Source organism: Gluconacetobacter takamatsuzukensis (assembly GCF_014174275.1).
Classification (GTDB): Bacteria; Pseudomonadota; Alphaproteobacteria; order Acetobacterales; family Acetobacteraceae; genus Gluconacetobacter; species Gluconacetobacter takamatsuzukensis.
Genome location: NZ_JABEQK010000001.1, coordinates 1 through 55,802 on the forward strand (window position 1 = coordinate 1; position 55,802 = coordinate 55,802).

The window sequence follows — 55,802 nt, forward strand, 5'->3', positions numbered from 1 at the left end:
GAATGCCAGCCTGGCCGCTCGGTTCCGCTACGCTTCACCTCCCGGCCAGGCTGGCATCAGAAGCGCATATCAACTAACTATGAAACCGGACCAGTCATCGCAGGCAGCCCAACAGAATGACGTCTGTATTTCCACGTCCCCTGTCGAACAGAGGACCTGTCGCTTCCCCGGCTATAGCGGGCACCAAGCCGAGGTGCTGGACGACTATCATTCGGCAATTTCGCTCTCCCATCCGTTTATGGCCATGATACTGCGGTTGCTGGCAGGCGCCTCTCGTCGTCAATGACAGTCACGCGGATGGGAGGATTGTCTGACCAACTCCAGAAGACGAGGTTTCTGTCATTTTCCGTCGCTCCAGGGGCAAAGCTCGGGACGACGATGCCAGCTACTCCGCTGGCTATGAGCGTCTTTGTTAGTTCCCATGATGGCGGTGTCTTGCCCTGGTCGGCAAGATCTTCCCAGGGACAAGCCAGGGTTACGGGGGAGAAGCCAAGATCGTTAAGGCTGGACGGATCGGTCAGATCGAGGACGGGCTCGCTATCGACGTCATAGGCACAGATGGTCAGGGGCTGAGGCTTGAATGGAAAACCCTGCTGGGCTTCAAGCTAGGCCGTCTCCATTCGAAGTGACGTATAAAGGGCAGGCGTGCCGACCGAATTGAATCGTCTCCCATGAAGCGTCGCGCCGTCGCCTGATAATGGGGTGAAAGACCAGCGGGGATTGTGAGCCCTGAATACATGTCCGGTAAACCTCACGCGTAACCGCCGGTCGCAATCCGATCCAGGTAACGTCGGACGGCCTCGGCGCGTCCCTCCCGGACTAGCGCCTCGGCAGTCTGATCACCGAAGGAGGGCACGGGTCGTGATCGGTACCAGTCGCCGTAGCTCCGTCGGCAGCAGATCGTCATACTTCTTCTTCCAGTTGAAGTATGTCGCCTGGCTGATCCCAGCCTTCTGACAAACCTCCGCGACGGGGATGCCGTCAGCCCCTTGCTTCAGAACGAACGCCTTCTATGTGTCCGAAAATTTCGATGCCTTCATCGCTTTCCGCTTCTCTCAACCAGAGAAACGACACGGAAAACTCTAACCAAAAACAATCCAATTTGCCGGGAGCAGATCAGAATATCGCTGCCCCACGAACAAGCAGAATAATAAGTATGTAGAAGAGAAACGAGCCAACCTCTTCCATGTTCGGTTGATGATCGCTTTCATGTAGGCCAGCCTCCCCCCAAGGCTCTGAAGGAGCTGACCGCCGCGCGCGCCGCGTTCGCCCGGTTGAGGGCCAGTTGGTCCTGCGAGTCGAGAAGCTGCCGGTCAGCGTCCAATACGTCCGTCAAAGGAATGATACCCGCCTGGAAGGATTGCTGGGAAAGATCGCGTGCGCGGGTCAGCGAGGCGACTTCAGTCTGCAATTCACCAGTGCGCTGCTCGGTCTGTACCAGGGTCGTAAATGCATTTTCGATATCCTCGGCGGCGTGGAGAACCGTCACCTGGTAACGCGCGAGGGCCTCGGCATTGGCGCCACGTGCCTGCTGTACCTCAGCGTCGATTTTGCCGAAATCAAAGATCCGCCAGCGAATGGCGCCTGATCCGACAGCCTGGAACCCCGGTGCCGTGAATAGATGCTGAGGATTGATGCTCTGAAATCCCAGGATGCCGGAAAGGGAGAGCTTGGGATAATAGTCGCCGAGTGCTGCGCCTATCCTGGCATTTGATGCCGCCAGTCTGCGTTCGGCAGCCAGAATGTCCGGTCGGCGGCGCAGCATGTCCGTGGGTTTGTCGGTGGCGCCGATAGCCGGGATGGCCGGAATTTCGGACGGCGTTCCCAGTTCCGCAGCATAGGTACCGGGCTGCGCGCCCATCAGCACGTCGAGGCGATTGAGCTGGGCTTCGAGCGCAATGCGGATCAGCGGCACGGTCTGGCGGGCGGACTGCAACAGGGCCTCAGTCTGGGCCAGTTCGCGCTCATTCGAAACGCCGCTCGTTCGCCGCTGCCGCACCAGTTCCAGGAGATGGGCGTCCACCGCGATCTGCCTTTCCGCTACTGCCAGGCGGGCTTGGTCTCCTCGGATCTGGAAATATGCGTCCGCCGCGTCGGCGGCCACCGTGATACGCTCCCCTACGCGTTCCATCTGTGCGGCTTCTGCCTCGTCACGCGCTGCCTCTTGCCCGCGTCGCAGGCCACCGAACAGGTCGATTTCCCAGCTTGCAGCGCCACTGACGTCATAGGTGCGATAGTCGCGGTGGAAGTTCGGTACTGTGCGCACGACATGGCCGATCAGCCCCTCCTGAGACAGTCGGTTTGCGGATGCCTGCGGATTGAAATCCAAGGTCGGGAGCAAACGCGCCGTGGCCGCCTCCGCGGCGCCTCGCGACTGGCGGACGCGCGCTATCGCGGCCGCGAGATCAAGGTTCTGAGCCAGGACACGCTGTTCTATGCGTAAGAGTTCGAGATCGTGAAATCCCTCCCACCATGTATCCAGCGGTGGAGCTGCGGCTGCCTGGCGTGCATCGACGGCGGTGGCACTGTGGAAGGGCTGAAGATGCGTAGCGGGCGCATGATAGTTGGGGCCGACCGCGCAGGCCGTCGTCAGGAGCGTCATGGCCAAGGCTGCGGCAGAATGCAGTCGCATGCCCATCGTGAGATGACGCAGGGGATTGGCGTTCCGCTGGGATGCGGGAAGCGAAAGATTCATGGCGCACGACTTTCGATCAGCCCCGGACATGCATCGTCCTGGTGTTGTCAAGTGACCGATATACATATTCGTCACTCGTTGTCAATTTACAAGCTGCGTTCTATCTAGAAGGCGGAATTCAGTCGGGAGGAACAGGATGCGCGCGCCTCACAGCGGACAACGCGGCCCGGTCGATCATGAACGCCGGGATCAGATCATGACGGCGGCCATCGAGCATTTCGGGCATTACGGATACAAGAAGACCACGATCGCTGATCTGGCTGATGCCATCGGGCTGTCAAAGGCCTACATTTACAAATTCTTCGAATCGAAGAAGGCGATCGGCGAGGCGATCTGCGCGCTTCAGCATGGCAAGATGCAGGCGGATATCCAGGCAATCGTTGAGGAAGACAAGCCGGCTTCCGACAGAATGCGCAGGGTTTTCCTCGCTCTGGCGCGCAATACGGTCGCGCTGTTTTCCCACGAGCGTAAACTGCACGATATCGTCTATTCGGCGGTGGAGGAGGAATGGACGTCTGCCAGGAGTTTTGCCGATGCGTTGCGCGGCATGGTGGAGCACCTGATCCGCGAAGGCCGCGAGGGAGGCGAGTTCGAGCGCAAGACGCCCGTTGACGAGACCTGTCACGCCATCATGCTGGTCCTGCAGTCGATCTATCATCCCCTCCTGCTCGAACAGCACATGGACACGCTGGACGATGATGCGGCGACGCTGGCCAGTCTCGTCTTGAGAAGTCTCGCGCCGTGAATGGGACACAGGGCTTTATGTGACAGATTGACAATATGGTCACTCGTGTACAATTTGGGCTTCCAAACCCGTTGGGAGCCCGAACATGGCTGGAACACGCCTGTCCCTTCTTGCAGCGGCCGGCATCTGCACCGTTTTCGGGCTGTCGGCTTGCAAATCCAAAGACGATCCTGATCCGCGCACGGCCGACCGCATTGTGGAGACGGTGCGGATCGAGTCCGCAACGACAGCCGAGCATGTCTATACGGGGGTCGTAGCGGCCCGCGTCCAAAGCGATCTCGGCTTTCGCGTGTCCGGCAAGATTGTCGAGCGCCTGGTGGATACCGGGCAGACAGTGTCCAAGGGGCAGGTGCTGATGCGCCTGGACCCGACGGATTACCTCCATGCCGTGACGACCCAGGTCGGCAGTGTGGCATCATTGCGCGCCCGCTGGGTCCAGGCCGCGGCGGACGAGCGCCGCTATCGCGGTCTTGTCGCGACCGGTGCCGTGGCAGCCTCGGCCTACGATCAGGTGAAGGCCGCAGCGGACAGTGCCCGTGCGCAACTGGACGCGGCGATTGCCCAGGAGAAGATTGCCCGCAACCAGGACGATTATTCCCTGCTGCGGGCGGATGAAGACGGTGTCGTCGTCCAGACCCTGGCGGAACCCGGACATGTCGTCGCGGCCGGCCAGACCGTGATCGTGCTGGCGCATGCCGGCCCGCGCGAGGCTGCGGTCGACCTACCGGAAGGGGTGCGTCCGATCCTGCATTCCGCGGCGGAAGCCGAACTGTATGACGAGGGTTCTCGCGTATCCGCGCACCTGCGGCAATTGTCCGACGCCGCCGACCCGCGTACCCGCACGTTCGAGGCCCGTTATGTCATGGACGGGCCAGGCGCGGACGCGCCGCTGGGGGCGACGGTGCGTGTCCACCTGCCTGAAGCCAGCGACGATCCGTCCGCGCTCGTCGTGCCGTTGGGCGCCGTCGATGACGAGGGCAGGGGACCCGGCGTCTGGAGCGTGGATAGCCGGGCATCGACGGTCAGCTTTCATCCGGTACAGATCGCACATATCAGCGAAGATACAGCGACGATCCTCCCCGGTGCGGATCTTCGTTCGGGCATGCTGATCGCTGCGGCCGGCGGTCACTATCTGCATGCCGGAGAGCATGTGCAGATCGCCTCGACAAAGGTCGCGATGCAATGAGCGGATTCAATCTTTCTGCCCTCGCGGTGCGCGAGCGCGGGATTACATTGTTCCTGATCGTGGCATTGGCCCTGTCGGGAGCCTATGCATTCTTCAGCCTCGGTCGGGCCGAGGATCCGCCTTTTACGGTCAAGACCCTGACGGCGACCGCCATCTGGCCGGGCGCCACGGCGCAGGAAATGCAGGACCTGGTGGCCGATCCGCTGGAAAAGCGCGTGCAGGAACTGCAATGGTACGACCGGGTAGAAACATTGACCCGGCCAGGCCTGGCGCTGATGATGATTACGCTCAGGGACAACACGCCGCCTGCGGCCGTTCCCGAGCAATTCTACCAGACGCGCAAGAAGCTGTACGACACCATGCCCCTTCTACCGAGGGGCGTGCAGGGACCATTCGTCAATGACGAATATTCCGATGTCGATTTTGCGGTCTATGCGCTGGACGGTCATGGACTGCCCGAACGCCTGCTGGTCCGTCAGGCGGAAACGGTGCGGCAGCGCCTGCTGCATGTGCCGGGCGTGCGCAAGGTCGATATTATCGGCGAACGGCCGGAACAGATCTTCGTCAATTTTTCCAATGCCAGATTGGTCACGCTCGGGATCGGCGCGCAGGACGTGTTCGCGGCACTTCAGCGTCAGAATGCGGTGACGGCCGCGGGTTCGATCGATACGCGCGGCCCGCAGGTCTTCGTGCGGCTGGACGGTGCGCTGGACGACCTGGAGAAAATTCGCGACATCCCCATCGTGGCGGGCGGCAGGACGCTCAAGATCTCGGACATCGCGACGGTGGAGCGGGGATACGAGGACCCACCGACCTACCTTGTCCGGCATGCCGGGGCCCAGACTCTGGTGCTGAACGTCGTGATGCAGGATCACTGGAACGGGCTGAAGCTCGGCCAGTCCCTGGCCGCGGCGGAGAAGACGCTGGGGGCAGGACTGCCCGTCGGGGTTACATTGACGAAAATCGTCGACCAGGCCGGCATCATTCATGCCGCCGTCGGCGAGTTCATGCTGAAGTTTTTCGTGGCCCTCGCGGTGGTGATGGTCGTCAGTCTGGTAAGCCTGGGCTGGCGGGTCGGCATCGTCGTCGCGGCCGCCGTGCCGCTGACGCTGTCGATCGTCATGGTCATCATGCTTGTGACCGGTCGGGCGCTGGACCGCATCACGCTGGGGGCGCTGATCATCTCGCTGGGCCTTCTGGTCGATGACGCGATCATCGCGATCGAAATGATGGTGGTGAAGCTGGAGGAAGGGTACGAACGCACGAAGGCCGCTGCCTATGCCTGGAGCCACACGGCAGCCCCGATGCTGGCCGGTACGCTCGTCACGATCATCGGTTTCACCCCGGTCGGCTTCGCGCGCTCGACCGCCGGCGAGTATGCCGGCAACATTTTCTGGATCGTCGGTTATGCGCTGCTGACCTCCTGGTTCGTGGCCGTGGTGTTCACGCCCTATCTCGGTGTCAAGCTGTTGCCGGATATCAAGCGGATCGACGGCGCCTACGAACATATCTACGCCACGCCCAATTACCGCCGTTTCCGGCGCCTTGTCGTGTGGGTCGTGCGGCGTAAATTTCTGGTCGCGGGGGCGGTGCTGGCGTTGTTCCTGCTGGCTTTCGTTGGCATGGGCGCCGTCCGGCAGCAATTCTTCCCCAGCTCGGACCGCCCGGAACTGCTGGTCGAGGTGCAGATGCCGGAGGGAACCGGTATCGAAGCCACTACGCGGGTCACGGCCCGTGTGGAAGCATGGTTGAAGACACAGCCCGAGGCAAAGATCGTCACCAGCTATGTGGGTGCCGGCGCACCGCGTTTCTTCCTGGCGTACAACCCCGAGTTGCCCGACCCTTCCTTCGCGAAGGTCGTTGTCCTGACACCAAGTGCCCAGGACCGCGACCGCTTGCGCGATCGTATGCGGCAAGCCGTGGCTCAAGGAATGGCGCCTGATGCCCGGATCCGCGTGACGCAGTTCGTCTTCGGCCCCTACACCCATTTCCCGGTCATGTTCCGTGTCATGGGACCGGATGCGGATCGGGTGCGTGATATCGCGGCCCAGGTCGGCACGATCATGCGGAACAATCCGCATACGCGGCAGGTCAATGCCGATTGGGGCGAGCGCGTACAGACGGCGCATTTCGTGCTGGACCAGGCGCGGCTGCAACTGATCGGCCTGTCCCCCCAGGAAGCATCCGAACAGATCCAGTTCCTGCTGCTGGGCGTGCCAGTCACGCAGGTTCGCGAGGACGTCCGGACCGTCGATCTCGTGGTTCGCAGCGCAGGACCCGATCGTCTGGACCCGGCGAAGCTGGGCGACATGACCATCAGCAACCGCACGGGCCAATTGATTCCGCTTGGCCAGATCGGTCATGTCGAGATCCGTGCCGAAGACCCTATCCTGCGTCGGCGCGACCGGATCCCGACGATCACGCTCCAGAGCGATATCGACGAAAACCTGCAGCCGCCGCAGGTCACGGCGGAGGTCGATCAGGCTTTGGCGCCGATCCGTGCGACGCTGCCCCCCGGCTATCGTATTGAGGCCGGTGGCAACGCGGAAGAATCCGGAAAGGCAAACAAGGCCCTGGTGCCGATCTTTCCGGTGATGGTCCTGCTGACCCTGATCGTCCTGGTGTTCGAGACCCGGTCCATCTCCGGCATGTTCATGGTGTTCCTGACGGCCCCGCTGGGGCTGATCGGGACCGTGCCGACCCTGCTGATCTTCCATCAGCCATTCGGCTTCAACGCGATCCTGGGGCTGATCGGCCTGTCGGGCATCCTGATGCGCAACACGTTGATTCTGATCGGACAGATCAAGGTCAATCAAGAAGCGGGGCTCGATCCGTTCCATTCGGTGGTCGAGGCGACCGTGCAGCGAGCCCGTCCGGTCATTCTTACGGCCTTGGCGGCCGTGCTGGCCTTCATCCCGTTGACGGAATCGGTGTTCTGGGGCTCGCTGGCCTATACGCTGATCGGCGGTACGGCGGCCGGAACGGGGCTGATCCTGATGTTCCTGCCGGCGCTTTATGCGATCTGGTATCGCATCGGACCTATGAAGGATAGCGAACCCGGGGAACCGGCGGTCGATCCACACTTCACCGGTGCTCGCGTGCAAGAGGGTGAGTGAATGGAAAAAGTGAATAGCAATCCATTGGCCCTTCGACATGGGGCGTGGGACCCGCGAGGACCGCCGCCTCGCGGATCAATTCACCCCCACTATCAGTCGGAGAAAGACTATGTCCCTTTCGAATAAAACTGTTTTGATTACGGGCGCGAACCGCGGCATCGGCGCGGCGATCTTACGGGAAATGCTGAAGGCCGGTGTAGCGAAAATCTATGCTACCGCACGCGATCCGCATACGCTCCCGTCGTTTGGAGACCCCCGAGTGATCCCGTTGCAGCTCGATATCACGAGTAATGCATCCGTAAAAGCGGTAGTCAATACTGCGAAGGATGTCGATGTTCTCGTCAACAATGCTGGAACACTCGCCCTCGGCGATTATCTCAGCAGCGACTGGGAATCTTTCGAAAATGACATGCACACTAATTTTTTTGGCACTCTCCGTGTTCTGCGGGCTTTCACCCCACAGTTTGTAGCCCGCAGGTCCGGTACAATCGCGAATGTGATTAGCGTCGTTGGCCTTTCGGCGGTTCCCTTGATGGCCGGTTATTCAGCTTCCAAAGCGGCTCTGCATTCGATCACCCAGTCCCTGCGCGGAACCCTGGAAAAGGACAACATCACAGTCATTGGTATTTATCCTGGACCAATCGACACTGATTTAGCGAGATCGGTGCCATACCCGGAAAAGGCCACACCCGAATCCGCGGCAGCTAATATCGTTAGAGGTATCATCGACGGGCAGACCTACATCTTCCCGGATCACTTGGCACAACAGATCGAAGGACTATGGTCGACAGACAACCGGAAGTTGGAATACGTCGCTTTGCATCTTGGAGGCTAATTTGTTCTTACTAGACAAGTAGGCGGCGGATACGTGGCGGGTGTCTCATAAGTTTCTGATTTGGCAAACGAATTGGGTTTCTAAGTTTTCCGTTTACCTGATGGCGCTGAGCCACTCGCCATATCCAAGATGATCTGCTTTACGTGCCTCATTCCTGATGGAATGCTCTCGGGGCGTAAAGCAGAGGCTACTCAGATCGACGGCGGCGCAGCGCTGGTCTGAGTGCTCAAAGCCTTTGGTCGATTGACCTCTTGCACGGTCGGCCGGACGGATCTCAGAAGGCCGGAGAAAATTTGTGCGTATCTAAAACGACATGAAACGTATCGAGCGCCTAAGTTCCGATAACTCCGCAAAGCGCCTTCGGGTAGATCCTACTTTCTTCTCTGTTCGTAGACACTGAGATTGAGATTGGTCAGATCGAGAATCGGTGTGGCAATCTGATGCGCGCGGGCACGCTTCACGAGGTCGCCAATGATCTGTGTCGCCTCAATGGGAGCGCCCTGCGACAGATCACGGAACATGGACGATGTCAGGGAGGATTCCTTTGCAGTCAGCAGCCGGACGATACCATCCAGGGTCTCCTCGGTGAGCGGATATCCCGCCGCCGCCGCAATCGAAGCGCATTCGCCGATCGTCGCCCGCGCGAAATCCTCCCCCGCGGGCACGCTGGCCACTTCCCCCACGGTGGCCCGCATCAGGCAGCATACGGTGCCTAGCGATGCCAGCAGAGCCCATTTGTTCCACATCTCCTGAATGATGTGGTCAGACAATATAGTCTCGAAGCCAGGACCGGAGAGAGCGTCCTTGAGGTTCCGGATCGGGGCGTTGTCGCCAGCGGATCGTGGGCCAAAGGTCAGTTTGGGGAGTGATCCCACTTGAACGACCTGTCCTTCAGAATCCAGCTTGCTGACGATGAAACACGTCCCGCCCAGGACCTTCGGATCTCCGAAACGCTCTGCCAGCACATCGATATGCCGCATGCCATTGAGAAGGGGTACGATGCGCGTATCCGGGCCGACGGCGGCGGCGAAATCGTCCATCGCGGACGCGAGAGAATATGCCTTTACGCTGAGAAGAATGATGTCATAAGGGCCATCGATGTCGTCGGATGTCACCATTTGCGGCGCGAGGGTCGCATTCCCCAGCGGACTGATCAGCCGGAGCCCATCCGTACGCAGTTGCCGCAGCCGGGTGGGACGCACCAGGAATGTTACGTCATGTCCCGCTGTTGCCATTCGGGCTCCAAAATATCCCCCAACCGCACCTGCGCCGACGATCAGAACTTTTGGATTCATGGTGTCTTTCCTTGCTCCGGGACTGCCGCGCTGCGGATATCGTGACGGCAGTTTTATCTTTGATACCATTAATGCGCACTGTTCATGAACAGGGACATTGGAGTGGGGAAGTCGTCGGAGGAGAGGCCCTGCGCTCAAGCGCAAGCACCTGTCGCTGGATTAGGAACTGATGTTCACGCGTCCGATGTTTGAGACGGCGGATATGGCCGCACGAGATCGCCGCGCCGGTGGATGCAGGGCGTATTCGCACGACGCTGTATGGCGAGGAGGTGCCGCGGACCAACCGCATCGTGCTGCCCAGCCGCCCGGATTCAGGCATTGGTTATGAATACCTACCGGAAGAGGAAGCCTCGGCAGGGAAATTCGCCGCCATCACCGCCATGATCCGCGATGACAACGTGAAAGATGTCGTGGATTGGGCGCATCTGCAATGTGCCAGCGGGGTCTGCCCGATTTGGACGGTTAGCACCTCGGGATCGATGGCGCGCAGGACGAATGTCCTCTCAACCGGGTTCGGGCACCCGGTCGGGCTCGATCGATCGCAGGCAGAACCGCGTGATCTCGGAGGGCTTTCCAATTCGGAGTGCAAAACCGGGCCATAGGCCGGTGCCGTTGCTGACATAGAGCGTCATGCCGCCGATATCGTAGCGGCCGGACACGAACCCGTTGTTGCCGCGTGCGACGAGGCGATCGAGGCCCGGAAGCATGCCGCCATGCGTATGGCCCGACAATTGGAGGGCAACGCCGCACTCGGCAGCGGATCGCGCATTGCGCGGCTGATGATCGAGCAGCACGACCGGCGCGCCCGGGGGCATGCCGTCAAGGGCCGCGTCGAGGTCCGGGCCGGCATGGCCATGCCCGGGCGCGGACAGGTCCGTCACGCCGGCGATGACCAGATAGGTGGCGTCCCGCGTGACGACCGCATGGGTATTCGCAAGCATGCGCATGCCCAGATCCGACAGATGGCGCATCCAGCCGGCATAATCGAAGAAATATTCATGGTTGCCGGGGACCGCGAAAACCCCGTCCGGAGCTTGCAACCCTTGCAGCGGCGCGATGTCGGTGTGGCGCATGGCCACCGAGCCGTCGATGAAATCGCCCGTCACAACGATCAGATCGGCCGCGGCGGCATTGGCCCGCGTCACCATCGCTCGGCTTCACGCGGTTGGAAAAAGTCGACTGACATGCAGGTCGCTCAACTGCAGCAGTCGATAGCCTTCAAATGAGGGCGGCAGTCCGGCGATCCTGACCGTCACGTCCCTGATCGGAGGAACGCGCAGCGCATTGGCGACGCCGACGGCGGCAAGCAGGCCAGCGAGGCCCCCGGCCGCTTCGCGGGCACCGTCAGGAATAGGGACCGGCCGCCATCGTGCCAACGCCATGGCCAGGGCGCCGAGATCGAGCGCGATCTGGAAAAGGGTCAGAAACAGCATGGCTCCGAACGCCCAGTTGAACAGGATGACAAGGGCGCGCGGAAACTCGGGCGCGAACACGGAGCCCGAGGAAAGCCGGGACCAGAAATGATATTGCGAGGCCACGAGCAGCAGAATGGCGGCCGGCACCTTCAGCCAGAGGGGAAGGGCCAGCGGCCAGAGCCAGTTCAGGATGACGATCAGGCAGGGAAGAGCGAAGATAAGGCGCAAATTGTCAGGTTCCTTGAGGCAGGGTGGCGTCGACGGCGACCCTGAGCTTTTCGGCGTCGGCCGGTGTCGCGGGATTGTAGACGACCAGGGTCAGGTCCGGCCGGCCATCGACCGAAAATGTCGAGTGTTCGAAGGCGAAGGGGCCGAGAACCGGGTGATCGATGTGCTTGATGATGTCAGCGGGCGCCTCGCTGACGCTGTTCTCATGCCACATCGTGTGAAATTCGGGGCTAAGCCGGCAGAGTTCCGTCACCAGGGGCGCGACCTCCTCCGCCGCGCCGGCGCGCGCCGTTGCGATGCGGAAGGCGCCGATAACGTAGCGTGCCATGCTTTCCCAGTCGGGCTGCATGGCGCGCGAGCGCGGGTCGAGGAAGATGATCCGCAGGATGTTGCGTTCCGCCGGTGGTAGGGCGCTGTAATCCCCCAGCATGATGGTCGCCGCCCGGTTCCAGGCCAGCACATCCCAGGTCGCGGTCCGGATCAGCGCCGGACTGGGATCCAGCGCGTCGAGCACGCGTTGCAGGCGCGGCGTGACGCTGCCGCTCTTGCGATACCGCGCATCGGGCGGCCGACCGAGGCCGAGCAGGAACAGATGCTCGCGCTCGACATCGGTCAGCATCAGGGCGCGCGCGATCCGGTCCAGCACATCGGCAGACGGGGCGCCGCCACGACCCTGTTCCAGCCAGGTGTACCAGGTCGGGCTGATATTGGCCCGCTGTGCAACCTCCTCGCGCCGCAGGCCGGGCGTGCGGCGGCGTTCCTGCGGAAGGCCAAAGGCAGCCGGATCGAGCTTCGCGCGACGGTCCTTCAGCCAGGTGCCGAGCCGTTTGCCACCGTCCTGATGCTCGTTCATCCTGTTAGTCTCTATAATACGATAAGATCACTACTTTAACAGAATAGGGCATAGGCCGAGATTTGTCTTCACCAGAAAACGGGAGACTTCGCTCATGCGTATATTCGTCACCGGTGCAACCGGATTCATCGGCATGCCGACCGTCAGGGAACTGATTGCTGCTGGTCATGACGTGCTTGGCCTGGCCCGTTCGGATGGCGGGGCGCGCGCCCTCGCCGCCGTCGGCGCGCAGGTGCAGCGCGGCGCGCTCGAGGATCTCGACAGCCTGCGAAAGGGGGCAGCGGCCTCGGATGCCGTGATTCATCTGGCGTTCATCCATGACTGGTCGAACTTCCTGGCGAGTTGCGAAGCGGATCGCCGCGCCATCGAGGCGATCGGGTCCGCGCTTGCCGGCTCCGACAAGCCGTTTCTTGCCACGGGCGGTCTGGCGGGACTGGCGCCGCCGGGCCAGGTGGCGACCGAAAAGGATGTGATTCCGCCGGACTTTCCGTTCCCGCGCGTGTCCGAGCAGACGGCGCTCGCGCTGATCCCGCAAGGTATCCGCGCTTCGGTGGTGCGCCTTCCGCAGGTTCACGATACAGCCAAGCAGGGGCTCATCACGCCGCTGATCGAGACGTTCCGCCAGAACGGCACCTGTGCCTATGTGGGCGAGGGACATAATCTCTGGCCCGCCGCGCATGTTCTCGACGTCGCCCGTCTTTACAGGCTGGCCATCGAAAAGGGGGCCACGGGCGCCGCCTGGCATGCGGTGGCCGAAGAGGGCGTGGCGATGCGCGATATCGTCGAGACGCTCGGCCGGCGCCTGGACCTGCCGGTCCGATCCATCTTGCCCGACGAAGCACCTGCTTTCTTCGGACGCTTCGCGATGTTCGCGGGCTTCGACATGCGCGCATCCAGCGCACTGACGCGGCAGGCACTGGGATGGGTACCGACCGGCCCGGGGCTGATTGCTGATCTGGAACAGCTTCAGGACGCCTGATCGAACGCCAGACGGGCCTCCCGGATGGCGGCATGGCTCTGATTGGCCCATCGGACAAGGGAGGTCAGCGGTTCGAGGATCGTAACACCAAGGGGCGTCAGCCGGTACTCGACGCTGGGCGGCTTGGTGGGGAACACCGTGCGCGCGATCAGGCCGTCACGCTCCAGATCGCGGAGGGTCTGCGTCAGCATCCGCTTGGAAATGTCCGGGATCGCGCGCTGCACGGCGCTGAACCGGTGCGGGCCGGTGGCGAGGGTGCCCAGTATCAGCGTCGACCACTTGTCCCCGATGCGATCGAGAACGTCCCGCACCGGGCATTGTGGATCGACCGGCTGGCCGGGCTGTCGGTCGGCGAACAATTGGACGGTGGCATCGAATGCCGGGGCGGTTACTTTTGCCTCACCCTGTCCCAAAATCCTGCCTCCTTCACGCCGTCTATGGTCTCACTTAATTACCTTGTGTCGATTGCGAACCACAAGGAAGACCGGCAATGCCCGCCCAACCCACGCTTTTTGTCAGCGCCGCCACTGGCCACCTCGGAGGCCTGGTCATCGATGCATTGCTTGAGGCGGTGCCCGCCAGTGCCATCGTGGCGGGCGTACGCGATCCGGCCAAGGAGGCGGCGGTCGCAATCCGCAACAAGGGCGTGGCGGTTCGCGTGGCCGACTATGCCCGGCCGGATACACTGGCCAGTGCGCTCGCTGGCGTCGACCGGCTGCTCCTGATTTCCGGCAGTGAAATCGGCCAGCGCACGGCGCAGCATCGCAATGTCATTGCCGCGGCGAAGGACGCGGGTGTCGGCCTGATCGTCTATACCAGCATCCTTCATGCGGACACCTCGCCGCTATTCCTCGCGGAAGAACATCGAGACACGGAAACCGCGTTGAAAGCGTCCGGCATACCGTTCGTGCTACTGCGGAATGGCTGGTACACCGAGGTCTATACGTGGCGGATCGCGCCTGCCCTGCAGCATGGCGTGTTCCTTGGCGCCTCCGGGGAGGGACGTATCTCGTCCGCGGCCCGCGCCGACTATGCCAGGGCCGCGGCGGTCGTGCTGGCTGGCGGCGATCATGCTGGCCGCACCTACGAATTGGCCGGTGATACATCCTACACGCTGGCCGAGTTCGTTGCGGCGGTAGCCGAGGCTTCGGGGAAGCCGCTCCCCTATCGGAACATGGACCCCGACGCGTATCGAACGGCGCTGCTCGGAGCCGGCGTGCCGGAGCTGTTTGCCACGATCCTGTCGGACACCGATGCGGGCGTCGCGAAGGGGGCATTGTTCGATGACGGCGGCGAACTCGCCCGGCTGATCGGCCGCCCAACTATCCCCTTCGGCGTCACCGTAGCAGAGTTCTTTTAGAGCATCTTCAGGCTCCGTAAGGAGAGGCGGTTCGACGCCATTTCCGGGACGGTCGGCGTGATATGAAGGCTCAGCTCCATTTGAAGATGGGAACGGGCGTATCGCCCGGACGATTGGCGATCTGCTGCCGGCCTGGTCAGAACGGAGCACTCAGCGTTTCTGCAGCCTGTCGGCGCGGATTCGTCAGGAGCGAAAGGACGACGACGCGCTTCTGGACGCGACCCAGAAAGGCGAGCCTGACAGCACCCGGTGGTTGAGCCGGCTTCCTGCGATGCCGCACCGATCTGAACCGCTGATTGCCAGCTCCGTCGTGCTGTCGGGATATCTGGTCGATGTCACGCCGCTTCGGCACGGGATTTCAGGGCCCGATTCATTTTGATGAACTCGGCCCGAACCGTCTCAACATCATAGAACCAGAGCAGAACCCCGGCGAACGCTTCGCTGTGGCGGAACAATGTCCCATGGCCGGTTTGCGTGATCTCGAAATCATGGGTCCCGGTCAGCAATCCGGGTAATCCCCAGAGGCGGCCAATCCACTGCAACCTCTGGCCCGGGATGACGGTGACGACCTCGGGATGAAACACCATCCCACCATCCGCCTTGCCCCCACCGAGACAGACGGTCAGTCGCTGACGAGGCTCCAGGCGCCCGGTCAGTTTGCGAATGAAGGGATTCCAGGACGGATAAGCTTCCGTATTTGTCAACACCGACCATACACATTCGGGGGAAGCCGCGATCTCGATTTGCGTGTCGATATGACGTCGTGGACCAGGAAAGTTCGACAAGGATCCGTCTCCAAAAGACGTTGGAATGACCGAAAAAACACATTTTATCGTGTTCCTCCTGTCCGCAGGGTAATGCCTTGCCTGCCTTGCAGGGTATTGCCGGTCATGACAGATAAACTCTACAATTTCGTATGGATCAGATCGACTGGCATCTCTGGCGAAGCTTTGCGGCAGCGTGCCGCGCGGGCTCCCTGTCGGGAGCAGCACGCGCTCTGGGGACGACACAACCAACGGTCAGCCGTCAGATCGCCCAGTTGGAAGCGATGATCGGTCAGACGCTCTTTACGCGATCAAAGTCGGGGCTTGTGCCGACCGCTCATGCAAGCGCCCTGATGCCGATCGCGGCATCCATGATCGATCAGGCGCATACCCTCGAGCGGCTGGCGAAATCGGCAAGTGCTGCGGAAACGACGACGCTGACCATCACCGCCAGCCAGATCACCGGCACGATGGTCCTGCCGCCGATCCTGGCGGCTTTTCTTGACGACCATCCGACGACGCGCATTACTTTGTCCCTGACCGACGCCGTCGAGAACATACTCGAACGCAAAGCCGATGTGGCTGTTCGGCACACCGAGCCGACACAGCAGGAATTATGGGGCCGCAAGATCGGGACCGTGCCGATCAAGCTGTATGCCCATCGAGACTACGTGCAACGCCACGGCATCCCGCACGACCTCACCGAGCTTTCCCGGCATCGTCTGATCGCGTCGTCTGCCCATTTGCGTCGTCTCCCCGAACTGATGGCACTTGGCCAACGCCCGGCCCTCGATTGCAGCGACGATGTCGGATTGCTGGCAGCCTTGCGTGCCGGCGTTGGTATCGGTTATTGCCAAACGCCCATTGCGCAGGACAACCCGGATCTCGTGCCGGTCTTGCCAGACTATATACCCGCCACTCTAACCTTCTGGATGATTACCCATCGCGACCTTCGCAACGTTCCCAGTGTGCGTGACGTGATGCGGCATGTGGGAGACGGCTTGAACGCGTATTGTCGTCGCTCACAATGAGGTCCTGTCAGTCCATTTCGCTCCTGCGTCCTGCCGGCCGATGTGATAGCACCACGGCTGCAAACGGGATGGAAAACAGCTTCCGCCCTCAAATACGGCATACAGCGTCTCGATGTGTGCAACGTAAAGCGGACTGTCAGAATTATCTGATCTTCATCATCTTCTTCTCGGCATCATGGAGAGCGTGATATCGGGTGGACCCGGCGTCTTCCGGCATTATGAGCGTTTACTTACTCCAAAATGCGGGGGCACCGTGCGCCACCCCGCGGATGAACGGCCGCTCAGTCTTTGATAAAGGCCAGGATATCGGCGTTGATCGTATCGGCATGGGTCGTGTGCATGCCATGCGGAAAACCCGGATAGATCTTCAGCGTGCTGCCCTTGATCAGCTGATGCTGCAGGAGCGCCGCGGTCCTGTAGGGCACGACCTGATCGTCATCGCCCTGCATCACGAGGGTAGGTACCGTGATCGCCTTCAGATCCTCGGTCTGGTCGGTTTCGGAGAACGCCTTGATACCTTCGTAATGGGCCTTGGCGCTGCCCATCATGCCCTGGCGCCACCAGTTGCGGATCGTACCGTCGGAAATCTCCGCGCCAGAACGGTTGAAGCCGTAGAACGGGCCGGTCGGCACGTCGAGGAAGAACTGCGCGCGATTGGCGGCCAGCGCGGCGCGCAACCCGTCCAGCACCGCGATCGGCGCGCCCTCGGGGCTGCGATCCGTCTTGACCATCAGCGGCGGCACGGCACTGATCAGAACCGCCTTCGCGACGCGGCCCTGTGGCTGGCCGAACTGCGCGACATAGCGCGCGACCTGGCCGCCACCGGTCGAGTGACCGACATGGACGGCATTCTTCAGGTCAAGCGTCTCCATCACCGCCGAGGCATCGGCGGCGTAGTGGTCCATGTCATGGCCCTCGCTCACCTGCGACGAGCGTCCGTGCCCACGCCGGTCATGAGCGATGACCCGAAAGCCCTTCGACAGGAAAAACAGCATCTGCGCATCCCAGTCGTCCGCGCTGAGCGGCCAGCCATGATGGAAGGCGATCGGCTGGGCGTCCTTCGGTCCCCAGTCCTTGTAAAAAATCTGTACACCATCCTGTGTCGTTACGAATGACATGGACTGTTCCTCCGTCTGGTTGATGAAAGGGTTACGTCGGGATCAGCGTGATGAAGGCAGGCACTGATCCTTTTCATCCAGATCCGGGCATGGTGAACGGCTCGGGCATGTTCAGCACCAGCTGCGCATCCCGAACGACATCGAGCCGCAATGGTCTTGCAACGCCCAAGCCGCCCAGAAGATCGCTCATCGGGCCGCCATGACGCGACAGGGTGACATCGCGTGGCAGCATTCTCTGCGCGAAGGACAGCGTGTTCGAACGGACAGTCGTCCTGTGCCAGCGCCCGTCGATCTGATGGATCATCGTGTTGGCACCCATATGCGATTGTGACGGTACATCGACGAAATCCGGTGCCGGTGCCCGCAGGGTCAGGTCCGGGGTCCCATCGGGTGCCTGTGTGGCTGCCCGCACTTCGGCTCCAATCGTCACGGTGATGCCGGCCAGCCATTTGGGAAGCTGGTAGCATTCCACGCCCCGCACGCGGGCAATCTCGGTCGTGACGGGAAGGGCGAGCACATGGGCGTGGAAACTACGGCGCCGTATCGCTGCTGCCAGTTCCAGCGCGTGCGGACCACATGCGCCGGGTCTGCGGATGACGATGGCGATGGAGGCTTCGTCGTACGGATCGTTGTCGCAGACGGCGTAGGAAAAGAACGTCAGCGCCACCAGGCCGTATCCGGGGCAGGCGCGCAGCGGCTCGAGCGGATCCGGCAAAATCGCCTTCAGGCGGGAAACTGGCGCCGACATGAGGAGTTGCACGCTGCTGCTACGATAATAGAAATTCGGCGCCCATACCGGCCCGATCCGTGACGCTATTTTCTGCTTCGGGATACGGCGGAAGAAGTCGATGTTTCCCGCCGCCGGATCGCGCGCGATGGCGTCGAGGTCCGGGTTGGAGCGGAAACGGTCGTAGTAGCCTCCGGCCAGGACCGGTACCTTGTGGCCGCCGAACGCCACATCGATGGTGCGTCCGTCCATGTCGGTCATGCCTTGCCGCCAAGGGGGCACATGGTCATACCGGCTGCCGTGTCTCCAGCCTTCCAGGGCGGAGCGCCGTTTACCATCCATGCGCGGTAGGCCCGCGCCTGTCTGCGGCCTGTCAGTTGCGCCCGGATGAAGGCCATGAGAGGCGAGACAAGCGGTCTTGTCGGTCGGCCGGAGGCAAGTCGGACCATCTGGTACCGCACGGCCGCCATGTGCGCCGCTGATGCGAGGGCCTTGTTCTTCCAGCCGATCGGCTTCAGTGCGGGCGCGTCGTCGTGCCCCTGCTTCCATCGTTTCGGCAGGTCGGGTTCGATCGCCAGAGCGGTGGCCATGCCCGCCATGGCGATGCTGCTGTCGATCACCTTTTCGGCGACCGCGCGCCGCCGGATGCCCCCCGTCACCATCAGCGGCATGGTGGCGACGGTTTTGATCTCGCGGGCGAAATCGAGGAAATAGGCCTCGCGCGCCAGCGTGCGTTCGTCGCGCGCAGTGCCCATCATCGCAGGTGCCTCGTAGCTGCCGCCCGACAGTTCGACGAGATCGACGCCGAGGCCACCCAGCATGCGCACGACGGAGCGGGCATCCTCCGGCGAAAAGCCTCCGCGCTGGAAATCGGCGGAGTTGAGTTTGACCGCAACTGAAAACGCCGGCCGTACCGCCGCGCGCGTGTCACGCACGATGTCGAGCAGCAGGCGTGCCCGGTTTTCGAGACTGCCGCCCCACTGGTCGGTCCGGTGGTTGGCCAGCGGGGAGAGAAACTGGCTGAGCAGATAGCCGTGGGCGGCGTGAATCTCGACGCCGGTGAAACCGGCCCGTTCGGCCAGCCGCGCGGTATTGACGAAACGCTGCTGTACGTCGGCGATATCGGCCGCCGTCATGGCGCGCGGCACCGGAAACATCTTCGACTGCCGGCCGAGATCAAGGGGGATGGCGGACGGCGCGAGTGTTTCCCGCCCGAGGCTCGCCGGCATCTGCCGACCGGGGTGGTTGATCTGCATCCAGATCTGGGTGCTACCGGCCCGTGCGGTGTGCGCCCAGGTACGGAACCGGTCAAGATGCCTGTCATTCTCCAGCACCACGCCTGCCGGCCCGGTCATGGCTCTGGCGTCGATCATCACATTGCCGGTGATGACCAGACCTGCTCCCCCCTGTCCCCAGGCACGATACAGGCGAATCAGTTCGTCGGACGGTGCATGGTCGGCATCGGCCATATTCTCTTCCATTGCCGCCTTGGCGAGACGGTTGGGAATGACGGCGCCATTGGGCAACGTCAGGGGCAAAAACAGAGACATGGACCGGACTCCACGAGAAACGTTCTGGGCAGAGCCTGACATTCAAGTTAACTTTAAGGTCAAGAGATGATTTCACGGAGGGCGAAGCGTCGTGAAGATCGGGGAACTGGCACACCGGAGTGGTTTGACGCCCTCGCGTATCCGCTTCTACGAGAGGATCGGTTTGCTGAAGGCCGTGGATCGCAAGGCAAACGGCTATCGGTCCTATCCGGCGGAGGCTGTTACAATCCTGGGCCTGATCGCCCTCGCTCAGGGCGCGGGCTTCAGTCTTGACGAAATTCGTGGGCTGCTGCCCGCCGATCTGGAACATTGGGAACACGACGCATTGGTCGGCGCGCTGACCCGCAAGGTCGCGGATATCGAGACGCTGCAAGCCCGGCTCACGCGGAGCAAGGCGCATCTGCTGCAGGTCATCGACGAGATCGAAGCCCGTCCGGACGATATCGACTGCGCCACCAACGCCCGCCGCGTGTTGACCCGGCTGCTGGGCGAAGATGCTGAAATGCCGGTCGCTTCCTTACGCGCGAAGCAATTCTGAAACCCTGCGCGCGGTCGCTTTGGCGGAAGCCGGGTTCTGCCCGGTGACCAGCCGGCCATCGGTGACCACATGGGGCACGAACGGCAGCAATGCCTTGTCGTAGAGAGCCCCGCGTGCCTTCATCTCCGCTTCCGCGTTGTAGGGCATCTCCTTCGCCACGCCGGCGAGAACTTCCTCGGTCCAGGAGAAACCCGTGATGCGTCGGCCGGATACCAGTAGCGCGCCATCCGACAACCGGGTATTCAGTAAACCGCAATAGCCATGGCAGACGGCGGAGACGATACCGCCCCCTTCCCAGATGGCACGGGTGATAGCCTGCAAACCCGCACTGTCGGGAAAGTCCCACATCACGCCGTGACCGCCGGTAAAATAGATGGCCTCATAGCTGGCTGTATCGATCTCGTCGGGTCGCGCGGTGGATGAAAGCAATGCCACCCGTGTCGGGTCGTTCAGCCATGCCTTTGCGGAGGCATCGAGCAGGGGCCATTTCAGCGCACGGGGTTCCAGCGGTGACGGTCCCCCTGCGGGGCTCATAAGGCGCTGTTCGTATCCCTGAGCCGCGAAGACATCCCAGGCATGACTTAGTTCCGACAGCCACAAGCCCGTCGGGTGTGACGGGTCGGCATAATGAGCGACGTTGGTGATGACGTGAAGGATGCGCTTGCTCATGACCGGAACGTCCCCAAGATGGATGGGTAGATAGTCTCTAACCTTTAACCTAGGTTCATGGTCAAGCGATCATAAATTCACACGCGGGATGGCAGGAGCGGTGTCGCTTTGAACCGAGAGCCGACATTCCGTCCTCCCCCAAAAACCGCCTGTCAGTTCAGCGGCAACAAAGCAGACCGGCGGCAGTCGCCCTCAATTCGGTCATTCATAGTTCGTCGGGGACAGTCGAAAAGCAGACGTCAGGAAATTTATACTCTTCAGTCTGGCATTTCATTAACCAACATGGGTTTACTTTAATGATATAATAAATTCTCTAATTTCATTGTGATGGTTACGCATATTAATTTATCTACTGAATGCTATAGGAAGGGTCTGGACCAACAACCAACAAGCCAGGAGAACTTCGATAAACCCGGTGGGATGCCGTGCTGAGTTTGAGGATGATCCGCGAAAATCCAACTTCTCCCTTTTCAGACCATGGAGTTGATGAGATTGGACCCGATTTATATGCGGGTCCATAAAGAAAGCTATCGAACTCGCGGCCAACGCCCTCTCCATAACGCTTTTGTATTTCCTCTCTAAGGGCTGCAAACGAGCTAAATTGACGATCTAGACGACCGCTTTGGACCTCAGTCTGTGTAAAAAGCCCCAATAAATCTTTTGTCACACTAGGGGATCGACGACTGCTACTGCTCAGAGATCCACGCAAGATAAGACGAAGGGGATCATTTGGCTGAATAACAGCGAGTTTCGACCAAGGTGCTCCGTCTGACGCGTCAAAGATATCGACCCGACTTTCAAGCTGTGATGCAGTGGAGTCCGTTTCTACAATGCTATCCATCACTATGGCTGGAGAACCGCCTGTGTTGATAATCACAGCATGTGCTGAAAATTTAATCGAAAAAGCTAAATAATTTCCAATGATCATGCCACTTAGTGTTACTGGAGCATCACGATCTACGTCAGTCAGAATGACTAGGTTCTCATCTGACCGTTGGAGAGTGTCCAGCGCAGCTTTAGCGCTAAGACGCGCGGATAACGCTTGATCTTTGGAAAAATATGAAGACCAAACTGTTGCAGCAGCGGCGGCAACGGATATGACCGCAGCGACAGCTGCAATTTTGTCGGATGTTTTCAATGTCAACATCGATTTGAAAGTTGCTTTCGTTTTCCGCACAAAATTGCAGAAAAAATCGGATATTTTTTTCATTATCAATTTGCTCATTTATGCAAAACCTGGGGTAATGTCTAGTAAAGGGTTGCCACTCGCCCTGAAGGTGGATAATTCCTGACCAGAGCTTTTCCTCTTTCCGGCATAATAGCCTATTCGCTCAATAGATTTGAAACAGACAGACCGCTCTCCTTCCCCTGAACCGCCTGTCTGCTCAACGTGGGCGGTGCAGGCAGGCAGCAGTCGCCTTCATGTCAGTCATCAGTAGCATTTCGTTCACGTGTAAAAGCGGAAATTGAACCGCCAGACAGATTGGCGATGCAAAGCAAAATAATTCTATAACTTCCAAATTAAAATTATTAAAATATGTAATTTAAAATTACTCTAAAATTTGTTCTTAAATTAACTGAAAAACATCATTTGCGACACGCGTTTGATCAATGGCAATACGGCGACTGCGCGTTGCGAACCTGAAGGTACCGGTTACGTGTAGTAAAGAACCATGAAAAAGCCCAGCCGAATTATAAATGTGATGCAACACTCTATCGACTGATGATCCGGACGATTTCGAGCAAATCACAATGATATCTAAATTAGGCAGTGAACTGAAATATGTCAGATTCCTATCAATTAATGAGCCCGTATCGCCAGCACTTGCGATGCCCACTTGATACACGACGCCACTTTTAATGCAGGTTCCTACCGCGACAAAATCACCTGTCGGCGGAATTCCGGATGGAACTCCAACTGGAATTGTAGGAGAGTGTCCGATGTATGTAAAACCCGTCAGATGCGTTGACGCAAACTCTCGTGCCGATCCAGTTTTATGAGAATTTGTTGAGCCCTTTAGAGACTGTTTGGAAAATCACGAGTGAGCATTTCTGCGCATGAGATTGGCGCCCATGGCGACGAAGATCATGGCTTGTGACACGTCGACGCGGCGCTCGTAATCACGCACGAGCCGCCGCCAGCGGGTCATCCAGCCGAAAGTCCTCTCGACCACCCAGCGTCGCGGCAGCACCTCGAAACCCTTTGCTCCGTCGCGACGGCGGATGATCTCGACGATGAAATCCAGATAAATCGCCTTGTCCATCAACTTCAGGCGGTCATAGGCGCCATCGGCGAACAGATGCTTCACCCATGGCCAACGCTTGCGGATCGCATCCAGGATCATCTGGGCGCCGGCACTGTCGGAGACGTCGGCCGGGGTCAGGTTGACCATCAGGAGGCGCCCGTCCGTATCGACGGCAATATGGCGCTTGCGTCCGACGATCTTCTTGCCGGCATCGTAACCCCTTGTCTTTGCATGAGGCGCCTTGATGCTCTGGCTGTCGATCACCGCCGCTGTCGGACTGGCCTCGCGGCCTGCTTGCTCCCGGTCGAGCATCAGTTCAACGTCATGGATGGTCTGGAACAGGAACCGTCGCGCCAGTTCCCGGAACCAGCCATAGACCGTGCGCCAATGCCCGAAATGGATCGGCAGCATGCGCCAACCGCAGCCTGAACGAACAAGATAGCGCACCGCATTGATCACCTCACGGAATTCGACCTCTCGTGGGCGGCCACGACGCCCAGGACTTGGCATCAACGGCGCGATCCGCTTCCATTCCTCGTCTGTCATGTCAGACGGGTAGCGTTTCGTCTTACGGGTGATCCTGGCCATACGGCCCCTCTGCTCTGGCGTCCACATCCAGAGCTTGAATCACATCAGACCGATTTCCCAAACAGGCTCTTATAAGAATTATTTTTGTCACTGTTTATTCCTCTCTCCATAAGAAAACAATATATCAAAATCACATTCTACTTGAAGATCAAACGCACGTAGAAAGCAACACACCGAATGGTGTGCTGCTTTCTCCTTTGCCGACATTCGGCTCACCCCCCATAGCGGGCACCAAGCCGGGGCGTTGGACGACTACCATTCGGCAATTCCGCTTTCCCATTCGTTTATGGCCATGATGCTGCGGTGGCTGGTAAGCGCCTCTCGTCGTCAATGACCGTCACGCGGGAGGGAGGATTGCCTGACCAATTCCAGAAGACGAGATTTCTGTCATTTTCTATCGCTCCCGGGGCAAAGCTTGGGACGATAATGCCAGCCATCCCGCCGGTTATGAGCGCCTTTGCCAGTTCCCATGACGGCGGCGTCTTGCCTTGGTCGGCAAGGTCTTCCCAGGGACAGGCGAGGGCGAAAGAGGAGAAACCAGGATTATCAAGATTGGACGGGTCGGTCAGATCGAGGACAGGCTCGCTATCGACATCATAGGCACAGATGGTCAAAGGCTGTGGCTTGAATGGAAAACCCTGCTGGGCTTCGAGCCAAGCTGTCTCCATCCGAAGTGAGGTGTAAAGGGCAGGTGTGCCGACCGGATTGAACCGACCTCCATGGAGCGCCGCACCATCGCCTGATAATGGGGTGAAAGACCAGCGGGGATTATGAGCCCGGAATACCCGGCCGGTAAACCTCACACGTAACCGCCGATCGCAATCCGATCCAAGTAGCGCCGGACGGCATCGGCGCGTCCCTCTCGGACGAGCGCCTCGGCAGTCTGATCACCGAAGGAGGGCAAGGGTTGTGATCGGTACCAGGCAAAAGCCTGCTGGGCTGAACCGGCCCATGGCCGGACGCGATTGAGGATCTCGACCATGTCTCGCAGCCTCGCCTGGGTGGCGGGACGGCCAAGGCGGGCGCTTTTGGAGACGGCGTCACGTGACAGGCCCAGCGTGGCGGCCAGTTCACTCCTCGTGATATGCAGCATATTGCTCAGCCGTTCCGCCGCGATCAGCCCTGATGGATCGAAGGCGTCGGCGAGGAATGTGGTCTCGGACATGACGGCGTGCCTCATATATTGACCATGATATGGGATCATATATGAGGCGGAATGCCTATGACAAGGATTCCAGTTGGATATGCCCATGCGCTTTGGCATGGTGACTCTGTCATGCAGCGAGACGGGGTATCTCACGGTCTACCAATCGCAAGTATCGTTGGTTGTCTTCCCCCGCAACCATATATTCCGTTTGAAAACAACCACTAGGCCGCCAAAAAGGGCGGCCTTTTGTCGTTCCGGTCCTCCACCAAACCCGGTCATAGGGCGGAGCCCGATTTGCATTGTGCCGCTCCCGAATGGCTGCGGTCCCCGCCTCATGTGGTCGCGGCGTTTAGGTATCGGGGGCGTCCGGTGCGTCTTGTGGTAGGGTGCCGGGATGGATGATGCATCTGCTGGCGGAACGACCGCTGTTACACGCTGTCGCTGGGCGCAGACGGACCCGTTGCTGCGGACCTATCACGACCAGGAATGGGGCGTGCCGGTGCGCGATAGCCGGATGTTGTGGGAAATGCTGTGCCTGGAGGGTTTTCAGGCGGGTCTGTCGTGGCTGATGGTGCTGCGTCGGCGGGAGGGGTTCCGCCGTGCGTTCGCGGGGTTCGATCCGGCGCGCGTCGCGCGGTTCGATGCCGGGGATGTGGAGCGGTTGATGGCGGACCCCGGTATTATCCGGGCGCGCGCCAAGATCGAGGCGACGATCGGCAATGCGCGGGCCTATCTGGCCATGATGGAGCGCGGAGAGGATTTCGCCGCCTTTGCCTGGGGCATGGTGCCGGATGCGCCCGTCCGGAACATGACCGGCGCGGTGCTGGCGCAGTCGCCGCTGTCGCAGGCCATGGCGAAAGCCCTACGGGCGCGGGGATTCCGGTTTGTCGGGCCGGTGATCGTCTATGCGTGGATGCAGGCTGTCGGCATGATCGACGATCATGATCCTGCGTGTTTTCGCCATGGGCGGCAGGCCGGGGGCTGAGCGGGGGAGAGCTGAACGGGCAGGGCGTTGCGCACCCGGTGCCGGATCCGGTATTGGTGTCATGAATTCTGTTGTATATGGCAGGGATTTTTTAAAATCTCTTTTCGCATTCCGCGAGGAAGGGGACGAGAGCGGGGTTCAGGTTGCCCGGTTGCCACGCGACGACATGATTGACGATGGGGGCATTGTCCAGGTCGCGGAAGATGGTGCCGGCGACATTCACCTTGCGGATTCCCTGCGGGACCAGGGCGATGCCCAGCCCCTGTGCGACCAGGTTGACGATTGTATGCTGAAGCTGGGTTTCCAGCCGGATCGTCGGCTCGAAACCGCCTGAGCGGCAATATTGGACGATGGCTTCGCGCAGCATCGTCGAGACTTCGACCGGTGCCGCGATCAGGGGCTCGCCTTCCAGGTCCCTGGCCGCGATCAGGGGGCACAGGGCGAGCGGATGGTCCGCGGGCACCGCCACGCAGAGGGGTTCGCTCAGGATTATGCTGGTCTGGAGCCCGCGAATGAAGCCGGGGTCGAACATGATCCCCGCGTCGAAACGGCCGGCCAGGATATCGGCGGCCAGCGAGCCGGGAACGACCTCGCGCAGCGTGGTGTGGACCATGGGGTAATTGGCCACATAACGGCGCACCAGGCCCGGGATGACCGTGTAGGTCGCGTACATCATGAAGCCGATCGAGAGTTCGCCCAACTGGCCGCGTTCCGCAAGCTGGGCGTTGAGGCAGGCTTGGTCGAACGCCGCCAGGACGGCCTTTGCATCATCCAGGAAGCGCCGCCCGGCACGGGTCAGCGTGGCATGGCGCGAATGACGTTCGAGCAGGCGGACGCCCAGTTCCTTTTCCAGGGCCGCGATCTGGCGGCTGAGGGGGGGCTGGCTGAGATGCAGGCGCTCGGCCGCGCGACCGAAATGCAGCGTTTCGGCCAGCACGACGAAATAGCGCATCTGTCGAATGTCGATCATGGCAGGGCATCCGCACGCGAAGGACTGGGAGGCTGCGTGGGGAGCCTCGGTGGCGCGGCCCGAACGGACCGTTTCCGTTATGGTATCAGGGGAGGGGAGCCGTCTGGAACAGCGTTACGCGCAGGCCGCCATGCGGGATCGGCGCGGTGTTGGGGAGGAACGGCAGCCCGGTGGCGTGGGCCAGGTGGGATTCGGTGGTGACGAGGCCCACCCGCCAGCCGGTGAAATGGTCGGCCAATGTGCGGCCGAGGGCACGGTAGAGCGGGAGCAGCGCCTTCTTGTCCCCGATGCGGGTGCCGTAGGGCGGATTGACGATGACCAGTCCCGGCGTTTCGCAAGGGGGGCGGATGTCGCTGATCGGGGTCTGCTGGAAATGCGTGTAATCGGTGACGCCGGCGCGTTCGGCGTTCGCGAGGCTCATGGCGATGGCTCCGGCATCGCGGTCGCTGCCGTAATAGCGGGCTGCCGGGACCCGCATGCTTCGGGCCTCGCGCATCTTCTGCCAGGCGGCTTCGTCGAAATTGGCCAGGAGTTCGAAGGCGAAATGGCGGGAGCGGCCGGGATTGAGGCGAGCCGCGATCTCTGCGGCCTCGATCACGAACGTGCCCGAGCCGCACATCGGGTCGAAGACCGGCTCGTTGCCATCATAGCCGCATTGCAGCAGGAACAGCGAGGCCATGGTTTCGCGCATCGGGGCCCGGTTGACGGCCTGTTTGTGGCCCCGCCGGTGCAGCAATTCGCCCGAACTGTCGATGCTGATCGTGCAGAGATCATGGTCGATCCGCACCCGGATAATGAGGGCGGCATCGGGCGCGCAGGGGGCGCCGACCGTCTTGCGGATGGCATTCTCGATCCGCTCGGCGGCGGCCCCGGCGTGATAGATGCGCGAGCCGGTGCAGGAGGCCTCGACCCGGAAGGGGATATCGGGGCGCAGGACGCTGGCCCACGGCACCAGCCGCGCGCGGTGGTCGAGCTGGGCGAGATGGATGACGCGGAAGGTGTCGATCCGCGCCAGAATGCGATTGGCCCCCCGGACCCACAGATTCGCCCGATAGACTTCCGGCCAGCCGCCCCGGATGACGACGCCGCCGGCAACGGCGCGCGGCTGCCTGAAGCCCTTCAGGCGTATTTCGCCACACAGCGCGTCTTCCTGGCCCGGTGCGGTGGCGAGGAAGATCTCGAAATCCCGGTCTTGAATCATCCGGCCTGCATGGCAGGAAGCCGGCGTCACAGCAACTGGCACGCCGCCGGCCCGCGGGCGGCAGGGGTTTTGGGACGACGATTCCTGAAAGAATCGGCGGCAATGGGTGAATTTTCTTTCATGAGGAACGGATCGCCATAATTTATCATCGATCCTGTCATAAGGTCAGCCATAACAGGCAAGAATCAGACAGTCAGAAGCACGCATGGCGCAAGACAAAAACCTATTTTCCGAAAGCCGTTACAGTGCTCTCGACCTTGTCCCGGATATGATCTGTGTCTGTGGGCGCGATGGTAGCCATGAATATTTCAACAGGGCCTGGCGGGAATATGGGACGGCGGGCTTTGCTTCGTCCGGATGGGTGGAGTCGGTTCTTCCGGCCGATCGGCGGCGGGTCGAGCAGGAGATGCGCGATGGGCTGCGGGCGGGGGAGGCGTGCGAGACTGAGCTGCGGCTTCTGCATCCGGGCGATGGGGCGCGCTGGTTTCTGCTGCGGGCGCGGCCGCTGCCCGGCGGAGCGGAGGGCGGGGGCGGCTGGCTGTACAGCCTGATGGACATCAATGCCCGGAAGCGCCGGGAACTGGCGCTTCTGCGGGATATCAGGATGCAGGCGGAAATGCTCAATGTCAGCGTCGACTGCATCAAGCTCGTCCGGCCGGACGGCACGCTGTCGCATATGAACAGGGCGGGTTGCCTGGCGCTGGACGTTGCCGAGGAGTCTGGCTTCGGCATGGACTGGCTATGCCTGCTTCCGAAGGAATCGCATCAGGCGGGACGGCAGGCGCTGCTGAAGGCGCGGCAGGGGGAGAATGCGCGTTTCCTCGGGGTGAGCCAGTTGCCGGGCCAGAATCCGCGCTATTGGGACAATATGCTGACGCCGCTGAAAAATGCGGATGAGAGTGTGGAGGCCATTCTCTGCGTGTCGCGCGACGTGACCGTGCAGCGTGCCAGCGACCGCCGGATCGCGTCGCTGCTGCATGAATTGACGCATCGGTCGAAGAACATGCTCGCGGTGGTCCAGGCCCTGATCCGGCGGACCGTGCCGGACCCGCAGGCGCCGTTCGTGTCCGTTCTCGGCCAGCGGATCGCCGCGATCGCGCGCAACCAGGATCTTCTGATCAACGGGGAGTGGTCGGGCATCACGATCGAAAAGCTGCTGGCCTCGCAGACCGCGGTGATCGGCGACGTGAACCAGGAACGCATGCTGCTGCACGGGGAGGGCGGGTTGCGCCTTCTGCCCGAAACGGCGGAGCGGATCGGGCTTGCGATCTATGAGCTGACGACCAATGCCATCAAATACGGCGCGTTGTCGAACGAGAGTGGGACGGTGACGATAAGCTGGGCGGTGCGGGAGCGGGAGGGGGGTGCCGGCTTTCGGCTGGTCTGGGAGGAAAGCGGCGGCCCCCCGGTGCAGGCGCCCGCCGCCCAAGGGTTTGGGACCGCGGTGATCGAGCGGAATCCGCTCGCCGTCCTGGGGGCGTCGGTCATCTATCGCTATGCGCCGGCCGGGGTGACGTGGACGTTCGATGCCCCGGTTTCCAGCATCATGGACCGGACGGAGCCGGGGAAGGGGACGCCAGCGGACATCGACGCGGCTGCCGTATCGTAGGCGCCCGTCCCCGCCGCCCCTTGCTGCGTCGCCCGCATGGACTGAAGCGGGGGAATGTTTTATGCTTTGCGGAATATTGTCTGGCCGAGAGTGATCCATTGAAAAGACAGGCGGGGACCGCCAAAGCGCCTCGTATCGTGGACGTGAAGTCACAATCCGAGGGGTTTCGGGCCAACCGTGCGGCACGGCGCAATGTGCTGGTCGAGGATTATGTCGAGCTGATCGCCGATTTGCTCGACGAGGGGATGGAAGCGCGGCAGGTGGATATCGCCGCGCGGCTCGGCGTTTCGCAGCCCACGGTGGCGAAGATGCTGGCCCGGCTGGCCAATGAGGGGCTGGTGACGCAGAAGCCCTATCGCGGCGTGTTCCTGACCCAGGCGGGCGCATCGCTGGCGACGGATGTGCGGCGGCGCCATGGAATCGTCGAGGCCTTTCTGACCGCGCTGGGGATCAGCACCGAAAATGTGCGCATCGATGCCGAAGGGATCGAGCATTATGCCAGCGAGGAGACGCTTGCCGCCTTCGAGCGCGCGCTGAATGCCGGGCTCCAGTCCTTCATGGCGGCGGATGGCGTGAAACAGGGCGGGTAGGATGCTGCTGCGCGAGGGAAACGCCAGGACGTTTGTCATGGACCGGCGGCTGGGCTGTTCGCTGGCGGCGGTCGCCGGTGGGGTGAACGCGGCGGGCTTTCTCGCTGTCGGCTATTACTCGGCCAACATGACGGGCAATCTTTCCAGCCTGTCGATGGACCTGCGGGCGGCGGACCTGTCGGCCGCGCTGTCCTGCCTGGGGCTGATCGGCGCCTTCGTGGCCGGAGCGGTGCTGTCGGCCTGTCTGGTCAATGCGGGCCGGCATCGGCAGCATCGGGCCATCTATGCCTACAGCATTCTGCTGGAGGCGGTGCTGCTGGCCCTGCTGGGGGCGCTGGATATCGGGCTGCGGGCGGGGCCGCGTGGGCCTGTGCTGGCCTATGGGCTGAGTTTTCTGATGGGATTGCAGAATGCGACGGTCACGCGCATTTCCGGCGCGAGGGTGCGTACGACGCACATGACCGGCATGCTGACCGATTTCGGGATCGAGCTTGCGGATTGGCTGGATGCCGTGCGCCGGCCGGGCGATGCGGAGCGGATGGCGCAGGTTCGCCAGCGGCTGGCGCTGCATGGCGGGATCGTCCTGTCCTTTGCCTGCGGCGGGGCGGTGGGGGCATTGGCCTATGGCTGGTGGCGGGCGGGCGCCCTGCTGGGGCTGGCGCCGATCCTGGTCTGGCTGGCTCTGCCGGGGGCGCTGGCCGATGTGCGGGCGCGGCCCGTGCCGCCGGCAGGGCCCGTTCCCTGACATGCCGGCAGGTTTCATCCCCGAGGACCATGCGGTGCTGGCCCATTATATCAGCGACCATGGCGATATCTGGATCAGCGAGGATGTGCGGACCGAAAGCCGTATCTACTGGCAGGGGCGCTGCTGCCAGAGCGAGAGCGATGCCGACGGGGTGAGCTATGCGCCCTATGTCCATGCGCTGTTCGGCTTCCTGTTGCAGAGCCTGGCGGGCACCCGGCCCGACGAGCCGGTGCTGGTGATCGGCTGCGGCGGCGGGTCGCTGGCCACGATGCTGGACCGGGCGGAGCGGGCGGTCGAACTGGTGGATGTGAATCCGCTGGCCTTTCCCATCGCCCGCCAGCATTTCGGACTGCCGTCGTGGATTCCGTGCCATCTGACCGATGGGGCGGCGTATCTGCGCGCGCTGCCCGCAACCCGGCGTTTCGGCGCGATCGTCGTCGATGCCTTTCAGGGGGACGTCGTGCCCGGGCATCTGCTGGGCGCGGGGTTTCTGTCCGACGTCGCATACCGTCTGGCGGAGGATGGGTTTCTGGCGATGAACCTGTTCGAGGGGCCCGGGCGGCCGGACATGGCCGCGCATGCCACTGTTACCGCCGGACGCGCGGTGGCGCCCTGGGGCGAGGTGCGCCTGTTCGAGGAGGCGGAGGGGCGGGAGGGCAATGTCGTGCTGCTGGCGGGTGCCGTGGCCGGCCTGGACGCGCCCGGCCTGCTGCTGCCGCCACGAACGATGATCGCCGAGACGCGCGGGTCGCTGGAGCGGATGCGCTTTCGGCCGGTCGACGTGACAGTGTGACCGGCGCGACCCCTCAGGGCCGCGCCCGGCGTGTGTTTTCGAGCGCCGAAGCGCAGGAAATGCGCGCCGGATCGGCCCCGGCGCGCGTTTACAGGCAGGTTTTCAGGATTTGATGGTCGAGGCGCGGTAGATCTTCTCGACCGCCTTGGCCAGGGTCGCGTCGAATTCGGCGTCGGTCATGGAGACCTTCAGTTCGCCGAGCAGGGCGCGGGAGAAGCTGGCGATCATGCCGTGGTTGGCGGCCAGGCGCGTGCAGGCATCGTCCAGCGTGTAGCCGCCGGACAGGGCCACGACGCGCTGCACGCGCGGGTGGCGGACCAGGTCGAGATACAGGTCCGGCGTTTCCGGGATCGTCAGCTTCAGCATCACCTGATAGTCGCCGGGCAGGGCGTCCAGGCCGCGTGCCAGCTCGTCGCGCAGGATCGCCTCGGCGGCGGCCTTCTGCGGGCTCTTGATCAGGACTTCCGGCTCCAGGATCGGCACCAGCCCGTGGGCGGCGATCTGGCGGGCCAGGTCGAACTGCTGCGCCGCGACGGCGGCGATGCCCTCGGGGTTTGCCAGGCCGATGACCGAGCGCTCCTTGGTGCCGTAGATGCCCAGCTTCACGGCGCGGGCCAGCAGCGGGTCCAGGCCCGGAATCGGCTTCATCAGCCGTACGCCGTCCACTTCCTCCTCCAGCCCCTTGTCGACCTTGAGGAAGGGGACAACGCCGCGATCTTCCCACAGATAGGCGGGAACCGGCTTGTCGCCGACCAGCCCGTCCATCGTGCGCTCGAACAGGATGGCGGCGATGATCTTCTCGCCCGTGAAGGAGGGTGCCGTGATGATGCGCACCCGCATCTCATGCATCAGGCGGAACATCTCGTCGTCGCCATGATAGGCGCTTTCGGGGATGCCGTAGTGGCTCAGGGCGCCGGGCGTGGAGCCCCCGCTCTGGTCCAGGGCTGCGATAAAACCAGGCTTGGCAGAGAGTTGTGACTTCATGCTCTCGATCGACATGATTATGTTTCCCCCGCTTGGTGCAGATGCGTGTCCGGGCCCTCGCCCAGGACCGGCGGTTGCGAAACCAGCCCCCAGGCGATGGCCCGTTTCTGGAGATTGCCGGGTTTGCCGTCAATGGTGAAGGGGATACCCGGCGGGACGGCTGTGCAAACGGCTTTTCAGTCGCCGTCGGCCGGCAGGTCGGGGATCGTCGCGTCGACCAGGGCACTGTAATATTCGCGGTCGCGGTGGGCCCTGACATAGGCCGGCGTGATCCGGCCCACCCGTGCGCGGGTGCGGACGGACGCGTACCAGTGGACCACGCATGTCCGGGGCAGAAGAATATCCCCGGCCCTTGCCCGCCGGTTGGTGCGGAAGAGATGTTCCGAGATTTCGGGGGGCATGGGATAGAACACGGACGGATCGTGGATGGTCAGGTCGCCCGTGCCGTCCTGTTCCACGACCCGTTGCAGCAGGTGGGGGCCCAGCGCGTAGGGTTGCAGCCGCTGTTCGGGCGAGAGGGCCAGCATGGCGCGCAGGCAGGCGCGCAGCCACGGTGCGCCGGGGGGCGCCCCCAGCACCGCGTTGTTCAGCCCGAGCGGATAGAGGCCTTCGACCCGTCGGAAGCCCTTCCAGCCGCCGGGGCACTTGCGGAATGCCTGGCGGAGCAGCGACAGGCCGATATGCTTGGCCCGCAGCAGCGGCGAGCGCGAGGTGCGGACATGGGGCGGCCAGACGATGCGTTCGGTGCCGACGAAGGGACCGGATTCCAGCAGCGGGCGCAGCGACGCGGTGGTGATGGTATCCATGTCCAGATACACCCCGCCGTCGCGGTAGAGGATCGCGGTGCGCAGGATATCGGCGCGCTGGACCGGGGTGCGTACGCCCTCATACAGCGCGACCAGGCTGCCAGGCGGCAGGTCGGCGGCCTGTTCCACCGCCGGCAGGTCGCGTTGCGGGTCGACGCGGGACAGGATGACGCCGGGCGCGCGTTCCAGCGCGCGTTTCTGCGGGCCATCTTCGAGCGGATCGGTGTGATGGAGGATGACCGCGTCCATTCCACCGGTCGCCGCGGCCGAGAGGACGGCGAAGACATAGGCCCAGGGCAGGCGCGGGCCGATCCAGCAGAAATGGATGCGGGCGGGAATGGTCATGGTATCCGGCTTTCCGTCGCGCGGGGAGAAGGGCGGCCGGCCCGGGTCGGGAGGCCGGTCATCACGATGCCCGGTTTCGAAACTATCGGCATCGCCGTCAAGTGCGCGCCCTTTCGCTTTGTCGTTGCCCGACGGTAGAGTGCCGCCCGCCTCCGGGCTCGGTGGGCCATGCGCGCAGGCGGCCATCCGACGCGTGTTTCCTGCGCTCCGGTGCGCGCGGCCGTCAAGGCCGCGCTGATCCGCTGTGCATGGGCACATGCCGGCCGCGCCCCTGCGGGCCCGCTTGCCGGCGCGCCTTTCCTGTCGGGCCTTGGGCGGCCCATGCGATCGAGAGAGCCCCGCCATTGCGTGAAATCGTCATCTTCCGCCAGAACCAGTTCCGGGTTTCCGAGGTTTTTATCGCCCAGCAGGCCCAGGCCCTGCGCCGGTATGCGCCGCTCTACATGGGGCGCATGCGCTTCGGGGCCGGGCCGGAGGGCGCGCGTGCGCTGCTGTTGCGTGACCTCTGGCAGCATGCCGCGTGGCCCCGGATGGTGGCGCAGATGGCCACGCGCGACCCCGCCCCCTATCTGCGCCTGCTGGGGAAGCGCCGGCCGGCGCTGGTCCATGCCCATTTCGGGGTCGATGGCGTCTATGCCATGGAGGTGGCGCGGCGGCTGGACGTGCCGCTGGTCACGACGTTCCATGGGTTCGACGTGACGCTGTCGGATCGGCGTTTCCTGTGCTCGCCCGCCTGGGCGAACTATCCGCTGCATCGGCGCGCGCTGGCGCGGCGCGGGCAGTTGTTCCTGTGCAATTCGCATTTTCTGCGCGACCAGGCGCTGGCGCACGGTTTTCCGGCCGGGCGGACGCATGTGCATTATATCGGCGTTGATTGCAGCGCATACCAGCCGCGCGCGCAGGCGGACGAGACGCCGGTCATCCTGCATGTCGCCCGGCTGGTGGAGATGAAGGGCACGGAATACCTGCTGCGGGCCTTTGCGCGGGTGGCGGACCGCCATCCGGGGCTGCGCCTGGCGATTATCGGGGACGGGCCGCTGCGCGGGCGGCTGGAAGCGCTGGCCGGCGCGCTGGGGGTGGGTGCGCGGGTACTGTTTCTGGGCGCGCGGCCGCATGCGGTGGTCATGGAATGGATGCGGCGGGCGATGATGCTGGTGCTGCCCAGCGTGTTGACCGCCAGCGGGCGCGTCGAGGGGCTGGGGATGGTGATGCTGGAGGCGGCGGCCTGCGGCGTGCCGGTAGTGGCCTCGCGCGTCGGCGGCATCCCCGAGGGGGTGGCTGAGGGGCGCAGCGGGCTGGTCGTGCCGCCCCGGGACGTGGAGGCCCTGGCCGACGCCATGGACAGGCTGGCGGGCGACGCGGCGATGCGGGCGGCGATGGGGCATGCCGGACGGGCCTTCGTCGTCGAGCGATTCGACCTGCGGCGGCAGACGGAAATGCTGGAATGCCGGTACGACGCGTTGCTGCAGGCCCATGGCGGGGTGGATTCCCCCTAGTCCGGGCTATCGCGCATCGCGGGCGGTCCCTATGATGCGCCCCCTTTGCCGGCTTTCGCCGGTTCCTCGGACGATATGGCAACGATGAACGATATTCCCCTGGCCCGCCGCATCAGTAACCTGGGTGCGGGGGTGCGGTTCGCGGCCAAGGCCATTGCCACGCGCTATACGCCGCTGCTGGCGCAGGTGGTGGTGACCCGCCGCTGCAACCTGGCCTGCGGCTATTGCAATGAATTCGACGATTTCTCGGCGCCGGTTCCCTTCGAGGACCTCAAGGCGCGGGTGGATCATCTGGCGAAGCTGGGCACGGCCTCGATCACCTTTACCGGTGGCGAGCCGCTGCTGCATCCGGACCTGGACCGGATCGTGCGCGTGGCCCGCGATCACGGCATGATCGTGACCACCATCACCAACGGCTTCCGCCTGTCGCGCGCCTGGATCGACCGGCTGAACGCGGCGGGGTTGCAGGGGATGCAGGTCAGCATCGACAATATCACCCCCGACGATATTTCAATGAAGAGCCTGTCTTCGGTCGAGGGGCGGCTGGCGCTGCTGTCCAAGCATGCGCAGTTCAAGGTCAACGTCAATTCGGTGCTGGGCGTGACCGGCGAACGGACGCAGGACGTGGTGACGATTGCCGAGACGGCGGCGCGCTATGGATTGCAGCACTCGGTGGGGGTGCTGCACGATCACACCGGCGGGCTGAAGGCGCTGAGCGACGAGCAGATGAAGGCCTATCGCCGGGTGACGGAAATCTCGCCCTCGCTGGTCCATACGCTGAACTACCGGCTGTTCCAGAAGAACCTGATGCATGGGAAGCCGAACGACTGGAAGTGCCGGGCCGGGGCGCGCTACCTGTATGTGACCGAGGACGGCAGGGTGCACTGGTGTTCGCAGCAGCGCGGTTATCCGGCGGTGCCGTTGCTGGAATACGGTCCCGAGGACCTGAAGCGCGAATATCATACCGAGAAATCGTGCAGCCCGACCTGCACCCTGAGCTGCGTGCACCAGATGAGCATGTTCGACCGCTATCGGGGCGCCCAGCATCCCACCGACCCGATGCCCCTGCCCGCCGAAGCCTGAGAAGCGACGCAAGGCTCGGCACCCCCCGATCATGCGGTAACGATTGGGTTTCCAAGGGGCGACTGCCCTTTGGTGGGTCAAGGGCAAAGCCCTTGCCTGTATTACAGACGCCGCAGCCGCAGGAACGGCACGACGCGCGTGGACAGGATCAGGGCCTCGACCAGCAGGGTGGCGAGGCCGGCGCCGTTGACGCTCCACACGCGTGCCAGCCCGTACAGCACCGGCAGGCAGAACGTGGTGGCGGCGATGCGGCCGGTGAGCAGGCGGTGGGCGTAGCCCAGCGAGACCAGGAACGGTTCGAGCGGGACGTCCCACAGGTCGAGGATCGCGGCCGAGGTCAGCAGCATCAGCAGGGCCAGATTGTCGGTCCGGACTGCCAGCAGAGTCTGGAACACCCAGGGGCCGATTGTGGCCGCGACCAGCAGGGCGAGGACGGAGAAGAGGCCCAGGGCCTGGAAGATGCGGAACATGACGCGGCGCATCCCTGCCCGGTCGCCCTGGTCGCGCAGGCGGATCAGCTCGGGATACAGGGCCGGGGTGAGCAGTTGCGCGGGCTGGGCCAGGGCGTCGCAGACATGCCAGGTGACGCTGTAGACCGCCGCCGCCGCCGGGCTGGTGGCGGCGCCCACCAGCAGCACGGTGACGCGGGAGGTCAGGGCCGCGAGTGCCTGGTTGCCGCTGGTGGACAGGGTGAGGCGCCAGATGCCCGGAAAGCCCGTGTGCCAGACCGGGCCCGCCAGCCGGAAACCCTGGAGGCTGGGCGTATGCCGGATGGCCCGCCATGCCATGCTGCAATTGGCGGTGAAGGACATGACGGTGCCCAGATACCAGACCACCATGAAGCCGCCCAGGTGCCAGTGCAGGCCCATGCCCAGCAGGGTGCCGACCAGGCGGGTGGAATTGATCGCGAGGTCGGCCAGGGCGGATTGCCGGAAGCGGTCGGTCAGGCGCAGCACGCCCAGCGCCCAGCATGTGTTCATGAACAGGACCGAGCTCATGTAGACCAGTGCCGGCCCCTGGGCGCTGGCGGGCCAGCCGAAGACCCGGCCGAAGGTCATGATCGCGGCCACGGCCAGGATCGTGCCGGCCACGGCCCCGAGCGCGTCCAGCATCATGCAGTGGCGCAGCAGGGCCTGGAAGCGGGGCTGCTCGCCGCGCCCGAACAGCGTGTTGCCGAAATGGAGCAGGGGCTGCCAGGACTGGAAGCGCGTGCCGACCGAGAAGGACGAGGCGCAGGCGTGCATCAGCAGCAGCGTGCCGTAGCCCTCCAGCCCCAGCGCGCGGACCACCAGCGCGGTGGTGAGGAAGCCGAGCACGCCGGCCATGCCCTTGCCGCCGAGCAGGTAGCCGGTATTGCGGAAGATGCGGGCGACCAGCCCGGGTGTGGGGGAAGACACTAACGATCGGTCAGGCGGAATTCGATGCGCCGGTTGCGGGCATAGGCCGCCTGGGTGTCGTGACTGTCCAGCGGCTGGAAATCGGCGAAGCCGGTCGCGGCCAGGTGCTGGGGGCTGATGCCTTCCGCGATCAGCAGCTTGACCACGGTGATGGCGCGGGCCGACGACAGTTCCCAGTTGCTGGCGAAGGCGCTGTGGATCGGCTGGCGGTCGGCATGGCCGTCGACGCGCATGATCCAGGGGATCGAGGCCGGGATCTGTCCCGAGACCTGGCGGAACGTGTGGGCCAGGGTACGGATCTCGCTCACGCCCTTGGGCGACAGTTCGGCGCTGCCGGGGGGGAACAGGACCTCGCTCTGGAACACGAAGCGGTCGCCCACGACCTGCACGCCCTCCTGGTTCTTGAGGATGTCGCGCAGGCGGCCGAAGAATTCGGACCGGTAGCGCTGGAGCTGTTCGACCTTGTCGGTCAGCGCCACGTTGAGCTTCAGGCCCAGATCGTCGATCTTGTGGTCGCGGTCGTGGACCTGCTGCTGCGAGATGTCGAGCATCGTCATCGCCGCGCCGAGCTGCCGGCGCAGTTCGTCGAGCTGCGCGCCGAGGGCCGCGACCTGCTGCTGGCTGGCCTGGGTCACGCTGTCGCGCTCGGCCGCGAGCTGGGAGACCTGGGCCGTCAGAGACGAGGCCATGGCTACGTCCTTGTCGTGCGCGGAGCGGAGCGAGGCGACCGAGAGCTGGAGCGTGTGGGCGCGGTCGTGCTCCAGCGCCAGCATGTCGTTCAGCTTGCTGACCTGCTGCGTCAGCTGTTCCATCGCCTGCTGGCGCTTGGCCAGCACCACGGACAGGAAGGCCTGCCCCAGCACGAAGACCAGCAGGACGAAAATGACGACCATCAGCAGGGTGGACAATGCGTCCACATAGCCCGGCCAGGCGTCCAGGCCGGCATGGGTCTGGCGGCGGCGGCGTGCCATGGCGTTTACCTCGCGATCCCGGGGGCGGTCAGGGCGCGCGCGCGCCGGCGGGCGCGGACGCGGCGATGGTGCGCGTCAGCAGGCGCAGGTCGCCGCGGATGTCGGCGGCGATCTGCGTACGGCCCTGTTCCATGTCCGACAGGATGCGGGTCAACTGGGTCTCGATACCCCGGAGCTGCTGCTGGCCCGAATCCTCGACCATGCGCTGCATCAGCACGTGGCTGGCGCGCATCGTCTCGGTCATCACGCCGATCCGGTCGTTCATGCTGGCCAGCAGGGTCTGCTGCTGGTGGCGCCCTTCCTCGCCGCGGGCGATCAGGGCCTGGAGTTTTTCCAGGTTCTCGGCCGTCTGCTCCAGCAGGGCCTGGACGTAGACGGGGATGCCGGCGTCGGCGCCGTCGCCGGTGCCGATGGTGGAGCCGATGCGGGTCAGGCCGGCCAGCCATTCCTCCAGCTCGTTGAAGAACCGGTTCTGGGCCTGGCCCGCCGTGAGGTCGAGGAAGCCCAGCACCAGGGCGCTCGCCAGGCCGAACATCGAACCCGAGAACGCGGTGCCCATGCCGTGCAGCGGCTTGGCCAGGCCGGTCTTCAGCTGGTCGAACATCATGTTCAGGTCGCCCGAGCCGACCGACAGGCTGCCGATCACGTCGGCGATCGAGCCCACCGTGAGCAGCAGGCCGTAGAACGTGCCCAGCAGGCCCAGGAAGATCAGCAGCCCGGTCATGTAGCGCGACAGTTCCCGGCCCTCGTCCAGGCGCGAGGACAGGCTGTCGAGCATCGACTGCATCGCGGGGGTGGAGAGGACCAGCCGGTCGGCGCGGTTGCGGGTGGCCAGCATCGACGCCATCGGCGCCAGCAGGCGCGGCGGGGTGGGCTGGGCCAGGCCGTCGCGCGGCTGGCGCAGGGTTTCCACCCACCGGACCTCGGGGATCAGCCGCAGTACCATGCGGATGTTCCACAGGATGCCGAAGGCGAGGATCGCCAGGATCAGCCCGTCCAGGATCGGATTGTTGAAGAAGGCCGCATACAGCATGCGCCCGAGGGCGCCGGCCACCAGCACGACGGCGGTGAGGAAGAGGACGATACGCAGAAGATATGTGGTCGGCTGGGTCACGGTGCGGAACGCGGCTCCGAAGGGGCGGGGGAAGGCGGGGACGCCGAGGCGACCATATCCGACCGGGTCACGTCAACATGATCCGGAGGCGTTCCATTTGCGGTGTCCGGGCTTTTCGTCGCGCCGGGGGCGGGCACGCCGATCGCGCGGACATAGATCCGCGTCGTGGCGACGCCGGCATGGATGAGGATCGAGCGGATCGCCAGGCCGCGCGTCAGCGACAGGCGTCGGGGGGTGGAGACGTCGTCGGCCGCGCCGGAGGCCGTCGCGTCGATTTCGGCCCGGGCATACGGCACCTGGAGCAGGGCGGTGGCGAAGCCCTTCACCCGGTCGATCATGGCCGCGTTCATGTCCGCGCTGCCGGCCGCGAAGGTCAGGCGCACGCCGCGGGGCAGGTCGACGGCGGCGCCGACGGCGTCGGCCTTCGCCGGGACCTCCGGCGGGAGGGTGGGCGGATGGAGCGGGACATCGACCACGGGGGGACGGATGACCGGCGGGGGCGGAGGCGCGGTGGGGATGGTCGCGGCAGGCACGGGGCGCGTCGGGGCCGCCTTGGGCGCGTCGGCGGCAGGGGCCGCCGGCTTGTCGGCGGTGGGCCGGGCCGGCGTGGCGGGTTTGGGAGTGGCGTGGTCCGGGTGGGGTTTCGGCGCGGGCCTGGCCGCCGGCAGGGCCGAGAGCGCGCTGTCGTCGGTCGTGACCTGCGCGTGGGCCGGAGCGAACGCAAGCCCGCCCAGCACGGACAGCGCCGCCAGCAGGGCGCGGGACGCGGCCGGGCGGCGGGGGGTGGCGTGCGGAGGAGGTGCGAGGCGGATATCTGGCATGATCAGGGGCAGCCTAGACCAGATCGCACCCGGGTCGAAGGGACGGGGTGCGAGGATGCAGCAACGCTGGTGGGGCGTCCGGACCGGTTTCGCCCGGGAGCCCCGGGGCGGCTCAGGGCCGCGCGACCAGGCTTTCGGCCACCAGTTCGCGCAGCTTTGCATGGAGCTGGGCATTGCCGGCCACGACATTGACCGAGTCGCCCATGTCGTGGAGGTCGGCACCGTCGGGGTCGGTGGCGTAGCCGCCGGCCTCGCGCACCAGCAGCAGGCCGGCGGCGCAGTCCCACGGTTTCAGCCCCAGTTCCCAGAAGCCCTCGTAGCGGCCGGCGGCCACCCAGGCCAGGTCCAGCGCCGCCGCGCCGAAGCGGCGGATGCCCGCGACCTGCGGCATCAGCGCGCCCAGCGTGCGGGCGAAGGGCAGGCGGCGCTGCGCCGGGACCTTGGCGAAGGGAATGCCGGTGGCGAACAGGGCCTCGTGCATGTCGCGGCGGGCCGAGACGCGGATGCGGCGTTCGTTGAGGAACGCGCCCACGCCTTTTTCGGCCCAGAACAGCTCGTTGGCCGCCGGGTTGTAGACCAGGGCCGCCGCCAGTTCGATCGTGCCGTCGGGCAGGCGGCGCTGGAGAGCGATCGAGATCGCCCAGTGCGGGATGCCGTGCAGGAAGTTGGTGGTGCCGTCCAGCGGATCGACGATCCAGCGCCAGGTCCAGTTGTCGCTGCCCGAGGCGCCGCTTTCTTCCATCAGGAAGGCGTAGCCGGGGCGCGCGCGCTCCAGCTCCTCGCGGATCGCGGCTTCGGCGCGCAGGTCAGCCTGGGAGACGAAATCGCCCGGGCCCTTGATGCTGACCTGGAGCTGCTCGACTTCGTTGAAGTCGCGCAGCAGGCGCCGCGCGGCTTTCTGCGCCGCGTTCTGCATCACCGTCATATGGGGAGAGAGTCGCATGGCCACGGCGGTCGATCCTGTCTGGCTAAAGCGGTTTCGGGGGGATGCGCGGGGGCCTCAGCCCTTCGCGCGTTCCACGTAGCTGGCGTCTTCGGTGCGGACGACGATGCGTTCGCCGGCTTCGATGAACGGCGGCACCATGGTCTTGACGCCGTTCGACAGCTTCGCCGGCTTGTAGGACGAGCTGGCGGTCTGGCCCTTCACGACCGGATCGGCCTCGACGATTTCCAGCGTCACCTGGGCGGGAAGCTGCACACCCACCGGGTCGCCCTCGACCAGGTTGACCACCAGGGTCATATTGTCCTGGAGGAACGGTGCCTGGTCGCCCAGCAGGTCCAGCGGGATCAGCGTCTGCTCGAACGTCTCGGGGTCCATCAGCACGACATTGTCGCCGTCCATGTAGGAATAGGTATATTCCTTTTCCTCGGTCATCAGACGTTCGACGGTGTCGGCGGTGCGCCAGCGCTCGTTGGTCTTGTTGCCGGTCTTGAGGTCGCGCATCTCCACCTGGATGAAGGCGCCGCCCTTGCCGGGGGTGATGATCTGCTGCTTCAGGACGGTCCAGCGACGGCCTTCGTGCTCGATGACCTGTCCGGCACGGATCAGGTTCGCCTGCTGTTTCATTGTGGGCCCTGTCTGACTATGGGGTATGGAAGGCGGGCTTCTAACGCTCTCGGGCGCCGAGGGCAAGGTTGGGGGCGGATTCCGAGGCGAGTTTGTGGCGCCCGCCCGCCGGATCGCGCACCGTCGGCCCGTCTTCCCCGGCTTCCAGATAGTCCGGGCCCAGCGGTACCTTGCCATGGCCGCCCGGGATGTCGAGCGTGTAGGTGGGCCAGGCCAGGCCCGTCACCCGGCCGCGCAGCCCCGCCAGCAGGCGCCGGCCCTCGGCGATCGGCACGTGGAAACGCGCCGTGCCGGGGGCGGGGTCGAGTTGGTGGAGGTAGTAGGGCTTCACCCTGGCCTCGACCATCGCGCGGAACAGCCCCTCCAGCGCCGCGACGCTGTCATTGACGCCGCGCAGCAGGACCGACTGGCCCAGGACCGGGATCGCGCGGGCCTGGATACGGCGCAGGGCCGCGCGGGCCGCCGGGGTGAATTCGCGCGCATGGTTGGCGTGCATGACCACCCACATGGCGCGGTCGGTCTGCATCGCATCGGCCAGTTCGTCGGTGATGCGGGCGGGGTCGGCCACCGGCACGCGGCTGTGGATGCGGATGGTCGTGACATGGGGCATCGCCTCCAGCGCCCGGACGATGGCGCCCAGGCGGCGGGGGGAGAGCATCAGCGGGTCGCCGCCGGTCAGGATCACCTCGCGGATCGCGGGGTGGTCGCGCAGCCAGTCCAGCGCGCGGGCCAGGGCGGCGTCGTCCAGCACGCCGCCATCGGGGCCGACATGTTCGCGCCGGAAGCAGAAGCGGCAATAGAGCGGGCAGACCAGCAGGGGCTTGAGCAGCGCGCGGTCGGCATAGCGGTGGACGATGCCGGGCACCGGGGACAGGGCGTCGTCGCCGATCGGGTCCGCGCGTTCGTGCGCCGCTACCGCCAGTTCGGCTTCGTCGGGGATGACCTGGAGGCCGATCGGATCGTCGGGGCGTTCGATCAGCGCGGCGAAGGCGGGGGGGATGGCGGTGGCGTATTGCCGGGCCACGTCCTCCAGCGCCGGGGCCGCATCCGGAGGCACCAGCCCGGCGGCCACCAGCGCGGGGATGTCGCGCAGCGTCCGGCCCGGCAGGGGGGCGAAATCGTCCTGGGGATGGTTGACCGATCGTGTCATCGGCTGGCTCTACTCGACCGGTCTTCGTCCCGCAACAGGAGTCCTGCATGACCGACGGCGGCGGTTCAGCCCCCTTTTCCGCTCCGGATCGCGACCCCGACCCCGATCGCATCGCCGGCCGGCTGGCGCTGCTGCGGCGGCGGGCGCTGGTGGCGCGGGGGGTGCGGTCCTTCTTCGATGCGCGCGGCTACCTGGAGGTCGAGACGCCCTATGCGGTGCCGACGCCGGGCGAGGAGGTGCATCTGAAGGTGTTCGGGACCCGGCGGCGGCATCATGACGGCACGAGCGAGGCGCTGTTCCTGCATACCAGCCCCGAATTCGCCATGAAGCGGATCGTGGCCGCGACCGGCCTGCCGGTCTTTCAGCTGGCGCGCGTGTGGCGGAACGAGGAGGGCAGCCATCTGCATGCCCCGGAATTCACCATGCTGGAATGGTATCGGCCCGGCGCGTCGCTGTCGGCGCTGATGGACGAGACCGAGGCCCTGATGCGCGCGGTGCTGCCGCCGGTCCTTGCCCCGCCCGGGGGGCTGGGGGATGCCGTGCCGCTGCGGCTGGCCGGGCCGTTCGAACGCCTGACCATGCAGGAGGCCTTTGCCCGCCATGCGGGGGTGGACCTGCTGCCGACCGAGGGGGATGCCCGGGCGCTGGCCGTGGCAGCGGGGTGTGTGCTGCGGGACGGCGAGACGTGGGAGGATCTGTTCTTTCGCCTGCTGATGGAGCGGGTGGAGCCCGCGATCGGCCGGGAGCGGCCGACCTTCCTGACCCATTGGCCGGCCAGCCAGGCGGCGCTGGCGCGGCGCGATCCGGCCGATCCGCGCACCGCTCTGCGCTTCGAGCTTTATGCGGCCGGCATGGAGCTGGCAAATGCGTTCGAGGAGCTGACCGACCCGGTGGAGCAGCGCGCGCGCTTTGCGGAGGATCGTGCCCGGCGGGCGGCGCTGTATGGCGCCGGGGCCGGCGCGGACTGGCCGATGGACGAGGCGCTTCTGGCGGCGCTGGCGCACCTGCCGCCCTGCGCGGGCATAGCACTGGGATTTGATCGGCTGGTCATGTTGGCGGCCGGGACGACCCGCATAAATGACATTTTATGGATGGGCTAAAGCACGGGTGGGTTGAAATATTTGTAATTTCGTCCCCAATTCGTACGTCATGGTCGTTATGCTACGTTAACGTCATGATAAATTCTATCCTGTAGATCGGTAACCGGATCATGAAATACCTCTCGCTCCTACCGCTGGCTGCCCTGCTCGCCCTGACGGCGTGCGAGGTGCCCTCTCCCGAGCAGCGCAAGCAGCTCAATTCGATGGTCGGCCGGGGCGAGGTGGACGTGATCCGCACCTTCGGCGTGCCCACCCGTTCGTACGAGGCGCAGGGCCATACGTTCCTGGCCTATATCGACAGCGAAACCAACTATTCGCCCGGTGCCGGCGGCTGGGGCTGGGGTTGGGGCGGTGGCCCCGGCTGGGGCGGCGGCTGGGGTGGCGGTGGCTGGGGAGGCGGCTGGGGTGGTGGCTGGGGCGGCCCCGGTTGGGGCGGCGGCTGGGGCGGCATGGGCGGCACCGTCTATACCAGCACCTGCCAGACGACCTTCGAGATCATTGCCGGCCGGGTATCGGGCTGGACGATGCGCGGGGACGGATGCTGATCGCCGCCCGCTGAGGCCTGCATGACGACGGGGCGGCGCCGGTCCGCCCCGCGAGGGGGTGGAATGGGCGCGGTGCGCATTGTGATGGCCTGCCTGTTGGCGTGCCCGGTCGTGGCGTGCGCGCCCGCCGGGTGGCAGGACGCGTTTCAGGTGCGCGGCGACAGCCGGGCCGCCGCCATTCCCACCGTTTCGGTCGAGCACAGCTACATGCCGGCGCTGGACCAGGGACGGCCGGACAGCCAGGTGGCGTATGGCGCGCCCGACATGCCGATCTATCGCGACCGGCCGCTGAACGAGACCCTGCGCGGCAGCATCGAACTGGCCGACTACACGCGGGCGCTCGACCTGGCCGGGATGATGGCGCCGTTGCGGCGGGCGGGGCCGTTTACCGTCTTTGCCGTGCCCAACCTGCCGATGGAACAGTTTGCGCGGGCCGCCGGCCCTTCGGGTGACGTTCCGGCGCCCGGAGTGCTGCGTCAGGCGCTGGCCTACAGCATCGTGCGGGGGGCCTATCCGGCGGAACGGCTGCGCCGGATGGTGGCCGAGGCGCCCGGCAACCGGGTCAGCCTGCCGACGGTCGCCGGGGGGACGGTGCTGGTGGGGCGCGATCTGGCGGGGCGGCTGGTGCTGTCCGACGGTGCGGGGCGGATGGCGACGGTGTGGATCGACGGGCTGCCGCAATCGAACGGGGTGCTGTATCTGACCCGCTCGCTGCTGGCGCCCGCCTGACCGGCGGCTCCAGTCGGCTGGATGCCGCTCAGGCGGCGTCGATGGCCGTGTTCAGGGCGCGGACGCCGGCCGCCGGGCCCTCGGGGTGGGACCAGACGGCGCTGATCACGGCCAGGAAATCGGCCCCGGCCTGCACCAGCGGGACGCAGTTTTCGGCGGTTATGCCGCCGATGGCCACGACCGGCAGTTCCATCATCGCGCTCCACCAGGTGAGCAGTTCGACGGAGGCGCGGATCTCGGTCTCCTTGGAGGGCGAGGGGTAGAACGCGCCGAAGGCGACATAGTCGGCCCCGGCCTCGCCCGCGCGCATCGCCAGGTCGCGGCTGTCATAGCACGATACCCCCAGTTGCAGGGCGTCGCCCAGCAGGGCGCGAGCGGCGGCGGCGTCCATGTCCTCGCCGCCCACATGGGCGCCGTCGCAACCGCTGCGGCGGGCCAGGTCGGGCCGGTCGTTGAGGATGAAGGCGACGTCGCGTTCCTGCGCCACCGGGCGCAGGATGTCGATCGCGCGCAGGATCGTATCGTCGGGTACGTCCTTCAGGCGCAACTGCACGGCGGCGACCGGTCCGGCATCGAGGGCGCGCGCCAGATCCGGCGCGAACGCGACCGGATCGAGGACCGGGGGGGTGACGAGATAAAGCTGGCAATCATACATCGTCCGCCGATCATAGGGCGGCCGACGGCATAGCGACAGGGGGATCGGGCGCGTATCGGCGCGTCAATCGGTGCCGGAGAGATAGGCCCGCAGCCGTTCGGGCGCAGGAGCGGGGCCCACCACGCAATGGGGCGGCCGGGCGGTGAGGCAGGTCGCGCCCAGCGAGCGGGCCAGCAGGTGGATCGTGCGCGCCTGGGGGCCGGTGCCGTGCAGCACGATGTGGCGCAGGCCCAGGCCCAGTGCCTCTGCCGCGCGGCCCGCCGCCGGGCCGCAATCGAGGAAGGCGGGAAGGACCGCCCCGGTTTCGGCCAGCAGCGCCCGCCACCAGGCGGGACCCATGAAGCAGCCCGCATCGGCCGGCGAGAGCAGGGCGCAGTCCGGCGGGCCGGGCGCCGCGTGCCCCGCCAGCACGGCCAGGACGGCGCGGACCTCGACCGCCGAGGCGACGGCGAAGACGCGCCGGGGGGGCGGGGGATGGATCATCGCTTGACGTTGAACCCTGCGCGGGCGATCAGTTCAAGGGTGAGTGTCTGTCCGGAAATCTGGACTGGCGGGCGAGCCGTGCGGAACATGCATGGATCGGTGCCGGTGTATGGGCCCGGCGGATAGCGAGACGTCGAGTGACGGGAATGACGACCGTGGGGCACGCTGAAGGACCGGACAGCCCGGTTGCCTGGGGGACGACCGATCCCGCAGACCGCCTGGAACAGGCATTGAACCGTATCGCCTTCGCCCTGGATCGTCGGCACGAGGCGGTGGCCCCGGCCCCCGACCTCCAGACGCTGGCGGCCAATATCGATGCCCTGATCGCGCGGGTCCGCGATGTGCTGGGCCCCGATGACGATGTCGACGGGATGGAGGAGGGCTGAGCCATGGCGCAGGTCACGGTCCGTATCAACGGCTATGCCTATGTCGTCGGCTGCAAGGACGGCCAGGAACGCCATCTCCAGGCCATGGCACTGGAGGTCGAGCGCCGGATCGAGCATATCCGCGCCATCGGCGGCCAGAGCGGCGAGGCCCGCATCCTGGCCCTGGCGGCGTTGCTGATGGCCGACGAGATCCACGATCTGTCGGCCGAGAAGATGCCCGCCGACACGGCGCGCCAGCTGGCCGAGGGCCGGCAGGCGCGGGTGGAGAACGAGCGCAGGCGCGAGCAGCTGGCATTGCTGGTGGAACGCGCCGAAACCATTGCGGCGACGCTCGAACATCCCTAGATATGGGGAGCGGGGCTGCCGGGCTCGTCAGGCAACTCAACCCCTGGGCCGATAAGCACTTCCTTAGGGAGCTGGCTCTGGCATGATCCTGGTCATGTTATCTGGCGCCCACCTGCGTGAGCAGGTCCGGGAGGGCTGAAAGACCAACGGTCATGGCGGCTCCGCACACTTCCTCCCCTTCCGGTCTTCCCGAATCCGATCCGCCCGCGCTGGCCGCGGCCAAGGCCGACCTGCGCCGGCGTCTGCGCGCCCTGCGTGCGGCCGCGCCGTTGCCGGGGGCGGGCGCGACGCTTGTGCGCCGCATGGCGGATCATGTCCGCGCCGCGCTGCCGCCGGGTGGCTGCGTTGCCGCCGTCTGGCCCTTGCCCGGCGAGGTCGACCTGCGGGGCCTGTGCGCGGTGCTGCACGAGGATGGCTATGGCGTGCTGCTGCCCCGGACGCCGCCGCGCGGCCAGCCCCTGAGCTTTCATCGCTGGTGCCCCGAGGCGACGATGTGCGCCGGCCGGTTCGGCACGCTGCACCCCGACGGTGCCTCGGTGCGGCCGGACCTGGTGTTCGTGCCGCTGCTGGGTTTTGACAGGCGGGGGTTCCGGCTGGGATACGGGGGCGGTTATTACGACCGCACGCTGGCGGAACTGCCCGGCGTGCCGGCGATAGGCTTCGGCCTGTCGGCGCAGGAAGTGCCGGCGGTGCCGGTGGGGCCGTATGATGTGCCGCTGCCGTTTATCGTGACGGAGCGCGAGGTGATTCGGGTGTGAAGGGGTTCTGTTCTTTTTTGGAAAAAAGAACCAAAAAATTTTGATTCGTTCGGGAGCTTTTTGCTGGGACACGTGATGTCCCTGAACGGATCAAAAGTCTTTTTGCTTCTTTTTCTCTGGAAAAAGAAGAGTGGCAGCCCCGAGGTGGAAGAAGGAAAGACGGGTGCGGATCTTGTTTCTGGGCGACATTGTCGGCCGCACGGGGCGCGAAGCTGTGATGGAGGCGGTGCCCACTCTGCGGCGGGATCTGCGCCTGGATCTGGTGGTGGTGAATGGCGAGAATGCCAGCCATGGGTTCGGCCTGTCGCTGCAGATCGCCCGTGACCTGTTCGCTGCCGGTGTCGATGTCGTGACGCTGGGCAACCATGCCTGGGACCGCAAGGACCTGGTCGGCCAGATCGATGCCGAGCCGCGTATCATTCGCCCCGCCAACTATCCACCCGGCACCCCCGGGCAGGGCAGCGTGGTGGTGGAGCTGGTGGATGGCCGCAAGGCGCTGGTGATCAACGTCATGGGGCGGCAGTTCATGGAGGCACTGGACGACCCGTTCCGTGCCGTGACCGACATCATGGCGCGGCATCGGCTGGGGGTGACGGTGCAGGCGGTGGTGGTGGATATCCACGCCGAGGCGTCGAGCGAGAAATGGGCGATGGGACATGTGCTGGACGGGCGGGCCTCGCTGGTGGTGGGCACCCATACCCATACCCCCACGGCCGACCATCGCATCCTGCCCGCCGGCACGGCCTACCAGACCGATGCGGGCATGTGCGGCGATTACGACAGCGTGATCGGCATGGGAAAGGATGCGGCCATTGCGCGCTTCCTGCGCCGCATGCCCGGCGAGCGGTTGCAGCCGGCCGAAGGGGTGGCGACCGTGGCGGGGATGATGGTGGAGACCGACGATGCCACCGGACTGGCCCGCCGCATGGCGCCGTTGCGCATGGGCGGGTTGCTGGCCCCCACGATGCCCGATTTCTGATTTGGCGGGTCGTTACTGGATGGGGCGATAGCGGCCGTAGAGGCGGGCGTTGAGCAGGATCAGGGTCAGGACCACGAGGGCGGCGGCACCGACCGTCAGCATCATTGCCGGTGCCAGGTCGGTGCCGAACCAGGAGGCGATGCCGGTTTGCAGCAGGGCGTTGCTGGCGGCGATCAGATTGCCGCACTGGTAGGCGAGGCCGGGGAAGGTGGCGCGGACCGAGGCGGGTGACAGTTCGCTGAGATAGGCGGGGACCACGCCCCACGCGCCCTGGACGCAGAACTGGATGCAGACGGCGCCGACGGCCAGCCAGAAGGGGGAGTGGGAGAGGGCCCACAAGGGCAGGAACGGCAGGGTGAGCAGGGCGGCCAGTGCGATGCTGTACTGGCGGCTGATCTTCTGCGACAGCACGCCGAAGAACAGGCCGCCGACGATGGCGGCGATGTTGTAGAGCACCACGATCAGCGTGATGGAGGGGTGGGACAAATTGCGCTCCAGCCCCAGGAAGACCTTGGGATACAAATCCTGCGAGCCGTGGCTCATGAAATTGAAGGCGGCCATCAGCGTGATTGCGAACAGGCACAGCGCCGCGTTGTTGCGGACGATGAACCACAGGCTGGGTGGTTTGGTGGCGCGGGTGCCCTGGTCGTGCCGGCGGCGCAGCCATTCGGGGCTTTCGGGCACGCGCAGCCAGATATAGACGGCCGCCAGCAGCGCGCTGCCGCCGAGGATGAACAGGCCGCGCCAGCCGAGGACGGGCAGCAGCAGGAAGACCAGCGAGGCCAGCAGGTAGCCGGCGGGGTAGCCGGCCTGGAGGATGCCCGAGGCGGTGCCGCGCCAGGATGGCGGGATGCTCTCCATGATCAGCGACGTGCCGACCCCCCATTCTCCGCCCAGCGCCACGCCGAACAGGGTGCGCAGCACCAGGAAGACCGCGAGGTTGGGGGCGAAGGCGGACAGGATCTCGATTGCGGAATAGACGACGATGGTGGCGATCATGACCGGCTTGCGCCCGTAGCGGTCGGCGGCGTGGCCGCACAGGAAGGCGCCGATCGGGCGGGTGAGCAGGGTCAGCGTCGGGGCCAGCAGGATGCTTTGCAGCGAGACGTGGAAACTGCGGGCGACGTCGTCGAGCGTGAACAGCACGATGAAGAAATCGCAGGCATCCAGCAGCCATGCCAGCAGCGAGGCCGTGACCACATGCCGGGCTGTCGCCAGATCGTAGGCCTGGTCCTGCCCCGCGAGCGTGCCGGGTCGGGCGGCGGGCGACGTTGAGAGGGGCGCGGTGGCCGTGTTGTTCATGCCTGTTTCCACTCCTTGCATGCGTGCATGGCTCGTCGGGCCATGCCGTGTCCGCACGGTCTACAGATTTGCGATAGCCTTGATTCCGACCAGCGTCGCGTTGGGAATCACGGATGTCTCGCCCGGGCGCATCACATATTCGAATTCGGGGTACACGATCAGGCCGGGCAGCACGGGCATGCTGTAATAGGCCTCCAGCACCGCCGAATGGGTCTGGGGGCCATTGACATAGGGCCCCAGCGGCAGGCCCGCCGCCTGGAGCAGCCTCTGCCCGTCGGCCATGCGCGGGCTCATCTGGTAATAGGAATACATCAGCCCCAGCCGGTCATTCGGCCGTCCGGGCAGGAGCCCGATCAGGGACGTGCCGAAATAGAATTCGTCGGCGAAGGTGGAGACGCTGGGCGTATTGTGGATATAGCCCGCCAGCAGGTAGCCGCCGGACATCTGGCTGGTGCCCCGCGTGCGATAGATCATCTGGTCCGCCTCGACATAGAACGTGTCGAGCGGCTTGTCGGGATGGGCGTGGACCAGAGCCCGGTCGGCGGCGGGGATGGTGCCGATCAGGTCCGGATAGCGCGAGGTGTCGTGCCCGTAGCCGAACTTGTAGTGGCCGACGAGCCTGTGCGGGCCGAAAAAGGGCTCCCATGTCAGTTCCACCGGCGTCTGGATGCCGGTGGTGGTTTCGCTGGCCCAGGCCCAGCCGGTATTGTCCTCGACCTTCGGCGCGATCTTGTAGATGCCCGTGCGCAAGGTCAGGTCGCGCAGCGGGCGGAAGCGCAGGGTGCCACCCCATGAGGTCTTGGGATAGACGCTCCAGCCCGGCGGGGCGCGGATGGCCATCGGCGCGGAACATTGCATCATGAACGTGCACAGCAGTGCCGAAGTGCCGTAGGTGTGGGTCAGCGCGATGCGGCCGATATTGATGTTGAGCCGGTCGCCAAGAAACGATTTTTCGGCATAGAGGTCGGCCAGCCGGGCCGCGGCCGGGCCGTGGATGCTCCACAATTCGGTCAGCAGCACGTTGCGCTCGCCGACATGGTCCCACCCGACCTGACGGCCTTCGCGGTTCATGACCAGTCCGTGGACGTACCAGCCGTCCAGCCCCAGCAGCTTGCCCAGGTCGAACAGCATGGTCACGCGGAAATCATGGACATAATCCATGCCCTGGGACTGGCCGCCTGCGATGTTGGCCATGCCCTCGGCCTTGTAGATCATGTCGAAGGTAAAGCCGTGCCGGCTCAGCCATTGGCGCCATGGTCCGGCCTGCGGAATCAGGTTGCCCGATGACCGGTCGACGACAAAATAATCGGCACTGGGATCGCCGGCGCGCAGGGCGTCGTCGTCCGCGCACAGGAGGCTGGAGAGACTTTCCCCGTCGAAGAGGGGATTCAGCCTGCTTTCGGCGAGGGGGCGCTTCTGTTTTACGGTCTTGGTCGCCGGCTTGAGGGTATCGGCGAGGCAGGCGCGTACGGTCGTGCAAGACATCGCCGTGAGCAGGGACAAAGCAAGAAATGTCCAGAGCGTGGCGAATTTTCGTGTATCAGGCGACCTGTTTTGCAAGATGCTGGAAACCGGCTGGCCTGAGAAGCGTCTTTCCTCAAGGCAGGGAGGCACGCGACAAGGGGAAGCCACCGCGAGAAGCATGGTATCGTTAGCCGATTCTTTGTTATTATTTCATGGATGCATGAAAACATCCTCTACGGCGTCATTCTCAGCATTCTCATGTGGGAAGGACAATAGATACCGATTTGAATATCGATTATGTTTTATATGAATGAATTGCTTGGAATTTAAGAAATATTTTATGAACCATTGGCTTACGATCCACGGTCCGTCGGGTCTCACCGGATCGTGAGACATGGTCTTCACCAACTGGTGACTTCATCGATCGGGTGATGATGGAAAATGGGTGGGATTTTCACCCATGTTCGCGAGATCGGTCAGTGCGTGATCGAGCGTGTCGGCGACCAGGCGGGCGGCGGCGGACAGGTGCCGCCCGCGATCGTGGACCAGTGACAGTGCCAGCGGGTGCACGGAGGCGTGGGCCAGCGGTGTGAAGCACAGCAGGCCGCGCGCGACTTCCTCCATCACGTCCAGGGAACTCAGCAGGCTGATTCCCGTGCCGGCCGCCACCAGCGACTTGATGAGCTGGACGTTGTTGCTGGTCGTCACCATCCGCGCCGCGACCGCGCAATCGGCTTCGAGGCGTGCGAAGATCCCGGCGACGGCGAGGGGGGAGGCCGGCACGATCGTCGGTTCGTCGGCGCAGGCCGAGAAGCGCGCGGATGCCAGCCGCGCCAGCCTGTGCCCGGGGGGCGAGACGAAGCCCAGCGGAAACAGCGCCGCGCTGCGGACATGCAGGCTGCGGATGCCCTCGGGGTCGAGCATCAGGGCCAGGTCGGCGCTGCCGTCATCCAGCAGGCCCGCGATTTCCGCGTTGTCGTGGATGCGCAGATTCACGACGATGCCGGGGTGGGTCTGTCGCAGGCGGGCAATGATGCCGGTGAGGAAGGTGTGGGTGAGGGCCTCGGGCGCCGCCAGGGTGAGCTGCCCCCGGCGCAGTCCTTTCAGGTCGTCGATCTGCCGGGTGACGTCCGCGAAATCGCGATGCCAGCGGCGGGCATGGGCATGCAGAATCTCGCCCGCCGCCGTCAGGCGCATGCCGGTCGGCAGGCGTTCGAACAGCGGCGCGCCCAGCGCTTTCTCGCCTTGCAGGAGCTGGCGGTCGATGGCGGAGGCGGCGATCCGCAATTCCTCGGACGCGCGCCGGATCGAACCGTGGCGCGCGACGGCCAGGAAATAGAGCAGGAACCGCGAGAAAGCCGGCATGGACAGGGTGCTCTGATTTTGCGAACGGGAAAGATGAAATTATGATATATACGCGAATGAAGCGGCCGTGAAACCATGGGGACCGACCCGCATTGCAGGAGGCCCCCGATGTCTGCCGTTCCCCAGAGCCCGGCCCCGGCCGAGAGGGCGTTGCCGCGCGACTGCACCTTCCTTGCCGAGGATTGGCGGCGTCTGGCCCGCTGCTGGTATCCGGTTGCGCTGGAGCGTGAGCTGGGCCCTGCGCCGCTGGGCGCGACGCTGCTGGATGTGCCGCTGGTCCTCTACCGGGCCGGCGAGGAGATCGTGGTGGCGGATAATCTCTGCCCGCATCGCGGCGTGCCGCTGAGCATGGGCAGGGGCGACGGCCGGACGATTGCCTGCGCCTATCATGGCTTCGTCTTCGGCACCGGGGGGCGGTGCAAGCATGTACCGGCCAATCCGGACAACAATATCCCGCCGCGGCTGCATCTGCGGACCTATCCGGCGGTCGTGCGCTATGGCCTGATCTGGACCTGTCTGGAGCCGGGTGGCGACCCCGCCATTCCGCCGATGCCGCATTGGGACGATCCAGCCTTTCAGCAGATCACCTGCCCGTGGATCGATATTGCGGGATTTGCCGGGCGGCAGGTGGAGGGGTTTATCGACGTGGCGCATTTCGCGTTCGTCCATACCGAGACCTTTGCCGACCCCGATAATGCGGTGGTGCCGCCTTATATGCCGACCCCGACGCCGACCGGTTTCGAGGCGGAATATCGCAGCAGTGTCGGCAATTATCCGATCGGCGTTTCGGACCGGGGGCGGCCGGGGTTCGAATGGCTGCGCCATTTTCGCGTGCATGTGCCGTTTACCGCCACGCTGGAGATTCATTTCCCCGATGACGGCCGGCTGGTGATCATGAACGCGGCCTCGCCGGTTTCGGCGCGGAAGACCCGGATGTTCGCGCCCATCTGCCGCAATTTCGATCGGGATCTGCCGGTCGAGGATGTGTACGCATTCAATCGGCGTGTCTTCGAGGAGGACCGGGCCATCGTGGAGGCCCAGAAGCCGGAGAACCTGCCGCTGGACCCCACGCTGGAGGCGCATGTGATGGCCGACCGCAGTTCCATCGCCTATCGGCGTGCGTTGCGGGCCATGGGGTTCAGCAGCTTCTTTAGCGCCTGAAAACCTGCCGGGGCTTGCGGGGCTCCGCGCATTCCGCAAGGAGAGCAGGACGTTCCGTAATGTGAAGGAAGGGCGTCTTGTTCCTCCGGCAATTGACCTATCTCGTGGCGCTCGATCGGTTTCGCCATTTCTCGCGCGCGGCGGAACATTGCGGTGTGTCGCAGCCTGCGCTGTCGGCGGCGATCCGGCAATTGGAGCATGAGCTGGGCGTGACCATCGTCCGGCGCCGGCAGCGGGTGCTGGGGCTGACGCCGGAAGGCGAGCGCGTGCTGGCCTGGGCCCGGCAGAGCCTGGCCGCGCTGGACGGGTTGCGGCAGGAGGCCGGTTTTGCGCATGAGGTCGCGGGCGGCAGCCTGGCCATCGGCATCATGCCGCCGGCGCAGCAACTGGCGCCGTTGCTGATGGAGAGCCTGCGTGCCGCGATTCCGGCGCTGCATCTGGAACTGACCGTGGCGGCCCATGGCGACATCCTGCGCGGCCTGGCCGAGCAGCGTTTCGGCCTGGGGATCGTGTATCTCGACCAGTTGCCGGCCGGAGGTCAGATCGAGGCGCATGAGCTCTATGTCGAGCAGCATGTGCTGGTGGGCGGGCCGGGCATCGTTCTGCCGGGGCGTGTCCGCTGTTCGTGGGGGGAGGCGGCCGGGTTGCCGCTGTGCCTGCTGGATCGCTCGATGCGCAGCCGCCAGATTATCGACCGCTGTTTCGCGGATGCGGGCAGCACGCCGGATGTGCGGTTCGAGACCAATGCGCTGGAGCTGCTGCATGCGGAGCTGCGGGTAGGGCGTCTGGCCGCGATCCTGCCGGTGGCGGCCCTGCCG

At 64.5% G+C, this 55,802-nt stretch carries 55 protein-coding genes, 1 other RNA gene and 3 pseudogenes (1 of these 59 running past the window's edge); 26 read left to right on the forward strand and 33 right to left on the reverse strand.

The genetic code is table 11. From position 1 onward, the window contains the following. Positions 1-286, forward strand: a 286-nt coding sequence (locus HLH27_RS16915) for a hypothetical protein (protein ID WP_220790256.1), incomplete at its 5' end; no start/stop codon positions are given. Here HLH27_RS16915 and HLH27_RS00005 read toward each other — a convergent pair. The 4 genes and pseudogenes from HLH27_RS00005 to HLH27_RS00020 all read right to left on the reverse strand — a co-directional run bounded on the left by HLH27_RS00005 (position 237) and on the right by HLH27_RS00020 (position 2,602). After that, a pseudogene (locus HLH27_RS00005) lies at positions 237-755 on the reverse strand (RES family NAD+ phosphorylase). The gene HLH27_RS16915 and the pseudogene HLH27_RS00005 sit on opposite strands and share 50 nt — an antisense overlap. Beyond that, positions 752-907 (reverse strand): antitoxin Xre/MbcA/ParS toxin-binding domain-containing protein, encoded by a 156-nt coding sequence (locus HLH27_RS17275; protein WP_220790214.1) that lies wholly within the window; start codon positions 905-907, stop codon positions 752-754. Before HLH27_RS17275 ends, HLH27_RS00005 begins: the two are co-directional and overlap by 4 nt. Continuing rightward, positions 873-998 (reverse strand): annotated as a pseudogene (locus HLH27_RS00015) (transposase); the annotation flags it as partial. The pseudogene HLH27_RS00015 and the gene HLH27_RS17275, both read right to left, overlap by 35 nt. A 209-nt stretch (positions 999-1,207) precedes the next feature. Continuing rightward, positions 1,208-2,602: an efflux transporter outer membrane subunit gene (locus HLH27_RS00020; protein WP_246375231.1), complete on the reverse strand. Its 1,395-nt coding sequence runs from the start codon at positions 2,600-2,602 to the stop codon at positions 1,208-1,210. Positions 2,603-2,831: 229 nt separating this feature from the next. On the opposite strand from HLH27_RS00020, the gene HLH27_RS00025 reads away from it, so the two are divergent. The 4 genes from HLH27_RS00025 to HLH27_RS00040 all read left to right on the forward strand — a co-directional run bounded on the left by HLH27_RS00025 (position 2,832) and on the right by HLH27_RS00040 (position 8,577). After that, positions 2,832-3,440, forward strand: coding sequence for a TetR/AcrR family transcriptional regulator (locus tag HLH27_RS00025; RefSeq protein WP_182947078.1), 609 nt, complete (start codon positions 2,832-2,834; stop codon positions 3,438-3,440). Between the two features lie 85 nt (positions 3,441-3,525). Continuing rightward, positions 3,526-4,626, forward strand: a complete 1,101-nt coding sequence (locus tag HLH27_RS00030; protein ID WP_182947079.1) for an efflux RND transporter periplasmic adaptor subunit — start codon at positions 3,526-3,528, stop codon at positions 4,624-4,626. Beyond that, the gene (locus HLH27_RS00035) at positions 4,623-7,742 is read left to right on the forward strand and encodes an efflux RND transporter permease subunit (protein WP_182947080.1); all 3,120 of its coding nucleotides are present in this window, start codon (positions 4,623-4,625) and stop codon (positions 7,740-7,742) included. Before HLH27_RS00030 ends, HLH27_RS00035 begins: the two co-directional genes overlap by 4 nt. Positions 7,743-7,851: 109 nt before the next feature. Then, positions 7,852-8,577, forward strand: a complete 726-nt coding sequence (locus HLH27_RS00040) for an SDR family oxidoreductase (RefSeq protein WP_182947081.1) — start codon at positions 7,852-7,854, stop codon at positions 8,575-8,577. A gap of 371 nt (positions 8,578-8,948) precedes the next feature. Here the strand turns inward: HLH27_RS00040 and HLH27_RS00045 are convergent, their stop codons facing one another. The 3 genes and pseudogenes from HLH27_RS00045 to HLH27_RS00055 form a co-directional block, all read right to left on the reverse strand. Beyond that, a complete protein-coding gene (locus tag HLH27_RS00045; protein WP_182947082.1) occupies positions 8,949-9,872 on the reverse strand; it encodes a ketopantoate reductase family protein in 924 nt (307 codons plus the stop codon). Between the two features lie 503 nt (positions 9,873-10,375). After that, a pseudogene (locus HLH27_RS00050) lies at positions 10,376-11,515 on the reverse strand (metallophosphoesterase). A 4-nt stretch (positions 11,516-11,519) separates the two neighbouring features. Then, complete coding sequence (locus HLH27_RS00055; protein ID WP_182947083.1) at positions 11,520-12,368, reverse strand: helix-turn-helix transcriptional regulator; 849 nt, start codon at positions 12,366-12,368, stop codon at positions 11,520-11,522. A gap of 94 nt (positions 12,369-12,462) precedes the next feature. Between HLH27_RS00055 and HLH27_RS00060 the strand changes: the two genes are divergently transcribed. After that, positions 12,463-13,347: an SDR family oxidoreductase gene (locus HLH27_RS00060; protein ID WP_182947084.1), complete on the forward strand. Its 885-nt coding sequence runs from the start codon at positions 12,463-12,465 to the stop codon at positions 13,345-13,347. Here the strand turns inward: HLH27_RS00060 and HLH27_RS00065 are convergent. Next, positions 13,335-13,760: a winged helix-turn-helix transcriptional regulator gene (locus HLH27_RS00065; protein WP_182947085.1), complete on the reverse strand. Its 426-nt coding sequence runs from the start codon at positions 13,758-13,760 to the stop codon at positions 13,335-13,337. The genes HLH27_RS00060 and HLH27_RS00065 overlap by 13 nt on opposite strands. 77 nt (positions 13,761-13,837) lie before the next feature. Between HLH27_RS00065 and HLH27_RS00070 the strand changes: the two genes are divergently transcribed. Then, complete coding sequence (locus tag HLH27_RS00070) at positions 13,838-14,707, forward strand: SDR family oxidoreductase (protein WP_182947086.1); 870 nt, start codon at positions 13,838-13,840, stop codon at positions 14,705-14,707. Positions 14,708-15,042: 335 nt separating this feature from the next. Here HLH27_RS00070 and HLH27_RS00075 read toward each other — a convergent pair whose 3' ends face one another. After that, on the reverse strand, positions 15,043-15,492 hold the full coding sequence (locus HLH27_RS00075) for an SRPBCC domain-containing protein (RefSeq protein WP_182947087.1): 450 nt from the start codon (positions 15,490-15,492) through the stop codon (positions 15,043-15,045). Positions 15,493-15,623: 131 nt separating this feature from the next. Here HLH27_RS00075 and HLH27_RS00080 point away from each other — a divergent pair, with 131 nt between their 5' ends. Further along, positions 15,624-16,502, forward strand: coding sequence for a LysR family transcriptional regulator (locus tag HLH27_RS00080; RefSeq protein WP_182947088.1), 879 nt, complete (start codon positions 15,624-15,626; stop codon positions 16,500-16,502). Positions 16,503-16,783: 281 nt separating this feature from the next. Here the strand turns inward: HLH27_RS00080 and HLH27_RS00085 are convergent, their stop codons facing one another. The 3 genes from HLH27_RS00085 to HLH27_RS00095 all read right to left on the reverse strand — a co-directional run bounded on the left by HLH27_RS00085 (position 16,784) and on the right by HLH27_RS00095 (position 19,939). After that, complete coding sequence (locus tag HLH27_RS00085; protein WP_182947089.1) at positions 16,784-17,620, reverse strand: alpha/beta fold hydrolase; 837 nt, start codon at positions 17,618-17,620, stop codon at positions 16,784-16,786. A gap of 73 nt (positions 17,621-17,693) precedes the next feature. Beyond that, the gene (locus HLH27_RS00090) at positions 17,694-18,599 is read right to left on the reverse strand and encodes an acetoacetate decarboxylase family protein (protein ID WP_182947090.1); all 906 of its coding nucleotides are present in this window, start codon (positions 18,597-18,599) and stop codon (positions 17,694-17,696) included. A gap of 5 nt (positions 18,600-18,604) precedes the next feature. After that, the gene (locus HLH27_RS00095) at positions 18,605-19,939 is read right to left on the reverse strand and encodes an NADH:flavin oxidoreductase/NADH oxidase family protein (protein WP_338029801.1); all 1,335 of its coding nucleotides are present in this window, start codon (positions 19,937-19,939) and stop codon (positions 18,605-18,607) included. Between the two features lie 49 nt (positions 19,940-19,988). Here HLH27_RS00095 and HLH27_RS00100 point away from each other — a divergent pair, with 49 nt between their 5' ends. Next, on the forward strand, positions 19,989-20,435 hold the full coding sequence (locus HLH27_RS00100; protein ID WP_182947091.1) for a MerR family transcriptional regulator: 447 nt from the start codon (positions 19,989-19,991) through the stop codon (positions 20,433-20,435). Here the strand turns inward: HLH27_RS00100 and HLH27_RS00105 are convergent. The 5 genes from HLH27_RS00105 to HLH27_RS00125 form a co-directional block, all read right to left on the reverse strand. After that, entirely contained in the window at positions 20,415-21,104 is a 690-nt protein-coding gene (locus HLH27_RS00105; RefSeq protein ID WP_182947092.1) for a type 1 glutamine amidotransferase domain-containing protein, read from the reverse strand. The two genes, HLH27_RS00100 and HLH27_RS00105, sit on opposite strands and share 21 nt — an antisense overlap. Positions 21,105-21,453: 349 nt before the next feature. Then, positions 21,454-22,329, reverse strand: coding sequence for a hypothetical protein (locus HLH27_RS00110; protein ID WP_182947093.1), 876 nt, complete (start codon positions 22,327-22,329; stop codon positions 21,454-21,456). 811 nt (positions 22,330-23,140) lie between these two features. After that, the gene (locus tag HLH27_RS00115; protein ID WP_182947094.1) at positions 23,141-23,965 is read right to left on the reverse strand and encodes an IS5 family transposase; all 825 of its coding nucleotides are present in this window, start codon (positions 23,963-23,965) and stop codon (positions 23,141-23,143) included. A gap of 257 nt (positions 23,966-24,222) precedes the next feature. Then, positions 24,223-24,741 (reverse strand): RES domain-containing protein, encoded by a 519-nt coding sequence (locus tag HLH27_RS00120; RefSeq protein ID WP_182947095.1) that lies wholly within the window; start codon positions 24,739-24,741, stop codon positions 24,223-24,225. Next, entirely contained in the window at positions 24,738-25,103 is a 366-nt protein-coding gene (locus HLH27_RS00125) for an antitoxin Xre/MbcA/ParS toxin-binding domain-containing protein (protein ID WP_182947096.1), read from the reverse strand. Before HLH27_RS00125 ends, HLH27_RS00120 begins: the two co-directional genes overlap by 4 nt. A 376-nt stretch (positions 25,104-25,479) precedes the next feature. Here HLH27_RS00125 and HLH27_RS00130 point away from each other — a divergent pair, with 376 nt between their 5' ends. Then, positions 25,480-26,070 carry a DNA-3-methyladenine glycosylase I gene (locus HLH27_RS00130; protein ID WP_182947097.1) on the forward strand — a complete coding sequence of 197 codons (591 nt, stop codon included), beginning with the start codon at positions 25,480-25,482 and terminating at the stop codon, positions 26,068-26,070. A gap of 91 nt (positions 26,071-26,161) precedes the next feature. Here HLH27_RS00130 and HLH27_RS00135 read toward each other — a convergent pair whose 3' ends face one another. Both HLH27_RS00135 and HLH27_RS00140 read right to left on the reverse strand, forming a co-directional pair. Continuing rightward, positions 26,162-27,040 carry a LysR substrate-binding domain-containing protein gene (locus tag HLH27_RS00135; protein ID WP_182947098.1) on the reverse strand — a complete coding sequence of 293 codons (879 nt, stop codon included), beginning with the start codon at positions 27,038-27,040 and terminating at the stop codon, positions 26,162-26,164. 85 nt (positions 27,041-27,125) lie between these two features. Further along, positions 27,126-28,241 (reverse strand): THUMP domain-containing class I SAM-dependent RNA methyltransferase, encoded by a 1,116-nt coding sequence (locus HLH27_RS00140; RefSeq protein WP_182947099.1) that lies wholly within the window; start codon positions 28,239-28,241, stop codon positions 27,126-27,128. Positions 28,242-28,446: 205 nt separating this feature from the next. Between HLH27_RS00140 and HLH27_RS00145 the strand changes: the two genes are divergently transcribed. The 4 genes from HLH27_RS00145 (at position 28,447) to HLH27_RS00160 (ending at position 31,978) form a co-directional block, all read left to right on the forward strand. After that, positions 28,447-29,850, forward strand: a complete 1,404-nt coding sequence (locus HLH27_RS00145; protein ID WP_275943875.1) for a sensor histidine kinase — start codon at positions 28,447-28,449, stop codon at positions 29,848-29,850. Positions 29,851-29,948: 98 nt separating this feature from the next. Next, positions 29,949-30,440, forward strand: coding sequence for a manganese-binding transcriptional regulator MntR (gene mntR / locus HLH27_RS00150; protein WP_182947101.1), 492 nt, complete (start codon positions 29,949-29,951; stop codon positions 30,438-30,440). 1 nt (position 30,441) lies between these two features. Further along, positions 30,442-31,185, forward strand: coding sequence for a YoaK family protein (locus HLH27_RS00155; protein WP_182947102.1), 744 nt, complete (start codon positions 30,442-30,444; stop codon positions 31,183-31,185). A 1-nt stretch (position 31,186) separates the two neighbouring features. After that, entirely contained in the window at positions 31,187-31,978 is a 792-nt protein-coding gene (locus HLH27_RS00160) for a spermidine synthase (RefSeq protein ID WP_182947103.1), read from the forward strand. 102 nt (positions 31,979-32,080) lie between these two features. On the opposite strand, the gene HLH27_RS00165 is transcribed toward HLH27_RS00160, so the two are convergent. Both HLH27_RS00165 and HLH27_RS00170 read right to left on the reverse strand, forming a co-directional pair. Beyond that, positions 32,081-32,977: a fructose bisphosphate aldolase gene (locus HLH27_RS00165; RefSeq protein WP_182947104.1), complete on the reverse strand. Its 897-nt coding sequence runs from the start codon at positions 32,975-32,977 to the stop codon at positions 32,081-32,083. A gap of 161 nt (positions 32,978-33,138) precedes the next feature. Beyond that, the gene (locus tag HLH27_RS00170; RefSeq protein ID WP_182947105.1) at positions 33,139-34,113 is read right to left on the reverse strand and encodes a glycosyltransferase; all 975 of its coding nucleotides are present in this window, start codon (positions 34,111-34,113) and stop codon (positions 33,139-33,141) included. 344 nt (positions 34,114-34,457) lie between these two features. Between HLH27_RS00170 and HLH27_RS00175 the strand changes: the two genes are divergently transcribed. After that, positions 34,458-35,609: a glycosyltransferase gene (locus tag HLH27_RS00175; protein ID WP_182947106.1), complete on the forward strand. Its 1,152-nt coding sequence runs from the start codon at positions 34,458-34,460 to the stop codon at positions 35,607-35,609. 84 nt (positions 35,610-35,693) lie between these two features. Beyond that, on the forward strand, positions 35,694-36,692 hold the full coding sequence (locus HLH27_RS00180; protein ID WP_182947107.1) for a radical SAM protein: 999 nt from the start codon (positions 35,694-35,696) through the stop codon (positions 36,690-36,692). A gap of 101 nt (positions 36,693-36,793) precedes the next feature. Here the strand turns inward: HLH27_RS00180 and HLH27_RS00185 are convergent, their stop codons facing one another. From HLH27_RS00185 to HLH27_RS00215, 7 genes are all read right to left on the reverse strand, one after another. Further along, a complete protein-coding gene (locus HLH27_RS00185; RefSeq protein ID WP_182947108.1) occupies positions 36,794-38,089 on the reverse strand; it encodes a polysaccharide biosynthesis protein in 1,296 nt (431 codons plus the stop codon). Continuing rightward, positions 38,089-39,060 (reverse strand): peptidoglycan -binding protein, encoded by a 972-nt coding sequence (locus HLH27_RS00190; protein WP_182947109.1) that lies wholly within the window; start codon positions 39,058-39,060, stop codon positions 38,089-38,091. Before HLH27_RS00190 ends, HLH27_RS00185 begins: the two co-directional genes overlap by 1 nt. 28 nt (positions 39,061-39,088) lie before the next feature. Further along, positions 39,089-40,174 (reverse strand): flagellar motor protein MotA, encoded by a 1,086-nt coding sequence (locus HLH27_RS00195; protein ID WP_182947110.1) that lies wholly within the window; start codon positions 40,172-40,174, stop codon positions 39,089-39,091. Further along, complete coding sequence (locus HLH27_RS00200; RefSeq protein ID WP_182947111.1) at positions 40,171-40,995, reverse strand: OmpA family protein; 825 nt, start codon at positions 40,993-40,995, stop codon at positions 40,171-40,173. Before HLH27_RS00200 ends, HLH27_RS00195 begins: the two co-directional genes overlap by 4 nt. A 112-nt stretch (positions 40,996-41,107) precedes the next feature. Further along, positions 41,108-41,938, reverse strand: coding sequence for an inositol monophosphatase family protein (locus HLH27_RS00205; protein ID WP_182947112.1), 831 nt, complete (start codon positions 41,936-41,938; stop codon positions 41,108-41,110). A 57-nt stretch (positions 41,939-41,995) separates the two neighbouring features. Continuing rightward, positions 41,996-42,562 (reverse strand): elongation factor P, encoded by a 567-nt coding sequence (gene efp / locus HLH27_RS00210; RefSeq protein ID WP_182947113.1) that lies wholly within the window; start codon positions 42,560-42,562, stop codon positions 41,996-41,998. Positions 42,563-42,602: 40 nt separating this feature from the next. Beyond that, positions 42,603-43,712: a lysine-2,3-aminomutase-like protein gene (locus tag HLH27_RS00215; RefSeq protein WP_182947114.1), complete on the reverse strand. Its 1,110-nt coding sequence runs from the start codon at positions 43,710-43,712 to the stop codon at positions 42,603-42,605. A gap of 47 nt (positions 43,713-43,759) precedes the next feature. On the opposite strand from HLH27_RS00215, the gene epmA reads away from it, so the two are divergent. The 3 genes from epmA to HLH27_RS00230 all read left to right on the forward strand — a co-directional run bounded on the left by epmA (position 43,760) and on the right by HLH27_RS00230 (position 46,086). Further along, positions 43,760-44,812, forward strand: a complete 1,053-nt coding sequence (epmA, locus tag HLH27_RS00220; RefSeq protein ID WP_182947115.1) for an EF-P lysine aminoacylase EpmA — start codon at positions 43,760-43,762, stop codon at positions 44,810-44,812. A gap of 110 nt (positions 44,813-44,922) precedes the next feature. Next, positions 44,923-45,357 carry a hypothetical protein gene (locus HLH27_RS00225; RefSeq protein WP_182947116.1) on the forward strand — a complete coding sequence of 145 codons (435 nt, stop codon included), beginning with the start codon at positions 44,923-44,925 and terminating at the stop codon, positions 45,355-45,357. Between the two features lie 63 nt (positions 45,358-45,420). Then, positions 45,421-46,086 carry a fasciclin domain-containing protein gene (locus HLH27_RS00230; protein WP_182947457.1) on the forward strand — a complete coding sequence of 222 codons (666 nt, stop codon included), beginning with the start codon at positions 45,421-45,423 and terminating at the stop codon, positions 46,084-46,086. 28 nt (positions 46,087-46,114) lie between these two features. Here HLH27_RS00230 and thiE read toward each other — a convergent pair whose 3' ends face one another. Both thiE and HLH27_RS00240 read right to left on the reverse strand, forming a co-directional pair. Continuing rightward, entirely contained in the window at positions 46,115-46,741 is a 627-nt protein-coding gene (thiE, locus tag HLH27_RS00235; protein WP_182947117.1) for a thiamine phosphate synthase, read from the reverse strand. Between the two features lie 63 nt (positions 46,742-46,804). Beyond that, on the reverse strand, positions 46,805-47,224 hold the full coding sequence (locus HLH27_RS00240) for a hypothetical protein (RefSeq protein WP_182947118.1): 420 nt from the start codon (positions 47,222-47,224) through the stop codon (positions 46,805-46,807). A 146-nt stretch (positions 47,225-47,370) separates the two neighbouring features. Here HLH27_RS00240 and HLH27_RS00245 point away from each other — a divergent pair, with 146 nt between their 5' ends. The 5 genes from HLH27_RS00245 to HLH27_RS00265 all read left to right on the forward strand — a co-directional run bounded on the left by HLH27_RS00245 (position 47,371) and on the right by HLH27_RS00265 (position 49,692). Then, positions 47,371-47,610: a hypothetical protein gene (locus tag HLH27_RS00245; RefSeq protein WP_182947458.1), complete on the forward strand. Its 240-nt coding sequence runs from the start codon at positions 47,371-47,373 to the stop codon at positions 47,608-47,610. 3 nt (positions 47,611-47,613) lie between these two features. Further along, positions 47,614-47,955, forward strand: coding sequence for a cell division protein ZapA (locus HLH27_RS00250; protein ID WP_182947119.1), 342 nt, complete (start codon positions 47,614-47,616; stop codon positions 47,953-47,955). Between the two features lie 9 nt (positions 47,956-47,964). Then, a non-coding RNA gene (ssrS, locus tag HLH27_RS00255) (6S RNA) lies at positions 47,965-48,121 on the forward strand. After that, the gene (locus tag HLH27_RS00260) at positions 48,108-48,713 is read left to right on the forward strand and encodes a 5-formyltetrahydrofolate cyclo-ligase (protein ID WP_182947120.1); all 606 of its coding nucleotides are present in this window, start codon (positions 48,108-48,110) and stop codon (positions 48,711-48,713) included. The genes ssrS and HLH27_RS00260 overlap by 14 nt, the downstream gene beginning before the upstream one ends. 163 nt (positions 48,714-48,876) lie before the next feature. After that, positions 48,877-49,692 carry a TIGR00282 family metallophosphoesterase gene (locus HLH27_RS00265; protein ID WP_182947121.1) on the forward strand — a complete coding sequence of 272 codons (816 nt, stop codon included), beginning with the start codon at positions 48,877-48,879 and terminating at the stop codon, positions 49,690-49,692. Between the two features lie 12 nt (positions 49,693-49,704). Here HLH27_RS00265 and HLH27_RS00270 read toward each other — a convergent pair whose 3' ends face one another. From HLH27_RS00270 to HLH27_RS00280, 3 genes are all read right to left on the reverse strand, one after another. Next, positions 49,705-50,994 (reverse strand): MFS transporter, encoded by a 1,290-nt coding sequence (locus tag HLH27_RS00270; RefSeq protein ID WP_182947122.1) that lies wholly within the window; start codon positions 50,992-50,994, stop codon positions 49,705-49,707. Between the two features lie 60 nt (positions 50,995-51,054). After that, complete coding sequence (locus HLH27_RS00275) at positions 51,055-52,479, reverse strand: carbohydrate porin (RefSeq protein ID WP_246375233.1); 1,425 nt, start codon at positions 52,477-52,479, stop codon at positions 51,055-51,057. A 396-nt stretch (positions 52,480-52,875) separates the two neighbouring features. Next, positions 52,876-53,823 (reverse strand): LysR family transcriptional regulator, encoded by a 948-nt coding sequence (locus HLH27_RS00280; RefSeq protein ID WP_182947124.1) that lies wholly within the window; start codon positions 53,821-53,823, stop codon positions 52,876-52,878. Between the two features lie 108 nt (positions 53,824-53,931). On the opposite strand from HLH27_RS00280, the gene HLH27_RS00285 reads away from it, so the two are divergent. Then, entirely contained in the window at positions 53,932-54,984 is a 1,053-nt protein-coding gene (locus HLH27_RS00285) for an aromatic ring-hydroxylating oxygenase subunit alpha (protein ID WP_182947125.1), read from the forward strand. 77 nt (positions 54,985-55,061) lie between these two features. Next, positions 55,062-55,802, forward strand: the 5' portion of a protein-coding gene (locus tag HLH27_RS00290; RefSeq protein ID WP_182947126.1) for a LysR family transcriptional regulator. Its footprint extends 162 nt past the window's final position; the window shows 741 of its 903 coding nt (coding positions 1-741); the start codon lies at positions 55,062-55,064; the stop codon falls past the right edge of the window.

Bases quoted from the DNA above. Each gene is read 5' to 3' on its own strand.
- HLH27_RS17275 (WP_220790214.1), bottom strand. From the start codon at position 907: ATGACGATCTGCTGCCGACGGAGCTACGGCGACTGGTACCGATCACGA.
- HLH27_RS00020 (WP_246375231.1), bottom strand. From the start codon at position 2,602: ATGACGCTCCTGACGACGGCCTGCGCGGTCGGCCCCAACTATCATGCG.
- HLH27_RS00025 (WP_182947078.1), top strand. From the start codon at position 2,832: ATGCGCGCGCCTCACAGCGGACAACGCGGCCCGGTCGATCATGAACGC.
- HLH27_RS00030 (WP_182947079.1), top strand. From the start codon at position 3,526: ATGGCTGGAACACGCCTGTCCCTTCTTGCAGCGGCCGGCATCTGCACC.
- HLH27_RS00035 (WP_182947080.1), top strand. From the start codon at position 4,623: ATGAGCGGATTCAATCTTTCTGCCCTCGCGGTGCGCGAGCGCGGGATT.
- HLH27_RS00040 (WP_182947081.1), top strand. From the start codon at position 7,852: ATGTCCCTTTCGAATAAAACTGTTTTGATTACGGGCGCGAACCGCGGC.
- HLH27_RS00045 (WP_182947082.1), bottom strand. From the start codon at position 9,872: ATGAATCCAAAAGTTCTGATCGTCGGCGCAGGTGCGGTTGGGGGATAT.
- HLH27_RS00055 (WP_182947083.1), bottom strand. From the start codon at position 12,368: ATGAACGAGCATCAGGACGGTGGCAAACGGCTCGGCACCTGGCTGAAG.
- HLH27_RS00060 (WP_182947084.1), top strand. From the start codon at position 12,463: ATGCGTATATTCGTCACCGGTGCAACCGGATTCATCGGCATGCCGACC.
- HLH27_RS00070 (WP_182947086.1), top strand. From the start codon at position 13,838: ATGCCCGCCCAACCCACGCTTTTTGTCAGCGCCGCCACTGGCCACCTC.
- HLH27_RS00080 (WP_182947088.1), top strand. From the start codon at position 15,624: ATGGATCAGATCGACTGGCATCTCTGGCGAAGCTTTGCGGCAGCGTGC.
- HLH27_RS00085 (WP_182947089.1), bottom strand. From the start codon at position 17,620: ATGTCATTCGTAACGACACAGGATGGTGTACAGATTTTTTACAAGGAC.
- HLH27_RS00090 (WP_182947090.1), bottom strand. From the start codon at position 18,599: ATGGACGGACGCACCATCGATGTGGCGTTCGGCGGCCACAAGGTACCG.
- HLH27_RS00095 (WP_338029801.1), bottom strand. From the start codon at position 19,939: ATGTCAGGCTCTGCCCAGAACGTTTCTCGTGGAGTCCGGTCCATGTCT.
- HLH27_RS00105 (WP_182947092.1), bottom strand. From the start codon at position 21,104: ATGAGCAAGCGCATCCTTCACGTCATCACCAACGTCGCTCATTATGCC.
- HLH27_RS00110 (WP_182947093.1), bottom strand. From the start codon at position 22,329: ATGAGCAAATTGATAATGAAAAAAATATCCGATTTTTTCTGCAATTTT.
- HLH27_RS00115 (WP_182947094.1), bottom strand. From the start codon at position 23,965: ATGTGGACGCCAGAGCAGAGGGGCCGTATGGCCAGGATCACCCGTAAG.
- HLH27_RS00125 (WP_182947096.1), bottom strand. From the start codon at position 25,103: ATGTCCGAGACCACATTCCTCGCCGACGCCTTCGATCCATCAGGGCTG.
- HLH27_RS00130 (WP_182947097.1), top strand. From the start codon at position 25,480: ATGGATGATGCATCTGCTGGCGGAACGACCGCTGTTACACGCTGTCGC.
- HLH27_RS00135 (WP_182947098.1), bottom strand. From the start codon at position 27,040: ATGATCGACATTCGACAGATGCGCTATTTCGTCGTGCTGGCCGAAACG.
- HLH27_RS00140 (WP_182947099.1), bottom strand. From the start codon at position 28,241: ATGATTCAAGACCGGGATTTCGAGATCTTCCTCGCCACCGCACCGGGC.
- HLH27_RS00145 (WP_275943875.1), top strand. From the start codon at position 28,447: ATGGCGCAAGACAAAAACCTATTTTCCGAAAGCCGTTACAGTGCTCTC.
- HLH27_RS00155 (WP_182947102.1), top strand. From the start codon at position 30,442: ATGCTGCTGCGCGAGGGAAACGCCAGGACGTTTGTCATGGACCGGCGG.
- HLH27_RS00160 (WP_182947103.1), top strand. From the start codon at position 31,187: ATGCCGGCAGGTTTCATCCCCGAGGACCATGCGGTGCTGGCCCATTAT.
- HLH27_RS00165 (WP_182947104.1), bottom strand. From the start codon at position 32,977: ATGTCGATCGAGAGCATGAAGTCACAACTCTCTGCCAAGCCTGGTTTT.
- HLH27_RS00170 (WP_182947105.1), bottom strand. From the start codon at position 34,113: ATGACCATTCCCGCCCGCATCCATTTCTGCTGGATCGGCCCGCGCCTG.
- HLH27_RS00180 (WP_182947107.1), top strand. From the start codon at position 35,694: ATGAACGATATTCCCCTGGCCCGCCGCATCAGTAACCTGGGTGCGGGG.
- HLH27_RS00190 (WP_182947109.1), bottom strand. From the start codon at position 39,060: ATGGCACGCCGCCGCCGCCAGACCCATGCCGGCCTGGACGCCTGGCCG.
- HLH27_RS00200 (WP_182947111.1), bottom strand. From the start codon at position 40,995: ATGCCAGATATCCGCCTCGCACCTCCTCCGCACGCCACCCCCCGCCGC.
- HLH27_RS00205 (WP_182947112.1), bottom strand. From the start codon at position 41,938: ATGCGACTCTCTCCCCATATGACGGTGATGCAGAACGCGGCGCAGAAA.
- efp (WP_182947113.1), bottom strand. From the start codon at position 42,562: ATGAAACAGCAGGCGAACCTGATCCGTGCCGGACAGGTCATCGAGCAC.
- HLH27_RS00215 (WP_182947114.1), bottom strand. From the start codon at position 43,712: ATGACACGATCGGTCAACCATCCCCAGGACGATTTCGCCCCCCTGCCG.
- epmA (WP_182947115.1), top strand. From the start codon at position 43,760: ATGACCGACGGCGGCGGTTCAGCCCCCTTTTCCGCTCCGGATCGCGAC.
- HLH27_RS00225 (WP_182947116.1), top strand. From the start codon at position 44,923: ATGAAATACCTCTCGCTCCTACCGCTGGCTGCCCTGCTCGCCCTGACG.
- HLH27_RS00230 (WP_182947457.1), top strand. From the start codon at position 45,421: ATGGGCGCGGTGCGCATTGTGATGGCCTGCCTGTTGGCGTGCCCGGTC.
- thiE (WP_182947117.1), bottom strand. From the start codon at position 46,741: ATGTATGATTGCCAGCTTTATCTCGTCACCCCCCCGGTCCTCGATCCG.
- HLH27_RS00240 (WP_182947118.1), bottom strand. From the start codon at position 47,224: ATGATCCATCCCCCGCCCCCCCGGCGCGTCTTCGCCGTCGCCTCGGCG.
- HLH27_RS00245 (WP_182947458.1), top strand. From the start codon at position 47,371: ATGACGACCGTGGGGCACGCTGAAGGACCGGACAGCCCGGTTGCCTGG.
- HLH27_RS00250 (WP_182947119.1), top strand. From the start codon at position 47,614: ATGGCGCAGGTCACGGTCCGTATCAACGGCTATGCCTATGTCGTCGGC.
- HLH27_RS00260 (WP_182947120.1), top strand. From the start codon at position 48,108: ATGGCGGCTCCGCACACTTCCTCCCCTTCCGGTCTTCCCGAATCCGAT.
- HLH27_RS00270 (WP_182947122.1), bottom strand. From the start codon at position 50,994: ATGAACAACACGGCCACCGCGCCCCTCTCAACGTCGCCCGCCGCCCGA.
- HLH27_RS00275 (WP_246375233.1), bottom strand. From the start codon at position 52,479: ATGTCTTGCACGACCGTACGCGCCTGCCTCGCCGATACCCTCAAGCCG.
- HLH27_RS00280 (WP_182947124.1), bottom strand. From the start codon at position 53,823: ATGCCGGCTTTCTCGCGGTTCCTGCTCTATTTCCTGGCCGTCGCGCGC.
- HLH27_RS00285 (WP_182947125.1), top strand. From the start codon at position 53,932: ATGTCTGCCGTTCCCCAGAGCCCGGCCCCGGCCGAGAGGGCGTTGCCG.